Below are 57,671 nucleotides of genomic sequence, written 5' to 3'. Positions count from 1 at the left end.
TCGTAACGAAGAGGGAAGAGCGAGAGCAATCTATCATTTAAACAATGCATTAAGTGAGGGTTACAAAGTAGTCGTTGTTGTATCGGCAATGGGACGAAAAGGTGAGCCGTATGCAACGGATACATTGCTTTCACTTGTTGATGGAAATAAAGCGTCTCTTAATAAACGGGAGCTTGATATGCTTATGGCATGCGGAGAATTAATTTCATCGGTTGTATTTACGAATTTATTAAACGAAAATGGCATTAAAGCTACAGCACTAAACGGTGCACAGGCCGGGTTTGTGACGAATAATGATTTTACCAATGCCAAGATACTAGAGATGAAATGCGACCGTTTGTTAAAAGAACTAGAAGAATATGACGTCGTTGTTGTAACAGGCTTTCAAGGGGCAACCACTGAAGGCGATACAACAACGCTTGGACGCGGAGGTAGCGATACATCTGCTTCAGCTTTAGGTGCGGCCCTTATGGCTGATTACATTGACATTTTCACGGATGTAGAAGGTGTGATGACGGCTGACCCGCGTATTGTAGCAGATGCAAGACCGCTATCCGTTGTCACATATAACGAAATATGCAACATGGCTTATCAAGGTGCAAAAGTAGTTCACCCACGTGCCGTAGAGATTGCCATGCAAGCAAAAGTACCGATGCGCGTCCGTTCCACATATGCTGATTCAGAAGGTACGCTTGTTACATCTCAAGGCGAAGCACAGCAGCGTGGAAGCGATGTGCAAGAACGCCTTGTAACAGGCATCGCACACGTATCAAACGTCACTCAAATTAAAGTTTTTAGTAAAGAAGGCCATTATGATACGCAAGCAGAAGTATTCAAAGCAATGGCACAAGAAAAAATCAGCGTAGATTTTATCAATATTTCACCGAAGGGTGTTGTATATACGGTAACAGATGAAGCAACTGACAAAGCGATTGATGTGCTTCATGTGCTAGGATATGAGCCGGCTGTTATTCGCAACTGCGCTAAAGTGTCAACGGTTGGAGCAGGAATTGCAGGGGTGCCTGGTGTTACATCTAAAATTGTTACAGCCCTTTCTGGCGAAGGTATTCAGATTTTACAATCTGCTGACAGCCATACGACGATTTGGGTGCTTGTAAAAGAAGAGGATTTAAAGAAAGCTGTTAATGCTCTTCATGGTGCCTTTGACTTGTCAAAAGCACCGCAAAAGAGATAAACTACATGTTCCGTTAGCTATAAGCTAACGGTTCATTACATGAATAGGGATAATGCAATTTCAAGGAGTGAAAACATGATTGATTTTGGGAAAGTCGCAACAGCGATGGTAACGCCTTTTGATCATAAAGGAAATATTGATTTTGAAAAAACAACGCAGCTTATTAACTATTTAATCAGCAACGGTTCGGATGCGTTGGTTATTGCAGGAACAACGGGTGAATCTCCTACGCTTTCAACAGAAGAAAAGCTGGCGCTGTTCCGCCACTCAGTAAAGGTAGTAGATGGCCGTGTACCAGTTGTTGTAGGTACAGGAAGCAACAATACGTATGCATCAATTGAATTAACGAAAAAAGCAGAAGAAATCGGCGTAGATGCGATTATGATTGTAGCACCTTATTATAACAAGCCAAATCAGGAAGGTCTGTATCAGCACTTTAAAACAATTGCTGAAAGTACAGAGCTGCCTGTCATGTTATACAATATTCCAGGGCGATCTGTGATCAATATGTCTGTTGATACAATTGTACGCCTAGCTGAACTGCCAAATGTTGTAGCGTTAAAAGATGCAAGCGGAGACCTTGACGCAATGACAGCTATTATCGCACAAACAAGCGATGATTTTGCTTTATACAGCGGTGATGATGGTTTAACATTACCAGTATTAGCAATTGGAGGAACTGGCATTATTTCTGTCGCTTCTCATGTTATTGGAAATGAAATGCAAGAGATGGTTAAGTTGTATGAGTCAGGAAATCCGAAAGAAGCAGCAAAAATTCATCAGCGCATTGTACCTGTTATGAAATCTCTTTTTGCGGCTCCAAGTCCAACGCCTGTTAAAACAGCTTTACAGCTAAAAGGGTTAGACGTAGGATCGGTACGATTACCTTTAGTTCCGTTAACGGAAGAAGAACGTCAAACGTTAGTTAACACATTAAATACGCTATAAGCTATAAGCATGTTTTTTAAACGTCTCTTCATTGACCGTGTATACGAGTCAATGAAGAGACGTTTTTTTCTTATAAGATAATAGAAGAGAAGATGACGGAAATAGACGAATGAAATTTCTTGTATTCCAATTCTTACTTCAGTTATAATGTAAGCAAATGAAATTGTACGGGTGAAAGTAAGTAGGAGGAGCTTATGGTACCAGAAAAGACAGAAAATATTAAAATTTCAGCCTTGGGTGGAGTCGGAGAACTTGGAAAAAACATGTATGTGGTGGAAATCAATGAAAACATATATGTGTTAGATGCAGGGTCAAAGTTTCCTGGAGGGGAAATGTTAGGAATTGATATTGTAATTCCGGATATTACATATTTAGTAGAAAATCAACAGAACGTAAAAGGCATATTTGTTACTCATGGACATGAAGAGCAAATTGGGGCTATTCCCTTTATACTTCAAAAATTGGACGTGCCTGTATATGGTACAGAATTAACGCTAGCACTTATCAAAGAAAAGTTAAAAGAGTATGGAATTAAAAAATATGAAGCTTTACATCCTATCACTTCGTCAACGGTTTTATCGTTTGAAGGAGTGGATATTTCATTTTTTAGAACACAGCACAGTATACAAGATTCAGTCGGCATTTGTTTACAAACAAATCAAGGTGCGATTGTATATACAGGTGATTTTAAATTTGATCAAAATTCAGTCAGCATTCAAAGCGCTGACATTGGAAAAATGGCTGCCATTGGGGAAAAAGGCGTCCTGTGTTTACTTTCAGACAGTACAAATGCAGATAAGCCAGGCTATACAGTTTCCGAAGCAGTCATCGGACAAAATATTACCGAGGCTTTTTATAAAAGCAAAGGTCGAATCATTGTTGCTGCATACAGTTCCAATCTACACCGTATTCAGCAAATCATTCATGCCGCATATCAGCACGGACGTAACCTGATCGTTATGGAAAAAAGTATGCTGAAAATCATTGATATTGCAGCAAAACTTGGACATTTGCAGCTGCCTGAGGATTTAATTGTTCCTGTGCAAAAGTTAAAAGATCTTTCAGAACAAGAAACAGTTATTTTAACAACAGGCCATCACGGAGAGCCAATTTTAGGTCTTACTCGAATGGCTAAACAGTCCCATAAATTTATTCAAATCAAACAAGATGACACGGTCTTGCTGGCTGCTACACCTGTGGCGGGTCACGAAACGACCTTTTCAAAAACAATTGACGTCATCTTTCGTTTAAGAGCAAGCGTAGTGTTTGCTCAGAAAAAAGTGCAGGCTTCCGGACACGGCAGTCAAGAAGAATTAAAATTTATGATTAACTTAACAAAGCCGAAATATGTCATGCCTGTGAATGGAGAATACCGAAAACAAAAAGCTTATGCAAAGCTGGCCGGTCAATTAGGAATATCAGAAGATCACATTTGTTTGCTTGAAAAAGGTGAGCGAGTTGAATTTAAGGATGCTCGCATGTACCCTAGCGGTTCTATTCAAGCAGGAAATACGCTGATTGATGGACTAGGCGTCGGTGATATTGGAAATATCGTTCTCAGAGATCGCAGACTGCTGTCACAGGACGGAATCTTAACGGTAGTAGTTACGATTAATAAACGCCAAAAAACAGTAGTAGCGGGACCAGAAATCATTTCCCGCGGCTTCGTCTATGTAAGAGAATCAGAAAAGCTTTTAGAAGAAGCAACAAAGATTGTTCAGCAAATTTTAGAAAAGTGTATGGAAGACAAAGTTATCGAATGGTCTTCATTAAAATTAAAAATGAGAGAAAGTTTAAATCAATTTTTATATGAAAAAACCCGTCGTAAACCGATGATTTTACCGATTATCATGGAAATCTAATGTTAAGCCTTCCCGCTGGGAAGGCTTTTTATTTGCAGCTGATGTGGATGTAATAACTGTGAGAAGTTCATACTACTACTATCAATAAGTGAAAGGAGCTAGAATATGTTTGAAAATAACGAAAGAATACATTCTGATGAAGCGCCTCAGCAGCCTAATAAAAATGAAGAAAGTAAGGGCGGAATATTAGATAAAATTCAACAATTAGGACAGACCAACGTGGCTCAGCTTCCTCAGGATTCTAATATTCACTGTTTAACGATTGTAGGACAAATCGAAGGGCACATGCAGCTGCCCCCTCAAAACAAAACGACAAAATATGAGCATGTCATCCCACAAATTGTGGCGATCGAACAAAATCCAAAAATTGAAGGATTGCTTATTATCTTGAATACAGTAGGTGGGGATGTAGAAGCGGGTCTTGCAATTGCTGAAATGATTGCTTCGTTATCCAAGCCTTCTGTGTCCATTGTATTAGGAGGCGGACATTCAATCGGTGTTCCAATTGCGGTTTCAACTGATTATTCGTATATTGCCGGTACAGCGACCATGACCATTCATCCTATTCGCTTAACGGGTCTTGTTATTGGTGTACCGCAAACATTTGAATACTTAGATAAAATGCAAGAGCGCGTTATTAACTTTGTGAGAGAACACTCTCATATTTCAGAAGAAAAGTTTAAAGAACTTATGTTTTCAAAAGGGAACTTAACGCGTGATATCGGGACAAATGTAGTTGGCGGAGATGCTGTTTCATACGGGTTAATTAATGAAGTAGGCGGAGTTGCTCAAGCAATCAAAAAATTAAATGAACTGATTGAGCAAGGACGTCAGAATGAGGAGCAGCTGCTGCAATGATTTTGTATACAATGATGCCGCAAGAACTGATTTTTCAGCAGTCTTATCTTCAAGAACAATCTCAGCCAAAGCTTATCAATCATAATGGAATCCCGGTTATTGTCGAAGAAAATGAACATAAACAACAGCAAATTGTGAGGGTTTTAAGCACGAATCCTCAAGATTATTTGAATGAAAATTATTATCCTGGTCAAATTTTGTCGTAAGGATTTCAGTATAATTATGGTGAATATGGTATAATGAATATGACGAAGAAGGCAGCCGCTGTATTGGCTGCTTTTTTATTCAACTGATAAAAGAAACAAAATCAACATAGGGTGTTGGACGTTGATTGGAGTGGAAAAATGGCAAAGAAAAAACGAAGAGGTCAAATAAAAAAGGATGAATGGAAACGCATATTGCGCTTTGAGCTTATAGGCTTATTTTTATTAGCGTTAACGTTAATTGCCATGGCAGGACTCGGTGCTGTAGGACAGGCTCTTGTACTAGTGGTCCGCTTATTTATTGGCGAATGGTATATGCTGTGTTTAATCGGAATGGTGGCGCTATCTATTTATATTATTTGGAAAAGAGAAATGCCTTCTTTAGTGACGCGGCAGCTTATCGGTACATATCTCATTATTTTATCTATTTTACTTTTTAGTCACGTGACGTTATTTGAAAATTTATCAAAAAACGGAACGTTTACAGATCCGTCTGTCATTATGAATACGTGGGATTTGTATATGCTCGAAGCGACGGGCCAATCGAATCACAGTGATTTAGGCGGAGGGATGATTGGGGCTATTATGTTTGCCATGTTCTACTATCTATTTGATAGCTTAGGAACAGAACTTATCGCTGCGTTGCTTATTGTGATTGGGGTACTACTCGTTACCGGACGTTCGCTTCACGAAACGGTATTAAAACTTCTGTCTCCTTTAGTGAATTTTTTAACAACGGAGCTAAAAGAAGGCTGGCAAGATATTCAGACGTGGAAACATAAGAAGAAAAAAGCCCCTAAAACAACAAAAAAGAGACGCCAAGAAAAAACTGCTCAAGAACCTGAAGAAAGCATGGAAATAGAAGTAGAAGCACCTTCGCCTCCAATTATTGAACACTTTGATTATGGAGAGGAAGAGTCTAGTCAATCTCCTGCAGCTCCTATAGCTCCGGCGCCGCGGGTTATGGAATCGAAGCCTGTAGCTGCTGCACCGCAGCAGCCAAGGCCGCAAAAGGAACAGGAAGAAGAAAAAGCTCCTATGATTACATTTACTGAAACGGAAAATAAAGAGTATGAGCTTCCTCCTATCAAGCTATTAACGATGCCAAAGAAAAGTAACCAAGCAAAAGAGCATAAAAACATTTACAAAAATGCCGAAAAACTTGAAAAAACGTTTCAAAGTTTCGGCGTAAAAGCAAAAGTGGCAAAGGTTCACCTTGGACCAGCTGTTACAAAATATGAAGTATATCCTGATGTAGGAGTAAAAGTAAGTAAGATTGTCAATTTAAGTGATGATCTAGCACTTGCATTAGCTGCCAAAGATATTCGGATTGAAGCTCCAATTCCCGGGAAATCAGCGGTAGGAATTGAAGTGCCGAATGAAGAAGTAGCGATGGTTTCCCTTAGAGAAGTACTTGAAGCAACTGAAAATAACCGGCCAGATAAAAAGCTATTAGTTGGTTTAGGACGGGATATTTCAGGAGAAGCTGTGCTTGCAGAGCTTAATAAAATGCCTCATATGCTTGTAGCAGGGGCAACAGGAAGCGGAAAAAGTGTGTGTATCAATGGTATTATTATTAGTATTTTAATGAGAACAAAGCCTCATGAAGTAAAATTAATGATGATTGACCCTAAAATGGTTGAGCTGAATATGTACAATGGTATTCCGCATTTATTGGTTCCTGTTGTAACAGATCCGAAAAAAGCTTCTCAAGCATTAAAAAAAGTTGTAAGTGAAATGGAGCGACGCTATGAGCTGTTTTCACATAGCGGAACGAGAAACATTGAAGGATATAACGATTTAGTAAAACGTATGAATGATGATGGAGACGCGGATGCAAAACAGCCGACTCTTCCTTATATTGTGGTGATTGTCGATGAGTTGGCTGACTTGATGATGGTTGCTTCATCTGACGTCGAAGATTCGATCACACGTCTTGCTCAAATGGCTCGTGCTGCGGGCATTCATTTGATTATTGCTACACAGCGACCATCAGTAGATGTTATTACCGGAGTTATTAAAGCAAACATTCCTTCTCGAATCGCTTTTAGTGTATCTTCCCAAACTGACTCTCGTACTATCTTAGACATGGGAGGAGCAGAGAAGCTTCTAGGAAGAGGAGATATGCTGTTCATGCCTGTCGGAGCTTCAAAACCTGTGCGAGTGCAAGGTGCCTTTTTATCAGATGAAGAAGTAGAAGGGATTGTTGATTTTGTTATTGCACAGCAAAAAGCCCAGTATCAAGAAGAAATGATTCCAACAGATGCTCCTGAACAAGTCGATGATTTTGCAGATGAGCTATACGACGAAGCCGTTCAGCTTGTGGCAGAAATGCAAACAGCTTCTGTCTCCATGCTACAGCGACGCTTTCGAATTGGCTATAACAGGGCTGCACGCTTAATTGATGCGATGGAAGAGCGTGGAGTGGTGGGACCGTATGAAGGAAGTAAGCCGCGTTCGGTGTTGATTTCTCAGCAAAATGAAGATGTTGGATCTTAATAATCTTACTAAAAAAGATGACTTGCTTATAAGTAAGTCATCTTTTTTATGGAATGAGAGACGAATGGTATTATACAAAAATATGTCATGCTAAATAAATGAAATAAAAACGAATATTAAAAAATTTAAGGACTAAAATGTTTGGTTTTTATCTGTTATTAGAAGAAAAGCAGGTTGTTAGGTATACTGACATTAAAAAATAACAAAAATTCATTTTTTTAAAAGAATATTAAAAATTTTAACAAAAAATTAATATAACCTATTTATTTATCTGTCGAAAAATGATATATTATTTTCGATTAAGTAGTCGAACATCAGAGGTCTGATGACTTTTTAATATGGAGGAAGAGTGATGTCTATACGTGCGGATAATCGGCACTTGTATTTACAAGTGATTGATAAAATTAAACAAAATATAGAAAAAGGAATTTTTAAAGAAAAGGAAAGACTCCCTTCAGAGTTTGATTTATCAAAGCAGCTAGGGGTTAGCCGCGCAACGCTACGTGAGGCACTTCGCATATTAGAAGAGGAGAATATTATTGTTCGCAGACACGGCGTGGGAACATTTGTCAACACGAAGCCTACTTTTTTGTCAGGGATTGAGCAATTAAATAGTATAACACATATGATTGAACAAGCTGGTATGAAGGCCGGAACAATCTTTTTATCTTCTCAAATACAAGATTTGTCTGAAAATGATTTAACACGTTTTGCTTGCGGTGAAGACGAACAGATTTTATTTGTTGAACGGGTGAGAACGGCAAACGGAGAGCCGGTTGTATATTGCATGGACAAGGTTCCTCAAAAAATATTGCCTGAAAATTTCGAATATAAACAAGAATCTTTGCTAGAAATTCTTGAAAAGCAAGCAGGAAAGCATATCTCATACGCCGTGGCAAACATTGAGCCTTTAGGCTATCACGAAAAGGTTTCTCCCATTTTACAATGCGAGCCTGAAACTGCTTTGCTTGTGCTAAAACAAATGCATTATGACCAGTATGATGAACCCATTTTATATTCCATTAATTATTTCAAAGCAGATCAATTTAGTTTCCAAGTACTGCGTAAACGCGTCTAGTTTTTTTATGGTTAAATGTCAGAAAATTTATAACTATTTAACATTGTCCTTTTAAGGAGGTGTCAAATGTAGGTCACAGGACGAAATAGAAAATTGGCTTTGTACTTTTAAAACTATTCAGGGGGTTAAACATGTTAAAACGTAAAATGGGACTTGCATTATCACTAGTATTAGCGGCAGGAACACTTTTAAGCGCGTGTGGATCAGACGACGCAGGTAAGAGCGGCGGAGATAAAAAAGCGGCGGATTTTAAAGTGGGGATGGTAACAGATACGGGCGGAGTAGATGATAAATCGTTTAACCAGTCTGCTTGGGAAGGTCTTACAAAGTTTGGGAAAGACAACGGACTTGATGAAGGGACTGGATATAAATATTTGCAGTCTACAAAAGCATCTGAATACGAGAGCAATCTTTCTAAATTTGCTGAGAGTGGCTACAACTTGACGTATGGAATTGGCTTTTTATTAAAAGAAGATATTAAAAAAGCAGCAAAGCAGTATCCAGATGCTAACTTTGCATTAGTAGACGATACGCTAAAGTCAGAGAACTTAGATAACGTGGCAAGCATTCTATTTAAAGAAGAACAAGGCTCTTTCTTAGTAGGTGTAGTGGCAGCTAAACAAACGAAAACGAACAAAATTGGATTTATCGGAGGCGTTGAATCTCCATTAATCAAGAAGTTTGAAAATGGGTTTAAAGCAGGTGTTAAATCTGTAAAACCAGATGCTGAAGTTATCTCTCAATATGCAGAAAGCTTTAACTCTCCAGAAAAAGGCTCAGCTATTGCTTCTACCATTTACAGCAAAGGCGCTGATATTATTTATCAAGCGGCTGGCGGTACTGGAAACGGCGTATTTACAGAAGCTAAAAACCGTTCAAAAGGCGGTAAAGACAAAAAGGTTTGGGTAATTGGAGTTGACCGCGATCAGCATGAAGAAGGTATGCCTGAAAACGTAACGTTGACTTCGATGGTTAAACGCGTTGACTTGGCTGTAGAAGATGTAGCAAAAAAAGCAATGGACGACAAATTCCCAGGTGGTAAAGAAGTTGTGTTTGGCTTAAAAGAAGACGGAGTAGGGATTGCTCCATCACAAGATAATGTAAGCAAAGATGCGTTAAAAGCAGTTGATGAGTATAAGCAAAAAATTCTAGACGGTGACATTACAGTGCCTCAAACGGATAAAGAATTTAAAGAGTTTGAAAAAACGCTTAAAAAATAAGCTGATACCTGTTAAGCAATGATTATATGAGTAGAAAAGGCTAGTGAAAACTAGCCTTTTTTATAGCTAAAAAACGGAAGACAGAATCCTGTAGCAGGCAGGAATAGGGAGTGAAAGCAGTGGAATATGTTATTGAAATGCTAGATATTCGCAAAGAGTTTCCCGGTATTGTTGCTAATGACAATATTACACTCCAAGTGAAAAAGGGAGAAATTCATGCTTTGTTAGGAGAAAATGGTGCGGGTAAATCAACGCTGATGAACGTTTTATTTGGACTTTATCAGCCTGAAAAAGGACAGATTCGTGTAAACGGCCAAGAAGTGAAAATCACGGATCCTAACGTAGCGAATGACTTAGGAATTGGTATGGTTCATCAGCATTTTATGCTGGTTCAAAACTTTACAGTAACAGAAAATATTATTCTTGGGAACGAACCGACGCGAACGGGGAAAATCAATATTAAAAAAGCAGCTCAAGATATTCAAGAGCTTTCAAATCAATATGGATTATCGGTAGATCCATATGCGAAGATTCAAGATATCTCAGTTGGCATGCAGCAGCGAGTGGAAATTTTAAAGACGCTTTACAGAGGAGCCGACATACTTATTTTTGATGAACCTACTGCCGCCTTAACACCTCAGGAAATTACGGAATTAATTCAAATTATGAAAAAATTAATTCAAGAAGGAAAGTCAATTATTTTAATTACGCATAAATTAAAAGAGATTATGTCAGTGTGTGACCGCTGTACAATTATTCGAAAAGGTGTCGGGGTTGGCACGGTAAATGTGCAAGAGACCAACCCTGATGAACTTGCTGCCTTAATGGTAGGAAGAGAAGTGCATTTCAAAACTGAAAAGAAAACAGCGACTCCAAAAGAAGCTGTGTTAACAATAAAAGAATTAGTAGTAGAAGACAGCCGAGGAGTAGAGGCTGTAAGTTCACTTGACCTAAGCGTTCGGGCAGGCGAAATTGTAGGCATCGCGGGTGTAGATGGGAATGGTCAAACAGAGCTGATTGAGGCAATTACGGGTCTAAGAAAAATAAAGTCGGGATCAATCACATTAAAAAATCAAGAATTGTCTACGTTATCCACTCGTAAAATTACGGAGTCAGGAGTAGGACATATTCCGCAGGATCGTCATAAGCACGGGCTGGTATTAGATTATACAATAGGTGAAAATATTGGTCTTCAAACGTATTATCAAAAGCCGATGTCTAAATCAGGTATTTTGAATTATAAAGAGATGTATAAAAAGGCAAAAGAGTTAATTGCAGAATATGATGTGCGAACGCCTAGTGAATATACGCAAGCGCGATCGCTATCGGGCGGAAATCAGCAAAAAGCTATTATTGCCCGCGAAGTAGACCGCAGTCCGGAACTATTAATTGCAGCTCAGCCAACGAGGGGGTTGGACGTAGGGGCCATTGAATTTATTCATAAAAAACTGATTGAAGAACGAGATAAAGGACGAGCAGTGCTGCTTGTTTCGCTAGAACTAGATGAAGTGATAAATCTAAGCGATCGCATTGCGGTTATTTATGAAGGGAAAATAGTCGACATTGTAAATCCAAAAGAAACGAATGAACAAGAGTTAGGCTTATTAATGGCAGGCGGTACGCGTGAGAAAGCGGGTGGAACAGCATGAATAAACTTGTGAAAAATGAACGTGTAATGATGATTTTGATTCCTGTTATATCGGCCATATTAGGACTCATCGCCGGAGCGGTTATTATGTTACTAGGCGGCTATGATCCAATGCTTGGCTATCAATCTCTTTTTGACGGGATGTTTGGAACGCCAAAAGCGATTGGAGAAACCATTCGTGCCATGACTCCTCTTGCTCTGGCTGGAATTGCGGTTGCGTTTGCCTATAAAACCGGTCTTTTTAACATTGGAGTAGAAGGACAGCTTTTAGTTGGCTGGTTGGCTTCAGTGTGGGTTGGGTATGCGTTTGATTTACCAGCAGTCATTCATATTCCTTTAGCTGTATTAGCAGCAGCTGCAGCCGGAGCAGTTTGGGCGTTTATTCCAGGCTTTTTAAAAGCAAAGTTTCATGTTCATGAAGTAATTGTTTCCATTATGATGAACTATATTGCCCTTTATACAACGAGCAGCTTAATCCGTACGTATTTATATGCGGGGAATGAAAAATCGTATGATATTAAAGAATCGGCATCTTTAGCATCAAGCTTTTTAGCCCAGTTAACCAATAACTCCCGCCTTCATTACGGCATTCTTATTACCATCGCTGCAGCCGTCGTGATGTGGTTTATTTTGAATAAAACAGCTAAGGGCTTTGAGCTAAGAGCTGTTGGTTTTAATCAACATGCTTCACAGTATGCAGGAATGAATGTAGGCCGAAATATTGTGTTATCCATGGCCATTTCAGGAGCTTTTGCCGGGCTTGCCGGGGCAATGGAAGGGCTGGGAACATTTCAGTATATGGGCACATTCACTGCATTTACAGGTACGGGATTTGACGGTATCGCCGTAGCCCTTTTAGGAGCTAACAGCGCAATTGGTATTTTATTAGCTTCGTTCTTTTTCGGAGGATTGCAAACCGCTGCTCCTCAAATGAACTTTATGACAGGCGTACCGTCTGAATTAATTCAAATTGTCATTGCGCTTATTATCTTTTTTGTTGCATCTAGTTATTTAATTCGCTGGGTGCTTGGCCGTGCAGGCAAGGGGGGAACAAAATGAACTTCTTAGAGGTGTTAGCCATTATCATTCCAGCGGCGCTTTATTCAGCTGCACCGCTTATCTTTACTGCGCTCGGAGGGATATTTAGTGAACGTTCCGGGGTCGTAAACATCGGGTTAGAAGGGCTGATGATGTTTGGAGCATTCACAGGTATTGTTTCAACACTTTTACTTCAGGATTCATTAGGTGCTTGGGCCCCGTGGGTAGCGATATTAATTGCGGCTGTTGTTTGCGCTGTATTCTCGCTGATTCATGCTGTTGCAAGCATTACATTAAAAGCAGATCAAACTGTAAGTGGTGTAGCACTGAATTTTCTAGCTGCGGGTCTTTCAATCTTTTTAATTAAAAAGATTTTTGGAAAAGGACAAACAGATTTTATCCAATTTCGTATCGATAAAGTAACGATTCCAGGTCTTTCGGATATTCCGATAATTGGTAAAATTCTGTTTTCGAATGTTCCTATTACGTCTTATATCGCAATTGCGTTAGCTTTTGCTGTATGGTACATCATTTATAAAACGCCCTTTGGGCTCCGTCTTCGTTCAGTTGGTGAACACCCAATGGCAGCGGACACGATGGGGATTAAAGTTGTGAGAATGCGTTACATTGGCGTTATGATTTCCGGCATGTTCGCTGGGATCGGAGGAGCGGTATATGCGACGTCTATCGCTACAAATTTTGCAGCGGGAACGATTGCTGGACAAGGGTTCCTTGCTATTGCAGCAATGATTTTTGGGAAATGGCATCCTATTGGTGCTTTAGGAGCAGCAATGTTTTTCGGATTAGCACAGTCTTTGAGTATTACGGGAGCTCAGATTCCGGTTATTCAAGATATCCCATCCGTCCTTTTAACCATTGCACCGTACGTATTAACAATCTTAGCACTTACTGGTTTTGTAGGACGTGCTGAGGCTCCTAAAGCGCTAGGCGTTCCTTATGAAAAAGGCCGACGCTAATAAATCCTCTATACGAGGTCTAACAATGACTAAAGTTGGATAAATATAGAAGGTGGAGACAAAGAAATCATATTCTTTTCTTCGCCTTTTTTTCATTGAGAGAAAGAATATGAAAAGAAATGAGGAAGCGCGCGGCAAGTTACTTGAAAATGTTTCCTTGAATTCGATATAGTGGTTACAAGACTAAAATTAGCGTTAAAGATTCAAAATAGAAGTAATGTCTAGTTAATACATCAAAATTTAAAAGGAGGTTTATATATGAAATTATTGACTGAACAAAAACATGAACTAGAAGGATTGACTGTTCACGCCATTCAAACAGCTAAGTACAAAACAAACACGTTCATTTTAAAACTAAATGCCCCTTTAGATAAGAAAACGGTGACAATGCGTGCCCTTTTACCTTATGTGCTTCAAAGCGCTACCGAGTCACTGCCGTCTACAACAAAGCTTCGTACATATTTAGATGAGCTTTATGGTGCTACTTTACAAGTAGACTTAACAAAAAAAGGTGATAACCACGATATTACGATTCGCATTGATATAGCGAATGAAAAATATTTGAAAGATTCAACTCCGCTTTTGCAAAAAGCGTTAGCGCTTCTTGGCGATATTTTATTAAAGCCAGCAGTTGAAGGGAACTCTTTTTTAACGGATATTATGACAAAAGAAAAGCGTTCGCTTCGTCAGCGAATTCAAGCTGTATTTGATGATAAAATGCGCTATGCTAATTTAAGATTAGTCGAAGAAATGTGTAAAGAAGAACCTTACTCTTTGCATGTAAACGGTCAAATTGATGACGTGGAAGAAATTACAGGTGAAAGTTTGTACGCTTATTATCAGCAGGTGTTAAAAGAAGACGCCATCCACCTTTATGCTATTGGGGATTTGCAAGTCGAAGAGGTTTTACAAACAGTAAAAGAAACATTTACTTTACCAAAGCGCGAGCAAAAAGACATTGAAGATTCTATTACGTCTAAAGATATCTCAAAAATAAATGAAGTGGTGGAAAAACAAGAAGTAAAACAAGGGAAATTAAATATTGGCTACCGCACAAATGTTGTATACGGAGATAGACAGTATTTTGCTCTGCAAGTATTTAACGGCATATTCGGAGGTTTCTCACATTCTAAGCTATTTATCAATGTGCGTGAAAAAGCAAGCTTAGCCTATTATGCCGCTTCGAGGGTAGAAAGTCATAAGGGATTACTAATGGTCATGTCTGGTATTGATGCTAAAAATTACGACCAAGCTGTTACCATTATTAAAGAACAAATGCAGGAGATGAGGCAAGGATCGTTCACAGACGGCGAAATCGCTCAAACGAAAGCGGTCATTCACAATCAGCTGCTTGAAACGGTGGATACTCCGCGAGGACTAGTAGAGGTTATGTATCATAATGAATTAACAGGCAAAGACATTTCAATTGACGAATACTTAAAGCAGATTGATGCGGTATCTAAGCAGGAAATTATTAAAGTGGCTGAGAAAATTGAAATGGATACAATTTATTTCTTAACAGGAACGGGCGGTGAAGAAAATGGAGAAAATTGAATTTTCGCAGCTTCAGGAACAGCTGTATCATGAAAAAATGGATAATGGGCTGCAAGTATATATTTTGCCAAAACCGGAGTTTAACAAAACGTTTGCCACTTTTACAACGAACTACGGATCGATTGACAATCAATTTGTACCACTAAATGAAAATGAAATGACAAAAGTTCCGGACGGAATCGCACACTTTTTAGAGCATAAATTATTTGAAAAAGAAGACGGAGATGTCTTTCAGCAGTTTAGTAAACAAGGTGCTTCGGCCAATGCATTTACTTCTTTTACCCGCACAGCGTACTTATTCAGCTGTACGTCTAATTTTGAAGAAAACCTTGAAACATTAGTGGACTTTGTACAAGAGCCATACTTCTCAGAAAAAACGGTAGAAAAAGAAAAAGGCATTATCGGTCAAGAAATTACGATGTATGACGACAATCCGGACTGGCGCTTATATTTTGGTACCATTCAAAATATGTACAAAAACCATCCTGTTAAAATTGATATTGCCGGCACGATCGAATCTATTTCACATATTAATAAAGATTTGCTGTATACATGCTATGAAACGTTCTACCATCCAAGCAACATGCTGTTGTTCATTGTAGGTCCTGTGGATGCGGAAAAAGTAATGAAGCAAGTTCGAGACAATCAGCAGAAAAAAGATTATAAAGAAATCTCTGACATACAGCGTCATTTTGACGAAGAGCCTGAAACGGTGGATCAAGAAAAACAAGTATTAAAAATGCCGGTGCAGTCTTCCAAATGTATGGTGGGACTAAAAGCGAAAAATCCGCAGCGTTCAGGCGGAGAAATGCTTAAATACGAGTTAGCAATGAATATTATTTTAGATTACGCGTTTGGAAAAAGCTCTTCGTACTATGAGGAATTATATGCAGACGGACTCATTGATGAAACGTTTGCTTATGATTATACGGAGGAAAGAGGATTTGGTTTTGCTCTTATCGGAGGAGATACGGACCAACCGGAGCAGCTGTATGATCGAGTTAAACAAATTTTACTTGAAATGAAAACAAAATCACTAACAGAAGAGGAACTTGAGCGTATCCGTAAAAAGAAAATTGGCGGATTTTTACGTTCATTAAACTCACCTGAGTTTATCGCTAATCAGTTTACACGCTATGCATTTAATGATATGAATTTATTTGATATTGTTGAAACGTTAGAAAAACTGAAGGTGAACGAAATAAAAGATGTGCTAAACGAGATTATTGATGAAAAGAACTTTACGGTTTGTGAAGTAGTACCTAAATAAAGATGATTGTTGCCAAAAAAGCTGATGTTCATCAGCTTTTTTGCATGTGAAGGAGAGAAGGTTATGGAGAAATTTGCCCTTGTGACAGGCGCAAGCGGAGGAATTGGCACAGCTATTGCTGAAAAATTGGCTGAGGATGGATATTCGCTTATTTTGCACTATCATCAACGAAGAGACAAAATAGAGGCGCTTGCACATGAGCTGGCTGAAAAGGTAAAAACCGTGTTTACGGTACAAGCGGATTTATCATGTAAAGAGGGAGTGGAGAAGTTTTTAAAGGAAATTATTGTTCCGGTAGAAGTTATTATTCATAACAGCGGACGAAGTGTTAGCGGGTTAATGACAGATACTCCGGCAAAAGAAATCGAAGAAATGATCTATCTTCACATCACGGCTCCCTTTGTCATTACAAAAGCTTTATTGCCTAAAATGATTAGCGCTAAGAGTGGAAAAATTATTATGATTTCTTCCATTTGGGGACTTACAGGAGCTTCGTTTGAAGTTCTTTATTCAATGGTAAAAGGTGCACAAAATACGTTTGTAAAAGCTTTGGCAAAAGAGGTTGCGTTAAGTGGAATTCGAGTCAATGGAGTTGCGCCCGGAGCGATTGAAACGGATATGATGGCCAGCTATTCAAAAGAAGAGATTGAAGAGCTGGCTGAAGAGATCCCTTTAGGAAGAATGGGAAATCCAAAAGAAGTGGCAGATGCGGTTTCATATTTAATATCTTCATGTGCTTCGTATATAACGGGACAAATATTATCGGTTAATGGCGGTTGGTACATATAAAGTGTGCATAAAATCAAAAACAAGGTACAAACTATGATATGAATAAACCTTAAGGAGGGCTACTCATGTCAGTACTAGAAAACTGGGATAGCTGGAAAGATTTTTTAGGCGACCGTTTACATCATGCGCAAAATGAAGGAATGCAAGAAGAAGTTATTCATGATCTTGCTTATCAAATTGGTGGATATTTAGCAAACCAAGTTGATGCAAAAAATGATCAAGAGCGAATTTTAGCAGACCTTTGGAGCGTTGCTTCTAAAGAAGAGCAGCATGCGATTGCGAGCAGCATGGTGAAATTAGTTCAAAATAACGGATCAGTAAAATAAGTTATCGTTTCTAAAAAGGAGCTAATTCACCGCGTGTGAAAGCTCCTTTTTTCTTAGAATCAAATAGTACAAATAAATAAGCGCTTACATAAATAACAAATGTAGAACTACTTGTCTTTAGGGTTTATAATATAATGGAAATCATTTATAGTTAAACTAGGTGGAAAAAAGGGGGCACCTCTCGAAGGCCAGCCAAGAAATGGGAGGGGTTTGATGGAGAAAATTGAGTGGTATTTAGAATACCAAATACAAAAAAATCGTCCAGGTCTTTTAGGTGATATTTCATCGCTTCTTGGAATGTTGTCAATTAATATTGTCACAATTAATGGAGTGGATGATATTCGCCGTGGATTATTGCTGCGCTGTGATTCACATGAGCAAATAGACAGGCTTGAATCTATTTTGAAAACAATGGATAATATAATTGTGACAAAAATGAGACCGCCTAAATTGCGTGATAAGTTAGCAGTGCGTCACGGTCGCTATATTCAGCGGGACGCAGATGATAAAAAGACGTTCCGTTTCGTAAGAGATGAATTAGGTTTGCTCGTAGATTTTATGGCGGAACTGTTTAAACAAGACGGTCATAAGCTTATTGGCATTCGAGGTATGCCGCGAGTAGGTAAAACCGAATCGATTGTAGCAGCTAGCGTATGTGCTAACAAAAGGTGGCTTTTTGTGTCTTCTACACTCTTAAAACAAACGATTCGCAGTCAGCTTATTGCTGATGAATACAACGCTGATAATATTTTTATTATTGATGGGATTGTATCGACAAAACGAGCGAATGAAAAGCACTGGCAGCTTGTTCGAGAAGTAATGAATGTACCCGCGACAAAAATTGTGGAGCATCCGGATGTATTTGTTCAAAATACCGAGTATTCGTTAGATGATTTTGCCTACATTATTGAAATAAGAAACGACCCCAATGAGAAAATTACATATGAAATAATGGAAGGTCCTCAAATGTTTCAAGACGGTGGATTATCGATGTTTGATTTTTAGCATAATTGGTAGGTGTTAGCATTGACAGAGTTGGGACAAAGGTTAAGACAAGAACGAGAAAGCAAAGGATTGTCGTTAGAAGATTTACAGAAACTAACGAAAATTCAAAAACGTTATTTACTGGGTATTGAAGAAGGCAATTATGAGGTTATGCCGGGGAAATTTTACGTGCGAGCGTTTATTAAGCAATACTGCGAAGCGATTGGGTTGGATACAGATGCTATTTTTGAAGAATACAAATCAGACATTCCTTCAACTCAAACAGAAGACATCCCGCAGCAGCTTTCGCGCGTTCGCAGCCGCAAAGAAATTCCTCAGCATACAAAAGGAGTTTCAAAAGCATATGACTATCTTCCAACTGTCCTAGTGGTAGCAGGAGTTGTAGTTGTAGGGATTATTATTTGGGTAATTGCTCAAAATATTGTCTCAGATCGAAACAAGGAGCAGGCTACCCAAGACGCTCCAAACAGTGAGGTTCAGCAGTCTAACACGCAGGAAGAAACAAATGATACTACTGCAAAAAATGACAATAGCACGTCAGAAGATGACCAAAGCGCTGCTGATAAGAAAGAACAAGAAAAAGAAAAAGCCGCAAAAGAAAAAGCTGAGAAAGAAAAGGCTAAGAAAGAAAAAGCTGACAAAGAAAAGAAAGACAGCGGTAAACAAGAATACAAGGAAGTTCAAAAAACAGGCAGAAGTGCTACGTATGCTCTTTCCGGTACAGATGCATTTAATCTAGAAGTAACATCTACTCAAGCAGATACTTGGTTAGATGTGAAAAACGGAAAAGGAAATGCTTTCTTTAGCTCCATTCTAAAAAAAGGTGAAACAAAAGAATTTGATTTGACGAAAGAAACTGAAGCTCGTGTCAACATCGGTTATTCACCTGGAGTAGAGCTAAAAGTAAATGGAAAAGCGGTTGACTTGCCGTTTGATTCATCCAAGCAAGTTCGACAAGTTGTAACGATTCAATATCAGCCGGCAGAAGCACAGTAAACAGCCTGTTTTAAAAAGTGTTCAGGGTGTAAATAAAGATAGTATGTGAATTAATCACTCATTCACGCTATAATAAAACCAAAGCCGTGCAAACAACTTCGTTTGCACGCTTTCAGTTTGTAACAGTAATTGGAGGCAGAAGAAGTGAATTTACCAAATAAGATTACCATTTCGCGAATTTTTCTAATTCCCGTATTCCTCATTTTTATGATGGTGCCGCTACCATTTGGCACAGTGGAGGCAGCAGGAAAAGAGATTCCGATCGCTCACCTATTAGGGGCAGCATTATTTATTATTGCATCTACAACAGACTGGATAGACGGATACTATGCACGAAAGTACGATTTAGTCACGAACTTGGGCAAGTTTTTAGATCCACTAGCAGACAAGCTGTTGGTTTCAGCTGCGCTTGTAGCTATTGTTGACTTAGATTTAATTGCAGGTGCAGGTTGGGCTGCTATCATCATTATTAGCCGTGAATTTGCTATCACAGGTTTAAGACTTGTACTAGCGGGGGAAGGAGAAGTTGTAGCAGCAAATATGTTAGGTAAAATTAAAACATGGACTCAAATTTTAGCTATTTCAGCTATTCTGTTGTACAACTTGCCTTTTGAATGGATTTCCATTCCATTTGCTAGCGTAATGCTTTGGATCTCAGTGATTTTTACCGTTATTTCAGGCTGGGACTACTTTGCTAAAAACAAACAGGCTTTTGTTAATTCAAAATAAGTAAGTTGGAGATGATATGATGAACGCTGAAATTATTGGAGTCGGCTCTGAGCTGCTGCTTGGACAAATTGCCAATACAAACGCTCAGTATTTATCGAAAAAATTAGCCGAACTTGGAATTAATGTTTACTATCATACGGTAGTAGGAGATAATGCACAGCGCTTGAAAGAAGTGATTGCTACCGCTCAAACGCGTGCAGATTTAATTATTTTCACAGGCGGGCTTGGTCCTACAAAAGATGATTTAACAAAAGAAACAATTGCGAGTGTGCTAGGAGTAGAGCTGACAATAAATGCGGAAGCACTTGAAAGCATTGAAGCCTATTTCAAACAGTCAAATCGTATCATGACGCCTAACAATAAAAAACAGGCAATTGTGCTAGAAGGTTCAGCAGTGCTCCCCAACGATTACGGAATGGCTCCAGGTATGGGGCTTACGGTAGAGGGAAAACACTACATGCTATTCCCCGGGCCTCCAAAAGAGCTCTATCCAATGTATGAATCGTATGGTCAAGAATTTTTAGCTCAAAAGCTTGAATTAAAAGAAAGTATTGAATCACGCGTTCTTCGCTTTTTCGGAATAGGAGAATCACAGCTTGAGACGGAAATTGAAGATTTGCTTGATGCGCAAACAAACCCGACGATTGCGCCGCTTGCAGGAGATGGAGAAGTGACGCTCCGCTTAACTGCCAAGCATGCTGATGCCGCTGAAGCACAGCGCATGTTAGACGAAGTGGAAAAAACCATTTCAGAGCGCGTAGGCGAGTATTTATATGGCTATGGAACAACTTCTTTACATAATGAATTGGTGAAAGAATTAACGGCGCAAGGCTTGACGATCGCTTCAGCTGAAAGTTTAACCGGCGGTTTATTCAGCGAACGTCTAACAACTGTTTCAGGTGCTGGAGAAGCTGTAAAAGGCAGCATGGTAGCCTATCATTATGAAATCAAGCAAAATATTCTTGGAGTGAGCGAACAAACGCTGAATCAGCATGGAGCCGTTAGCGAACAGTGCGCGGCTGAAATGGCTCAGCGTATTCAACAGTTATACAAAACCGATATTGGTATTGGCTTTACAGGTGTGGCTGGACCCTCTAAACAAGAAGGACATCCTGTAGGAACAGTGCATATAGGGGTCGCTTATAAAGATCAAACTCCTCAAGTTTACAGCTTGCAGCTATCTGGAAGCCGCCAAGGGATTCGTTCTCGAACGGTTAATTACGGCTGTCATTACGTATTAAAGACGATAAAGAAATAAAGAAAAAAGGCTGTTTAGTTTTACCAAAACAGCCTTTTTTTATTTTGTAAAAAAACGAACATTTATTCGCTTTTTGCTTGTCAAACGACTCAAAAACTAGTATAGTAAGTTATAGAAAGTTGTTAATTCGACATTGCTACTACATCGTAGTAAGTTTGCAGTTTATAGATGATTTCAAAGAGATAGAGGAGGAAATTGAGTGAACGATCGTCAAGCAGCCCTTGATATGGCTTTAAAACAAATTGAGAAGCAATTTGGTAAAGGTTCAATTATGAAATTAGGTGAACAAACGGAAAAAAGAATTTCTACAATTCCAAGTGGTTCATTAGCATTAGATGTAGCTTTAGGTGTAGGTGGATATCCACGTGGACGTGTAGTGGAAGTATACGGTCCAGAAAGCTCAGGTAAAACAACAGTTGCTCTTCATGCGATTGCAGAAGTCCAACAGCAGGGCGGACAGGCTGCATTTATCGATGCGGAGCACGCGTTAGATCCTGTATATGCTCAAAAATTAGGTGTTAATATTGACGAGCTATTATTATCTCAGCCTGATACAGGAGAACAAGCTTTAGAAATTGCTGAAGCCTTAGTTCGAAGCGGCGCAGTAGATATTATTGTTGTTGACTCAGTAGCAGCATTAGTGCCAAAAGCGGAAATTGAAGGAGAAATGGGAGACTCTCACGTGGGTCTACAAGCTCGTTTAATGTCTCAAGCATTGCGTAAACTATCTGGAGCTATCAACAAGTCTAAAACAATCGCTATCTTTATTAACCAAATTCGTGAAAAAGTCGGCGTTATGTTTGGTAACCCTGAAACAACTCCAGGTGGACGTGCGCTTAAATTCTATTCTTCAGTGCGTCTAGAAGTGCGTCGTGCAGAGCAGTTAAAGCAAGGAAACGATATTGTAGGTAACAAAACAAGAATTAAAGTTGTGAAAAACAAAGTAGCTCCGCCTTTCCGTGCTGCTGAAGTAGATATTATGTACGGAGAAGGTATTTCAAAAGAGGGTGAAATTTTGGATATCGCTTCTGAACTAGATATTGTTCAAAAAAGTGGATCTTGGTATTCATATAATGACGAGCGTCTAGGTCAAGGCCGTGAAAATGCAAAACAATTCTTAAAAGAAAATACTGATATTCGTCAGGAAATTGCAGGACAAGTGCGTGAACATCATGGTTTAGACCAAGATGGAGAGGCAGCTCCTGAGGATGACGATCAAGGCGATTTAAATATTTAATTTGCTGCGAGATAAAAAAAAGACTCCTCTATTTCAAAGAAGGGGTCTTTTTTTTGTAAAAATTGTTAATGCTAGAAAAGTAACATACGAAATTTCAATATATACTGTAGAGGCAGGCTTGACAATAAAAATGCACAGATTTACAATTAAGATGTATATTTTCCCTTTTTAAAACATTTTAGCGTTTAAAAGCCTTTGTGTGTATATTGAAAGGTGAATACGATGTACATGCCGACATGAAATTTAAAACTTACAAGTTTATAGCAAGGGGAGGTGAAATGATGGATACTAATACAATCATCTTCGCTTTGCTTGGCCTAATCGTCGGTGCAGTTGTTGGCTTTTTTGTTTGTAAATCGATTGCTGAAGCTAAAATTGCGGGAGCAAAGTCTAGTGCAGAACAAATTATTGATGAAGGAACCCGCGAGGCGGAAGCTTTGAAAAAAGAAGCTTTACTAGAAGCGAAGGATGAAATCCATCAGCTTCGTACAGAGGCAGAACAAGATATTCGTGATCGTCGAGCAGAACTTCAAAAACAAGAAAATCGATTAATGCAAAAAGAGGAAAATCTTGATCGTAAAGACGAATCACTTGATAAACGTGAAGCGTTACTTGAAAAGAAAGATGATTCTCTCACTGTTAAACAACAGCATATTGAAGAGATGGAAAGCAAAGTTGAAGAAGTAGTACGTGCACAGCAAACAGAGCTAGAGCGCATTTCAAGCTTAACAAGAGAAGATGCAAGAGCGATTATTTTAGATCGTGTTGAAAATGAACTTTCCCACGACATTGCAATAATGGTAAAAGAAACAGAAAACCGTGCAAAAGAAGATGCCGATAAAAAGGCGAAAGAAATTCTTTCACTTGCTATTCAGCGTTGCGCAGCAGATCATGTTGCTGAAACGACTGTCTCAGTTGTTAACTTGCCAAATGACGAAATGAAAGGCCGAATTATCGGTCGAGAAGGTCGAAACATCCGTACGCTTGAAACTTTGACAGGAATTGATCTTATTATTGATGATACGCCAGAAGCAGTTATTTTATCAGGATTTGACCCAATTCGTCGTGAGACAGCAAGAATTGCACTTGATAAACTCGTTCAAGATGGTCGTATCCATCCCGCACGTATTGAAGAAATGGTTGAAAAATCTCGCCGTGAAGTGGACGAATATATTCGTGAAGTTGGTGAACAAACGACGTTTGAAGTCGGTGTTCATGGGTTGCACCCAGACTTGATGAAAATTCTTGGTCGCTTAAAATTCAGAACAAGCTATGGTCAAAATGTGCTGAAACATTCAATGGAAGTAGCGCATTTATCAGGACTTATGGCTGCTGAATTAGGTGAAGATGAAACGTTAGCCAAACGAGCAGGATTGTTACATGATATTGGTAAAGCAATTGATCATGAGGTAGAAGGAAGTCACGTAGAAATCGGTGTTGAATTAGCTACAAAGTATAAAGAACATCCGGTTGTTATTAACGCGATTGCTTCTCACCATGGAGATACAGAACCAACATCAATCATTGCTGTACTAGTTGCAGCAGCAGATGCATTATCTGCTGCAAGACCAGGTGCTCGTAGTGAGACGTTAGAAAACTACATTCGTCGTCTTGAAAAGTTAGAAGAAATTTCAGAGTCTTATGAAGGCGTTGAAAAATCATTTGCGATTCAAGCAGGGCGTGAAGTTCGTATTATGGTGAAACCAGATACGATTGGTGATCTAGAAGCGCATCGACTTGCTCGAGATATTCGAAAACGAATTGAAGATGAGCTGGATTACCCTGGCCACATCAAAGTAACCGTTATTCGAGAAACAAGAGCAGTAGAGTATGCAAAATAAAAATGAAGTGGCGTTTCGCCACTTTATTTTTTTTCGTAGAGATGAAGATGCAGATTAAGAATGAAGTATAGGAGCTTTTACATGAGAATTTTATTTATTGGAGACGTAGTTGGTTCTCCAGGCCGTGAAATGGTTGAAGAATATTTACCGAGATTAAAAAGAAAATACTCTCCGGGACTTACAATCGTGAATGGAGAAAATGCAGCTTCAGGAAAAGGCATTACCGAAAAGATTTATCGTCAGTTCTTACAAGCAGGGGCTAACATTATTACTCTTGGTAACCACGCGTGGGACAAACGTGAAATTTTTGATTTTATTGACGATGCAAAAAATCTTGTTCGTCCAGCTAATTTTCCTGAAGGTACACCGGGCAAAGGAATTACGTATTTTACGTACAATCAGCTTGAGGTAGCCGTGATTAATTTACAAGGGCGCACGTTTATGGCTCCGCTTGATTGTCCATTTAAAAAAGCAGATCAACTAATTGAAGAAGCACGCCAGCGCACTCCGCTCATTTTTATTGATTTTCATGCTGAAACAACAAGTGAAAAGCAAGCGATTAGCTGGTATGTGGACGGTCGTGTCAGCGCTGTTGTCGGCACTCATACGCACGTTCAAACAGCTGACAATCGTATATTGCCAAAAGGAGCAGCTTACATCTCTGACGTCGGAATGACGGGACCTTATGACGGCATTTTAGGGATGGAGCGAGAAGCTGTTATTAAGCGTTTTTTAACATCTCTTCCTGTTCGATTTGAAGTGCCAAAAGAAGGAAGAACGCAGCTTAGTGGAATCGTTATTGATATTGATCAAAAGACGGGGAAAGCAACAAAAACAGAGCGAATTTTAATTAACGAAGACCATCCGTTTTTTGAATAAAGGGAAAAAGTCAATGTGTCGAAAGACGATACATTGGCTTTTTTATTTTGTCAAAAACGTAAAAAGAAAAAAGAAAGGTGTAGAAATATAAGTTTTTGAATATTTAGGAAAAACAAGCAGGAATACGTTTGACATATCGTGAATATAGTAACATTGAAATCAATTAAGTCATTGGTCTAATGATCTCTCATCATACATTGTAAAGAATAAGGAGGAGCTAGATATGGAAATATTAAAAGTTTCAGCAAAGTCTAATCCAAATTCAGTTGCTGGTGCCTTAGCAGGCGTGCTGCGCGAACGCGGCGCAGCAGAAATTCAAGCCATCGGGGCCGGGGCGCTTAATCAAGCAGTAAAAGCTGTAGCAATCGCAAGAGGGTTCGTTGCACCAAGTGGGGTTGATTTAATCTGCATCCCAGCTTTTACAGATATTCAAATTGATGGAGAAGAGCGAACAGCCATTAAATTAATTGTAGAACCGCGATAATTATAAAAACCACGGACCTGTAAAGCATAGAAGCCAAACAGGTCCTTTTTGTATAGAGTTAAAGGGGTGTTGTTTGTGATATTTGATGCTCATTGTGATGTATTGATGAAGCTCTGGTTAAATAAACGTTTATCTTTTACATATGATTCAGCGCTGCATGTCACGTTAGAAGGAATAAAAAAGGCGAAAGGGAAAGTTCAGCTATTCGCTATTTATATTCCAGAAGCTGTTCCGGCAGCTCAGCGCTTTGATGTTGCGTTAGAAATGATCCAGCTGTTTCAGAGTCATATTTTATCGCTTCCCGGTGTGAAATGGGTTCGTTCAAAACGCGATATAGAGAGCTTGCAAAAAGGTGAAATAGGAGCAATGCTGACGCTTGAAGGGTGCGATGCCATTGATACAAGTTTAGTTCGCTTAAAGACACTTTTTTTACTGGGTGTACGTTCAGTAGGTTTGACATGGAATTACAGCAATGCTGTGTGTGACGGTATTTTAGAACCTCGAGGCGCGGGGTTATCTTCTTTTGGGAGAGAAGTTGTTGAATTGAATAATGAACATAAAGTGTGGACGGATGTATCTCATTTATCAGTAAGAGGTTTTTGGGATGTCATTGAGCTAGCGCAATATGTAGTGGCTACTCACTCTAATTCACACGTATTGTGTTCTCATCCTCGAAATTTGAGAGACGATCAAATTCATGCTTTGATAAAGCGAAACGGTGTGATTGGCATTACGTTTGTCCCTGAATTTTTAACGAGTTCTGCCAAAGCGCAGATAGCGGACGTGATCCGTCATCTTGATTACATGTGTGAAAGAGGAGGCGAATACTCCGTTGGTTTTGGCTCTGACTTTGACGGCATTGACAAAACGGTTCATCGTCTCGGAAGATATGAACAGTATACGAATTTAATCGAAGAACTGCTTAAGCATTACACTGAGGAGCAGGTAAAACGTTTTCTGTTTCAAAACTTTGCTGATCGTGTATGCAACTAATAAAAAAAGAGCTTTTTCTTCTTGGAAAAGCTCTTTTTTATGGAAGTTATTTATATACTAATGCCTCATGTGAAGGCAGAAAATATCATTAAAAAACTTCATCTTATTCATTAAATATAAATATAATTAAAACGATTGAGAATTCAATGGAAAGGCTTGCATTTTTCTGGCAATCGGAATAAAATTGAAAACGGATTATGGAGCTGCTCAAGCAGAAACATATCCTGCACAGCGGCAAAGTGCTGTGGGAGTTTTGCGGATGATCTCGGTTCGTGAAATGCAGAAGCAAATGAAATCGTTTGCTAATTTACTTTTTTCAGTTTTTATCAATAAAATAGATTTCTATATTAAGAGCAATTAAAGGAGTGGCGTTGATTTATGGTACAGCAACTTTCGTGGAAAGTTGGCGGACAGCAGGGTGAGGGAATCGAAAGTACGGGAGAAATCTTTTCAACCGCTTTAAATCGATTAGGTTATTACTTATACGGCTATCGTCATTTTTCTTCTCGTATCAAAGGTGGACATACAAATAATAAGATTCGAGTGAGTACAACCCAGGTTCGATCTGTGTCAGATGATTTGGATATTTTAGTTGCGTTCGATCAGGAAACAATTGATGTAAACGTCCATGAGCTGCGGGTAGGAGGCGTTGTAATTGCAGATGCGAAATTCAACCCAAGTCTGCCCGAAACATGTACAACTGCTACGCTATATGCTGTTCCGTTTACGGAAATTGCAGCGGAACTAGGAACGTCGTTAATGAAGAACATGGTTGCTGTAGGTGCTTCAAGTGCTGTACTTCATATTGATACAGAAGTATTTGAAGAAGTAGTACTTGAAATCTTCGGTAAAAAGGGCCAAAAAGTTGTACAAAAAAACATGGAAGCTATTAAAAAAGGTGCAGATTATATTCGTGAACAGCTAGGCGAACAATTAGAAACAATGAAACTAGACCCAGCGGATGGTAAAAAACGTATGTTTATGATTGGAAACGATGCGATTGCGTTAGGAGCTTTAGCCGGTGGCGCTCGTTTTATGCCAGCATATCCAATTACCCCTGCTTCAGAAATCATGGAATACTTAATTAAAAAGCTTCCTCAATTTGGTGGAACAGTTATTCAAACAGAAGATGAAATCGCAGCATGTACGATGGCTATCGGAGCTAACTATGCAGGCGTACGTGCGCTGACAGCATCAGCTGGACCTGGTTTATCATTAATGATGGAGTCGATTGGATTAGCGGGTATCACTGAGCAGCCTGTTGTTATTATAGATACGCAGCGCGGCGGTCCAAGTACAGGTCTTCCAACTAAGCAAGAACAGTCTGATTTAATGGCAATGATTTACGGTACACACGGTGAAATTCCGAAGATCGTCATGGCGCCAAGTACGGTTGAAGAAGCATTCTACGATACAATTGAAGCGTTTAACTTAGCAGAAGAATATCAGTGTCCAGTTATTATGCTAACAGATTTACAACTTTCACTTGGGAAGCAAACAGTAGAACCGCTTGATTATAATCGCGTTGAAATTCGCCGCGGCAAGCTTCAGCAAGGCGAGTTAGAAGAGCTAGAAGAAAAACAATACTACAAGCGCTACCGTGTAACAGAAGACGGCGTATCACCACGCGTTATTCCAGGAATGAAGCATGGTATTCACCACGTGACGGGAGTAGAACATGATGAGACAGGAAAGCCATCTGAATCTCCGGTGAACCGTGATGATCAAATGAATAAGCGTCTTCGTAAAACAAAAGGAATTCGCTTTAATACGCCAATTCATGTCCATTCCCATGAAAAAGAGTCTGATATTTTATTTGTTGGATTTAATTCGACGCGAGGAGTCATTGAAGAGGCAATGGAACGTTTGGAACAGGACGGTATAAAAGTAAATCACGCTCATATTCGTTTGATTCATCCTTTCCCAGCCGACGAACTGCTTCCTTACGTGCAAGGAGCTAAAAAGGTAGTCGTTGTTGAAAACAATGCTACTGGACAGCTTGCTAATATTTTAAAAATGAATATTGCAAGTCATGATAAAATTCAAAGCGTATTGAAGTATGATGGAAATCCATTTCTTCCGCAAGAAGTATACGCAAAAAGTAAGGAGATGTTTGTGTTAAATGGCAACGTTTAAAGATTTTCGTAACAGTGTAAAACCTAACTGGTGTCCGGGGTGTGGAGATTTCTCCGTACAAGCAGCCATTCAACGCGCATCTGCTAACGTGGGTTTAGAACCTCATGAGCTTGCTGTTATTTCAGGTATTGGGTGTTCTGGACGTATCTCTGGTTATATTAATTCATATGGTTTTCACGGTATTCACGGACGTGCGCTTCCAATCGCTCAAGGTGTAAAAATGGCTAATCGTGACTTAACTGTTATCGCATCTGGCGGTGATGGAGATGGGTTTGCTATCGGTATGGGACATACGGTACATGCGATTCGCCGAAACATCGATGTGACGTATATCGTAATGGATAACCAAATCTATGGTTTAACAAAAGGACAAACATCTCCTCGTAGTGAAGTAGGATTCAAGACAAAAAGTACGCCTGAAGGATCAATCGAGTCGTCTTTATCTGTCATGGAGCTTGCGTTAACTTCTGGAGCAACGTTTGTGGCTCAAAGCTTTTCAACGAATTTAAAAGAGTTAACAAGCTTAATTGAACAAGGCATTCAGCATAAAGGTTTTTCTTTAATTAACGTATTTAGCCCGTGCGTAACGTATAACAAAGTGAACACATATGATTGGTTTAAAGAAAATCTAACTAGTCTTAGCACAATTGAAGGTTATGATGCGAACAATCGTATGCAAGCTATGCAAACGTTAATGGAGCATAACGGTTTAGTAACAGGGCTTATTTATCAAAATTCGCATCAGCCATCGTATCAGCAGCTTGTTCACGGTTATAGCGAAGAGCCGCTGTCAAAAGCAGACTTAGGTATGACTGAGGAAAAATTCGATGAGTTAGTGGCTGAATTTATGTAAAAAGCTTCTCCTTTGGGAGAAGCTTTTTTGTGGTTTGATAAATGTTTCGTAAACCGAAATAAATTTTAAATGAAAGAAATAGAGAAAATAGGTATATGATTGTGTTCGCTACTTGAAAGTTATATACTATGTTAATGTGATGAGTTTTATGCATAAGCATAAGCCTGTCACATTTTTTTGCGATTTACAGGTGCAGCGTGACAATTGTCATGCGAAAGGAGATTTTTTTATGAACGAAAAACAACGTTTAGAAAGCAACCAAGTTAATCCAGCGGACAAAAAATCCGAAAAGGATTACAGCAAATATTTTCAAACAGTATACATGCCGCCTTCTTTAAAAGATGCGAAAAAACGAGGAAAAGAAGAAGTTTCCTATCACAATGATTTTGCAATCGATGAACAGTTTCATGGAATGGGACAGGGACGTAAGTTTTATATCCGTACGTACGGCTGTCAAATGAATGAGCACGATACAGAAGTAATGGCTGGTATTTTTCTAGGCCTCGGCTACGAGCCAACTGACTCTGTTGAAGATGCTCATGTTATTTTATTGAATACGTGTGCGATCCGTGAAAATGCGGAAAATAAAGTGTTTGGTGAATTAGGACACTTGAAAGCCTTGAAGCGCGAGCGCCCTGAATTATTAATCGGCGTCTGCGGATGTATGTCTCAAGAAGAGTCAGTTGTAAATAAAATTTTACAAAAACATCAGCACGTGGATATGATTTTTGGTACACATAATATTCACCGTTTGCCTCACATTTTAAACGAAGCATACTTAGCAAAAGAAATGGTGATTGAAGTATGGTCTAAAGAAGGAGATGTTATTGAAAACCTTCCAAGAGCACGTAAAGGCAGCGTCAAAGCATGGGTTAACATCATGTACGGCTGTGACAAGTTCTGTACGTACTGTATCGTTCCTTATACGCGAGGAAAAGAACGAAGCCGCCGTCCAGAAGACATTATCCAAGAAGTACGTCATTTAGCTGCTCAAGGCTACAAAGAAATTACGCTTTTAGGCCAAAACGTTAATGCATACGGAAAAGATTTTGAAGACATAACGTACGGCTTAGGCGACTTAATGGATGAAATCCGTAAAATTGACGTTGCCCGTATCCGTTTTACAACGAGTCACCCTCGCGACTTTGATGACCGTTTAATTGAAGTTCTTGCTAAAGGCGGAAATCTTGTCGACCACATTCACTTGCCTGTACAATCAGGAAGCAGCGACATCTTAAAAATTATGGCACGAAAATATTCTCGTGAACATTATTTAGAGCTCGTTCGTAAAATTAAAGAAGCTATTCCAACGGCATCATTAACAACTGATATTATTGTTGGTTTCCCAAATGAAACGGATGAGCAGTTTGAAGAAACAATGTCGCTATATCGTGAGGTTGAATTTGATAGTGCTTATACGTTTATTTATTCACCTCGTGAAGGTACGCCGGCTGCTAAGATGCAAGACAACGTACCAATGGAAGTGAAAAAAGAGCGTCTTCAGCGTTTAAATGCTCTTGTAAATGAAATTTCTGCAAAGAAATTGAAGGAATATGAAGGTAAAGTTGTCGAAGTATTAGTAGAGGGTGAAAGTAAAAATAATCCGGAAGTATTAGCAGGCTATACGGAAAAAAGTAAGCTTGTAAACTTCAAAGCACCTAAGTCAGTGATTGGTCAACTTGTAAAAGTAAAAGTTACAAAAGCCAAAACATGGACATTAAACGGGGAAATGGTAGAAGAAACAGCAGAGGTGAAGTAATATGGCACAGTATAATAAGAGCGACGTAATTGAACGTGCTCAAGAGCTGGCAAAAATGATTGCTGAAACGGAAGAAGTAGATTTCTTCAAGCGTGCTGAAGCTCAGCTTAACGAAAACCAAAAAGTGCGTGAAACCATTGCAAGCATTAAAAGTTTGCAAAAACAAGCTGTTAATTTCCAACACTACGGTAAAACAGAAGCGTTAAAACAAGTGGAGGCAAAAATTGATCGTTTACAGGAAGAACTGGATGAACTGCCAATTATTCAGCAGTTTCAAGAGTCTCAAATGAACGTGAATGATTTGCTTCAACTTGTCGCTAGCACTATTTCAAACACAGTAACGGATGAAATTATTGTGTCAACAGATGGTGATTTGCTGCGCGGTGAAACAGGTTCGCAAGTGCGAAACAGCCCTGGATCTAGCTGCTCATAAGGAAAAAATGCCTCGGCAATTTGCCGAGGCATTTTTTTGGGCATCACGTGGCGTGAAAATTGGGCAGATTTTCTCTCTAATAATTGTCACGTTTTTCTATATCCTTGCATACAATGGAACATAGGTTTTTTATGCCTTAAACCTAGTTTCTTAAAAATAATGTGCAAACAAGTGAATGAGCCTGCATAGGATGAAATGAAGATAGTTTGAGGAGGGTATGCTCACATGTCACAACACTATAGAGAAATTATTACAAAAGCAGTCGTAGGTAAAGGTCGCAAGTTTACACAATCGTCTCATACGCTTGCACCGAAAAATCGACCAACAAGCATCTTAGGGTGCTGGGTGATTAACCATGAGTACAAAGCAAAGAAAAGCGGCAGCAATGTAGAAGTTGACGGCAGATATGATATCAACATCTGGTATTCGTACAATAATAATACAAAAACCGAAGTTTGGACGGAAACCGTATCATACAAAGATAATATTAAGCTGCGCTATAAAGACGAAGATTCTATTGGAGACGATTACGAAGTAATTGTTCGCGTGCTGCAGCAGCCAAATTGCCTAGAGTGCACAATTTCACCAAATGGCAATAAAACGATTGTTCAAGTAGAGAGAGAATTGTTGGCGGAAGTGATTGGCGAAACCAAGGTTTGTGTTGCAGTAAATCCGAAAGGCTGCGATGATGAAGACGAGTTTGATTTAGACGTAGATGACGATGAATTTGAAGATCTGGATCCTGATTTTATATTAGGGGACGATGAGTAACTAGGAAGAAGTTCTTCCTAGTTTTTTTATTTTTACTATTTTAAGAAAATTCTTATAAAAATAAAAAAATATATTGCTTTTTGTCGAATGCGCAGTGTATAGTAAATCTAAAGAAAATAATGCATTAATTTTCAGAAAATTTAGTTATATCAGATAAGTATTTTTTGGGGGTTTACTATGAGCTTATTTCGTAAAAAATCAATTCAAACGTTAATTAGTGAAACCAACTCTAAAGGTGTTAAATTAAAAAAGGATTTAGGCGCTTTTGATTTAACGATGTTAGGAATTGGGGCAATTATCGGAACCGGAATTTTTGTATTAACAGGTGTAGCCGCCGCCGAACATGCCGGTCCAGCTTTAGTTATATCTTTCATTATGTCAGGACTTGCGTGTGTGTTTGCAGCTCTTTGTTATGCAGAGTTTGCCTCAACAGTTCCCGTTTCAGGAAGTGCATACACTTACAGTTATGCAACATTTGGTGAATTAATCGCTTGGATTTTAGGGTGGGATCTTATCTTGGAATACGGTCTTGCTTCTTCTGCTGTAGCCAGCGGATGGTCCGGGTATTTCCAAGGATTGTTAGCAGGGTTTGGCATACATTTTCCAAAAGCTTTAACAAGTGCATATAATCCTGCAAACGGCACGTATATTGATATTCCAGCAATTATGATCGTGTTTTTAATCACATTACTTTTAACGCAAGGAGTAAAAAAATCTTCACGTTTTAATGCTATCATGGTTATTATTAAACTGGCTGTCGTGCTTCTATTTATTGTAGTAGGAGTCAGCTATGTTAAGCCGGAAAACTGGACGCCGTTTATGCCGTTTGGTTTCTCAGGAGTAGCAACAGGAGCAGCAACTGTATTCTTCGCTTATATTGGGTTTGATGCTGTGGCAACAGCGGCCGAGGAAGTACGTAAGCCTCAGCGAGATATGCCAATCGGAATCATCGCATCTCTGGCAATTTGTACAATCCTTTATATCGTCGTATCGCTTATCTTAACAGGAATCGTACCTTATACAGAATTAAATGTTAAAAACCCTGTAGCATTTGCTTTAAGCTACATTAATCAAGACTGGGTAGCAGGATTTATTTCATTGGGTGCAATTGTTGGTATTACAACAGTATTACTCGTTATGATGTATGGACAAACTCGTTTATTTTATGCAATTAGTCGCGATGGTCTATTGCCGAAGCCTTTTTCAAAAATCAATGAGAAAAAACAAACGCCGGTAGTGAACACGTGGATTACATGTTTACTAGTATCCATCTTCTCTGGTTTGGTACCATTAGGAAGATTAGCAGAGTTAACAAATATCGGTACTCTTTTTGCTTTCATGACAGTATCAATTGGAATTTTATATTTACGTAAATCAAAACAAACTGCAAAATCGACTGGCTTCCGCGTACCTTTCGTGCCGGTGATTCCAATTTTAGCTTTTGTGTTCTGTTTATACTTAGCACTTCAGCTTCCACGGTTAACATGGATTAGTTTCGTAATTTGGCTTGTACTAGGACTAGCGGTTTACTTCTTATATGGACGTAAACATAGTCATTTGAACAGCAGTAAATAATGAAAAGCTTCGGACAAGCTTCTTTCTTTGTCCGAAGCTTTTTTATTTATGTGACGAAAAGAAATTGATGATTGTTCTATTTGAATAAATTAAGTTTAAGAAAGACTTATGTTATAATACGTGTAGCAAAACGCACAACTAGATGTGGTATGGAGGAATAGTATGGCAGCGTATACGCCAATGATACAGCAATATTTGAGAATTAAGGCAGAGTATGAAGATGCCTTTTTATTTTTTAGATTAGGTGATTTTTATGAAATGTTCTTTGAAGATGCCACTACGGCTTCTCAAGAACTTGAAATAACATTAACAAGCCGAGATGGAGGAGGACAAGAGCGCATTCCGATGTGCGGCGTTCCGTATCACTCTGCTCCTACGTATATCGAGCGATTAATTGAAAAGGGATTTAAAGTAGCTATTTGTGAGCAAGTAGAAGACCCTAAGCATGCAAAAGGTGTTGTAAAGCGAGAAGTGGTACAGGTGATTTCACCCGGAACACTGATGAACGAACGCGGACTGCATGAAAAGGAAAATAACTATATTTGTTCTGTTTCTGAGTTCGAAGACCAAACGTTTGGTCTTGCTCTTTCTGATTTGTCTACAGGAGAAAACAGCGTAACGCTTGTCAGCTCCTTTCACGATATAGTCTCAGAAATTTATGCAAAGGAAGCAAAAGAAGTCGTCGTAAGCTCAGAGTTTTCTGCTGAATTCTTACAAACATTAAAAGAGCGCATGACGATTACCATTTCTTATGAGAATAGTACAGAGCAAGTAGAAGGACTAGATTATTTAGTGGAGTCGCTTCAGCAGCAAAAGCTTGTTACAACGTTTACGCGTATTCTTCAGTATTTAACTCGTACGCAGAAGCGTTCGCTCGAACACTTACAGCCCGTGCAGTTTTATCAAATCAATGAATATATGAAAATCGATTTGTTCTCTAAGCGGAATTTAGAGTTAACTGAAACGATTCGTTCAAAAGGAAAGAAAGGCTCGCTTCTATGGTTATTAGACCAGACCGTCACGGCAATGGGTGGACGTTTGTTAAAAAATTGGATTGACCGCCCGCTTTTAAAACAAACAGATATTAATAATCGTTTGAATATGGTAGATGTCTTAATGAAACAGTTTTTTGAGCGAGAAGAACTGCGTGAGTTACTAAAAGATGTTTATGATCTAGAACGCTTAGCTGGACGAGTAGCTTTTGGTAACGTAAATGCTCGTGATTTAATTCAATTAAAGAAATCCTTACAAAACGTGCCTCATATTCAAGAGGTTGTGAACCGTTTGAATCATCCTTATGCAACAAAGCTTGTTGAAGACATTGATCCTTGTGAGCGATTGGCTAATCTTCTGGAAAGAGGATTAAAAGAGCACCCTCCTTTGTCAATTAAAGAAGGAGATATTATTAAAGACGGCTATCATGAACAGCTTGATCAATACCGGGATGCAAGCCGCAACGGAAAAACGTGGATTGCATCGCTTGAGCAGCAAGAGCGTGAAAAAACAGGAATTCGCTCACTGAAAATTGGTTATAATCGCGTGTTTGGCTATTATATAGAAGTAACGCGGGCCAATCTGCATCTTCTGCCTGAAGGAATGTATGAACGCAAACAGACGTTAACCAATGCAGAACGTTTTATTACGCCTGAGCTGAAAGAAAAAGAAGCGCTAATTTTAGAAGCGGAAGAGAAAATTGTAGAGCTGGAATATGAATTATTTTTACAAATTCGTGAAGAAGTTAAAGCGTATATTCCAAGGCTTCAAGAACTCGCTAAAAAAGTAAGTGAGCTTGATGTACTGCAGTGCTTTGCCAAAATCAGTGAAGAACGTCATTACACGAAGCCTATTTTTTCAAGTGGAGATATTTCGATTCAAAATGGGCGCCATCCCGTGGTAGAAAAAGTAATGAATTCACAGGAATATGTGCCAAACGACTGTCAAATGACGGATGATAGTTCAATCTTACTGATTACAGGGCCAAACATGTCTGGTAAAAGTACGTACATGCGTCAGGTCGCTTTAACGGCGATATTAGCTCAAATTGGCTGCTTTGTGCCGGCAGATGAAGCAGTTCTACCTATCTTTGATCAAGTGTTTACACGTATCGGAGCAGCTGATGACTTAATTTCAGGTCAAAGTACATTCATGGTCGAGATGCTAGAAACGAAAAACGCAGTGACAAATGCCACTCAGTCGAGTCTGATTCTATTAGATGAAATTGGGCGTGGTACGTCTACGTATGACGGAATGGCCCTTGCTCAAGCCATTATTGAATATGTTCATGAACATATTGGCTGTAAGACGCTATTTTCAACTCACTATCATGAATTAACCGTACTCGATGAATCGCTACCTGCGCTTAAGAATGTTCATGTAAGCGCGGTTGAAAAAAATGGAAAACTCGTCTTTTTACACAAAATCAAAGATGGTGCCGCAGATAAAAGTTATGGTATTCACGTAGCGGAACTAGCAGAACTTCCAGATCCGCTTCTAGAGCGAGCTCGCGTCATCTTACAAGATTTAGAACAGTCTTCTGAACGTGAACCTGTACGTCAGACTCCAAAAATAGAAGATATAAAACAACAAGTTCCACAAGCTGATGCGTCCCATGTTCAAGAAGAACGTGTAGATAGTAAAAAAGCAGATGAAGCCAATCAGCTTTCGTTCTTTGAAATAGAAGAGAAAAAAGAAAAGCCTGCGCTTTCGAAACGGGAAAAAGCAATTGTAGATCGATTAAAAGAGCTGGATATTTTAGAAATGACGCCTTTAGACGCAATGAATGCTATGTATGAACTGCAAAAAATATTAAAGAAGAAATAGATTGAGAGGAGTGAGTCTGTGGGTAAAATTGTGCAACTTTCAGACGAACTTTCAAATAAAATTGCTGCCGGAGAGGTTGTTGAACGACCTGCTTCGGTGGTGAAAGAACTAGTCGAAAATGCTATTGATGCAAACAGTACAGTTATTGAAATTGAACTAGAAGAAGCGGGTCTTTCCAAAATTCGTATTTTAGATAATGGAGACGGCATTGCTTCTGAAGACTGTTTGACCGCTTTTAAAAGACATGCTACAAGCAAAATCAAAACAGAACAAGATTTATTTCGAATTCGAACGTTAGGGTTTCGCGGCGAAGCTCTGCCAAGTATTGCTTCGGTTTCGATGCTTGAACTCAAAACAAGTACGGGAGAAGAAGCCGGCACTCACCTCAAACTTAGAGGCGGAGAAATCGTTCATCACGAATTAACATCAAGCCGAAAAGGTACCGAACTTGTTATCGAAAATTTATTTTTTAACACACCCGCACGTTTAAAATATATGAAGACGGTAAACACAGAGCTTGGTAACGTAACGGACGTAGTCAATCGTCTTGCGATGTCTCATCCTGAAGTTTCAATTAGGCTGATGCATCAAGGAAGACAGCTTCTGTATACAAATGGGAACGGAGATGTGCGCCAGGTGCTTGCAGCTATTTATGGAATGGCAGTAGCCAAAAAAATGATTCCGATTAATGTTCAGTCTCTTGATTATGAAGTAAATGGTTACGTCGCTCTTCCTGAAATCACAAGAGCTTCTCGTAACTATATGTCGACCATTATTAACGGTCGTTTTGTTAAAAACTACGGGTTGTTAAAAGCAGTACAGCAGGGCTATCATACCCTTTTGCCCATCGGCCGCTTTCCAATTGTGTTTTTAACAATTACAATGGACCCTTTGTTAGTGGACGTGAATGTTCATCCAGCGAAATTAGAAGTGCGCTTAAGTAAAGAAGCGGAGCTGTTTGAACTTATTGAACAAGGAGTAAAAGCTGCTTTTAAAAAGCAGCAGTTAATTCCGGATGCTGTAGTACCAACTAAGTCAAAAGCAGCTGTTCAGCCAACTGAGCAGCAGACCTTTACATTTGATCATCAGTCTAAACCGTCTGGCTATCAGCCGTCTGATACGATTCGCGAGCCTAGCTTTAAGGAGGTTCCAGCTCGAGTAGACGAGATCATGCCGACTGTTAAAACAGAGGTTATACGTCAAGATGAAGAACCTGAACCAACGTTTCGGGAAATAGAACCGTATGAAGAATCTGTAGAAGAAAACGCCCCGATTCCGGAACCAAAACGTTCAGCCAAAGAGCAGCCAGAACCGCGTGTTCCTGCGATGTACCCAATTGGCCAAATGCACGGAACGTATATTTTGGCACAAAACGAAAAAGGATTATTCATTATTGATCAGCACGCGGCGCAGGAGAGAATTAAGTACGAATATTTTAAGCGAAAGCTTGGAGAAGTAGATTCAGAAGTTCAAGAGCTGCTTATGCCGCTTACGCTTGAGTTCTCAGGAAACGAAGCCTTAATTTTAGAAGAGTACAAAGACATGCTTGCTGAAGTAGGGGTCTTTTTAGAACCGTTTGGACAAAACTCCTATATAGTTCGTTCGCACCCGCAGTGGTTTCCAAAAGGAGAGGAACAGGAAACCATTGAAGAAATGATTCAGCAAATCTTTACTATGAAACGAGTCAATATCGAAAAATTAAGAGAAGAAGCGGCTATTATGATGAGCTGTAAAGGATCGATTAAAGCGAATCATCATTTGCGAAACGATGAGATTTTTGCTTTACTTGAAACGTTGAGAAAAACAACAGATCCATTTACGTGTCCCCACGGACGACCAATTATTATTCATCATTCGACGTATGAAATGGAAAAAATGTTTAAGCGAGTGATGTAGACAATGCGGCTAGCTGCAGCTAGCCGTTTTGTTGAATAAATCATGGCCATTTGGATAAAATGGAATGATGTGAATGCCTATAGATGAAAGTAGTGTTGTTATGACGGGAGAGAAAGCAAAACTTATTGTCATTATTGGACCAACTGCGGTTGGTAAAACAAAATTGAGCATTGAACTTGCCAAACAGTTAGACGGAGAGATTATTTCAGGTGATTCGATGCAAATTTATAAAGGGATGGATATCGGAACAGCGAAGGTGTCAGAAGAAGAGATGCAGGGTATTCCCCATTACCTGATCGATATTAAGGAGCCAGATGAATCGTTTTCTGTGGCAGAATTTCAAGAGATTGTGAGAAAACAAATCGATGATATCCATGCTAGAGGGAAAATACCGATGATTGTTGGAGGGACGGGTCTTTATATTCAATCCGTTATTTATGATTATCAGTTCACAGAAACTCCTAGTGATGAAAAAGTTCGTGAACGAATGGAAGTATTCATTAAAGCCCATGGCATTGATCCTCTGTATGAAAAGCTAAAAGAGATTGACCCAGACAGTGCAGATACTATCCATAAAAATAACCATCGCCGTGTAATCCGAGCTCTTGAAGTTTATGAAGTAACCGGCAAAAAATTCAGTGACTATACAAAAGAACAGTCGCAAGAGTTATTATATGACGTAAGCATTATTGGACTTACAATGGATAGAGACGTATTATATGAGAGAATTAATCACCGAGTAGATATGATGATGGAGGCTGGACTGCTTGATGAAGTCAAATCATTGTACGAAAGTGGTCTTCATGATGTACAATCAATTCAAGCTATCGGCTACAAAGAGCTGTATGCTTATTTTGAAGGACGCTGTACGCTCGAAGAAGCCGTTGAACAGTTGAAACAAAATTCACGCAGATATGCAAAGCGTCAATTAACGTGGTTTCGAAATAAAATGCCTGTAAAATGGATAGAGATGGAAGTTGACAAATTTCCCGAAAAGTTTGCTGAAATTTTTACATATATTGCAGGAAAGCTGAAGAAAGAAGCGAATTAAGTAAACAGATAGAGAAACGAGGAGGCCGAATAATGAAACAATCAGTTAATATTCAAGATCAATTTTTAAATCAATTACGTAAAGAAAATATCTATGTGACGGTATTTCTTTTAAATGGTTTTCAATTAAGAGGACTAATTAAAGGATTTGATAACTTTACTGTGTTAATTGAATCGGAAGGAAAACAGCAGCTGATTTATAAACATGCTATTTCTACATTTGTACCAAATAAAAATATTACAGTAGAACTTGAATAGAGATTAAAGAGAAGCATCCGCATATTCGGATGCTTTTTTTATGCAAATAAAGGCTTAAAAAAGTTTCTTAACATTGTTTTTACTCATCGAACATAAACCTTATAATAGACGATTATTTCTTCGGTAATAAGAGATCATTGTCTTCGTATCGTTCATCGCATGCAGCTATGCGATACAGAGAAGTGGGATGAAACGAGAGGTGAACATGGTGGAACAGCCGATAACTCTTAAAAATAATGGGCAAATTAATATCATTTTAAATAATGAAACAAAAAAGGAAAAATCGTATACGACATCAATTCCGCGTCCTGCCAAAAAAGCTGTGATAAATCATGAGCCGCTTCGGGAAATTGAACGAGAAATGAGCGGACTGGTTGGAATGGAAGAATTGAAAAAAATGATAAAAGAAATATATGCGTGGATATATATTAACAAAAAAAGAGAGGAACAGGGCTTAAAAGCGGGAAAGCAGGCGCTGCATATGATGTTTAAAGGAAATCCAGGAACAGGAAAAACGACGGTAGCCCGCCTGCTAGGTAAATTATTTTTAAATATGAACATCTTGTCTAAGGGACATTTAATTGAAGCAGAGCGAGCAGATTTAGTTGGAGAATACATTGGTCATACCGCTCAGAAAACGAGAGATCTTGTAAAAAAAGCGCTTGGAGGTATTTTATTTATTGATGAGGCTTATTCTCTTGCAAGAGGGGGAGAAAAAGATTTTGGAAAAGAAGCGATTGATACATTGGTCAAACATATGGAAGATTCAAATGATAAGTTCGTGTTGATTTTAGCTGGCTATCCAAGAGAAATGGAAAATTTCTTAAGTCTTAATCCAGGACTACGCTCTAGGTTTCCATTTATTTTTGATTTTCCGGATTATGATGTAAATGAACTGATGGATATTGCCGGTCACATGATGAATGATAGGCAGTATCAGTTTAGTACAGAAGCCTATAAAAAGCTAAAAGATCATTTCATGGACGTGAAGTACAATCAGACGCCTAGGGATTTTAGTAACGGTAGATATGTGCGAAACATTATCGAACGTTCCATACGTACTCAATCCATGAGGCTTTTAGAAGAAGAAAGCTATGAGCGCAACGAGCTTCTAACTTTAACGTCAAGCGATATTCAGCTGTAAAAAAAAGCCTTTCGTCACGAAAGGCTTTTTTTCTACATATTTGGTTGTCGAATCGTTTTTATCGGCAAGCGCCATTTGTAAATATATGAACACATCCGAAGACCTACAAGTAAGATAAATAACGTATAAAGTTCTACAGGCGTGTTTGTAATATGTAGCCCTACGCTAAATCCTGCGATAATCGCCCATACCGCATAAATTTCATCTTTAAGAACAGTAGGCTTTCGGCGTGCTAATAAATCTCGGATAATACCACCGCCGCTTCCTGTTAAGACCGCAGCTACAATAACCGCGCTAAGCGGATGGTTCATATGAGTAGCATAAAGCGCTCCTTGAATCGCAAATGCTGCAAGGCCAATGGCGTCCGAAAAGTTTCCCCATCGCTTCCAATGTTTTAAGATATTGTTTGGAAATAAAAAAGTGGCAGTGATAGATAATAAAGCAATCTGAAAAAAGAGGCCTTGTTCCCAAAGTGCAGACACTGGTACACCAATAAGTAGGTTTCGAATGGCTCCTCCGCCAAAAGCCGTTACGATTCCCAGTATATAAACGCCTAAAATGTCATATTCCTCTTCCATGGCAATGAAAGCTCCGCTGATTGCAAAGGCAATCGTTCCAATAATGCTAAGTACGTCCCAAGTCATGATGCTATCCCCTTTATTCTGTTTTCACCAAGTAGCGACTATTATTTTAAAATCAGGCAGCCTGATTCAAATTTCGATAAGTAAACCAATTCAAATTGTATACAGAATTTCGTGATATTTCAATGTTTTTTTAATCATCGTTTTATAGATTTTAAAAAGGGTGTTAAACTAGTAAAAGACAATGTATTCTGTCTCTTTTGCAAAGATGGAGAAATGGACATTTTTTTGATATGATATGAATGATTTGTCAATTTAATAGTAAGGGAAGGAAAAATCTTTGACAGCAGAAATGAATACTGAACTTGAACGCGTAATTTTAGTCGGATGTCAGCTTCATGACGATGACGAACGTTTTGAATATTCAATGGATGAGCTAGCATCTTTAACTGAGACTGCAAAAGGCGAAGTGCTGGTAAGGTTAACACAAAAGCGCGACCGCATTCATCCAGCTACCTATATTGGGAAAGGGAAAGTAGAAGAACTTGTGGCCCTTGAAGAAGAGCTAGAGCCTGATTTAATTGTGTTTAATGATGAATTGTCGCCGAGTCAAATCCGCAATTTGTCAGCAGGGTTATCTGCGCGTATTATTGACCGCACACAGCTGATTTTGGATATCTTCGCACAGCGTGCTCAAACGCGAGAAGGAAAAATGCAGGTGGAACTTGCTCAATTAAATTATCTGCTACCTAGGTTAGTAGGACAAGGTACCGCTTTATCGCGTCTTGGAGGCGGAATTGGGACAAGAGGTCCTGGTGAAACGAAACTTGAAAGTGACCGAAGACATATTCGCCGCAAAATTGATGAAATTAAGCGTCAGTTAAAGACAGTGGTAAGTCACCGCGAACGTTATCGAGAAAGACGTAAGCGTAACCATGTATATCAAATTGCGATTGTTGGCTATACCAATGCTGGTAAATCGACGATCTTCAACCGCTTAACAGAAGCTGGTATTTTTGAAGAAAATCAGCTATTTGCGACTCTTGATCCAACGACAAGACAGTATACACTTCCGTCGGGATTAACGGCTTTATTAACTGATACGGTTGGATTTATTCAAGACCTTCCAACAACGTTAGTGGCTGCGTTCCGTTCGACACTGGAAGAAGTGACCGAAGCAGACCTTGTTCTGCATGTGGTAGATTCATCTAATCCAGATTACAACAACCACGAAAAAACAGTGCATCGCTTACTAGAAGAGCTGAACGTAACGGACATTCCGATGCTGACAGTTTACAATAAGGAAGATATGCAACATGAACTATTTGTCCCATCCGCTTCGACATCGTTATCAATGAGCGCTTTTAAATCAACTGATTTAGTGAAGCTTGGGGAAAGAATTCAAGAAGAAATGAAAAAAGAAATGGTGTTCTTTCATGTGCTACTGCCGGCTTATGAAGGAAAAATGCTCGCTGAATTAAAAACGGTCTCTATTCTTGAGTCGTTAAAATTCAATGAAGAAACTGAGAAGTATCAGTGTAAAGGGTATATTGCAAAAGAGCATCCCCTTTACAAAAAGCTACAAACGCTTGAAGAAAGTTGAGGAACAAAGAAATGATGTTTGATCAGTTGAAAAACGGGGCACGCATTCGGGAACTTGCTGCAAAAGTAGAAAAAAAAATTAAGCCCGTGCATGAGAAAATTGACGAGCGTATTGAAGCAAATCAATTTCGGGTGCTGCAAAGCTTTCAGCAAAATCGAGTGAGTGATTCACATTTTAATCCGACAACGGGGTATGGATATGACGATCTAGGCCGCGATACGTTGGAGAAAGTATATGCGGACGTTTTTGGAACAGAAGCTTGCCTGGTGCGTCCGCAAATTATTTCAGGTACGCATGCAATCGGCATTTCGCTGTTTGGTGTACTGCGTCCTGGAGATGAACTATTATATATAACTGGAAAGCCTTATGACACGCTTGAAGAAATCGTTGGTATACGAGGAAGCGGTGTAGGTTCTTTAAAAGAATATAATATTAGCTATAAATCAGTAGATTTAACAGCGCAAGGTCAAGTGGATTTTGAAGAAGTGAAAGCCTCTATTCATGAGCACACAAAGATGATAGGCATTCAGCGTTCAAAAGGTTACGGGATTCGTCCTTCTTTTACAGTAGCGCAAATAAAAGAAATGATTTCTTTTGTAAAGATTATTAAGCCTGACGTTATAGTATTTGTCGATAACTGCTACGGTGAATTTGTAGAAACAATCGAGCCAACGCATGTAGGAGCAGATTTGATGGCGGGATCGCTCATTAAGAACCCTGGTGGAGGTCTTGCTAAAATCGGTGGTTATATTGCAGGACGAAAAGACCTAGTGGAGGCTTGTTCATACCGAATGACAACCCCTGGAATCGGCGCGGAAGCTGGAGCGACGCTGTATAGCCTGCAAGAAATGTATCAAGGTTTCTTTTTGGCTCCGCACGTAGTCGGTCAAGCATTAAAAGGAGCAGTTTTCTCATCTGCTATGTTCGAAGAGTTAGGGATGCAAAGTGAGCCGAAGTGGAACAGTGAACGAACAGATTTAATTCAATCCGTTCAGTTCGATGACCGCGATAAAATGATTTCTTTTTGTCAGGCTATTCAATTCGCTTCGCCCATTAATTCACACGTAACGGCCTATCCCGCTTATATGCCAGGGTACGAAGATGATGTGATTATGGCAGCTGGAACGTTTATACAAGGAGCAAGCCTTGAGCTTACGGCAGATGGCCCTATCAGGCCTCCTTATGTCGCTTACGTGCAAGGCGGATTAACATATGCTCACGTGAAAGTAGCAATATGCATGGCGGTAGATCAATTGCTAACGAAAGAACTTTTATAAAATATAAGTTAGAAAGACTATTTTCTCCCCGTTAAGAAAGAAAAGATACGCTCATAAAAATAAACTAAGTGCTATTTATTTGTATAGAATAAATGTTCAGAAAAATTTATGTTAGAATTACTAACATTCGGTTGACAGGTGAACTAACATAGCATACAATGTAAATAGTTAATCCAGAGGAGGAACTGAAATGAGTGACAACATTCGAAGAAATACGCCACTTTTCCCAATTGGAATTGTGATGCAGTTAACTGAGTTGTCGGCTCGCCAAATTCGCTACTATGAAGAACATGAATTAGTTGCACCAGTAAGAACAGAGGGAAATCGACGACTATTCTCATTTAACGATGTTGATAAGCTGCTTGAAATCCGCGATCTGATTGAACAAGGTGTAAACTTAGCAGGTGTAAAACAGCTGTTTCATCTTCAAAAGGAGCAAAAAGGGCATAAGCAAGAAGAAAAAGTTGTGGCAGAAACATCAAAGCCAGAATTAACGGACGATGAATTGCGAAAAATGCTTCGTGCAGAACTTATGCAAGCAGGCCGTTTTAATCGAGCAACTTTAAATCAAGGAGATATGTCCAGGTTCTTTCATTAATAAAGTTATCAATATTTATACCGTTCGTATGTGAGTGGTATAGATTATAAATATTATATAGAGATTTAGGGGAGGATCACACGATGGCAAAGTACACAAAAGAAGATATTTTCCGCAAAGTTCAAGAAGAGAATGTAAAATATATTCGTCTTCAGTTCACTGACATTTTAGGAACAATCAAAAACGTTGAAATTCCAGTAAGCCAATTAGAAAAAGCGTTAGACAACAAAATGATGTTTGACGGTTCTTCTATTGAAGGGTTTGTACGTATTGAAGAATCAGATATGTACCTATTCCCGGACATTGACACATTTGTTATTTTCCCTTGGACATCTGAAAAAGGTAAAGTAGCACGTTTTATTTGTGACATCTACAATGCAGATAGAACTCCGTTTGATGGAGATCCACGTAATAACTTAAAACGTGTGTTAAAAGAGATGGAAGAGTTAGGGTTTACTGATTTCAATCTTGGACCTGAGCCAGAGTTCTTCTTATTCAAATTAGACGAAAAAGGCGAACCTACATTAGAACTAAATGATAAAGGTGGCTACTTCGACTTAGCGCCAACTGACCTTGGTGAAAACTGCCGTCGTGACATCGTATTAGAGCTTGAAGAAATGGGCTTTGAAATTGAAGCATCTCACCATGAGGTAGCTCCTGGACAACACGAGATCGACTTCAAATATGCTTCTGCATTAAGAGCTTGTGATGATATCCAAACGTTCAAACTTGTTGTAAAAACAATTGCACGTAAACATGGTTTACACGCTACATTTATGCCAAAACCACTATTTGGTGTGAATGGTTCAGGCATGCACTGTAACGTTTCATTATTTAAAAATGGTCAAAACGCATTTTATGATGAAAACGGTAATTTAGAGCTAAGTGATACGGCTCGCCAATTTATCGCAGGTATCATCAAGCACGCACATAGCTTTACAGCAGTAACAAACCCTACTGTCAACTCTTATAAGCGTCTAGTACCTGGATATGAGGCTCCTTGTTATGTTGCATGGTCTGCACGCAACCGTAGCCCATTAATCCGTATCCCAGCTTCTCGTGGCGTAGGAACTCGTGTTGAGGTACGTAGCGTAGACCCAGCTGCTAACCCATACTTAGCAATGGCTGTTCTGTTAAAAGCTGGTTTAGATGGAATCAAGAACAATCTTGAAGCTCCAAAACCTATCGATCGTAATATCTATGTAATGACAAAAGAAGAGCGTGTTGAAGAAGGTATCGTAGATTTACCTGCAACACTAGCTCAAGCTTTAGATAGCTTCCAATCAAACGAAGTTATGGTTGCTGCTTTAGGTGAACACTTAGCAGAGCATTTCGTTGAAGCGAAAGAAATCGAATGGGATATGTTCCGTACACAAGTTCATCCTTGGGAACGTGACCAATATATGAGCCAATATTAATTTTTAAAAGTCTGAGAGATCGTTTATACATTCTCTCAGACTTTTTTATTTTTCAAAATGAATGACATTCTGCATAAGTAAATTGAATATATAGCTTGTTTATAATAAAGCTGCCTGTCGTACAATTTACGGTGGGCTTTTTTATTGTTTCGTTACATACAAGAAAGAATTGGTTTACATAAATCAAAACGGATGAGCTTTTTGTCTCATTGAATCTATAAGTAAAAGTAGTGTATAACAGATAGTGAGATTGTTTATGTGTTCACTCTGCACTGTATTTCAGTATAACTTCAGAGAATTTTCAGCTAATCATAGTATCGTTAGAAAATACTGTTGGAGAGGGATGGAATAAAAATGAAAGAAGGAAATTTCTTTAAAGGTTTAGTGATAGGAATATTGATAAGCATTCCAATTTGGATTATTCTCATTGTCATAGGTGTACTGCTTTTTAAATAGACCCTACCGTTATCATAATAGAATAGACAAAACTTCCCTCTTAGTGTATACTTTAAATGAAAATGATAATTATTATCATTTAATCAACGAATCAACACTCTGCATATAGCTGTCACTCCTTGAGAGCTATCCCTATTCAATATTCTGTCTATAAAGCAGAATACCCGCTGCCTTTGAACAGCGGGCCTTTTTTTAGTAATTTTCTACTTAGTAGGCTAGTATACGTAGCACTTTTTGCCCTCACGCATATGTTAACAATAAGGAGGAACAAGTAATATGAAAAAAATCTATCTTGATGCAGGACATGGTGGGGCAGATACAGGAGCAGTTGGAGCGAACGGACTATATGAAAAAAACTTAGTTTTAAAAATTCAACAATATTTAATAAGCTATTTAAATAGCACTTACAGTGACTTTACGATTAAAACCACCCGTACCACAGATACTTTTTTATCTTTATCTCAGCGCGCTTCTCAAGCTAATTCGTGGGGAGCAGATGCATTTATGTCTATTCACGTAAATGCTGGTGGAGGAACAGGTTACGAAGATTATGTTTATCGAAGCGCTAGCAATGCTAGTAAAACGTTTCAATCAATTGTACACGGCCAAGTACAGCCAACGCTGCTGTCGTATAATCATCCGAATCGCGGACGAAAATCAGCCAATTATGCGGTGCTTCGCTTAACAAATATGCCTGCAGTACTCACTGAAATTGCATTTATTGATAACAGGACAGATGCAGCACTTCTTCAAAATGCAGCATTTTTAAAAAGCATGGGTGAATCGTATGCAAAAGGAATTGCCGTATATTTAAATTTACCTCGTCGTGCAGTTCCAACACCAACACCAATTCCAAACCCTTCACCTTCTGAACCGAGTACAAAAACGTATACGATCAAGCAAGGAGATACGCTGTACAGTATTGCACAGAAGTACGGAATAACAGTACAAGCGCTTCAAGAAGCGAATACAGGGCTTTCTGATCCTTTAACACTACAAGTTGGAAAAACGATTGTTATTCCTTCCGGAACTTCACCAACTCCATCACCAACACCACCTTCTGAACAATATCCACTTCCAAATGGAATTTTAAAACAAGGTGATTCTGGAGAAGCTGTGAAACAGCTTCAGAGAGCATTAAACGCGGTTAATTTTAAAGTAGGGTCAGTAGACGGAATATATGGAGTTCAAACGAAAGATGCAGTAAGACGTTTTCAGCTTGTGTATCTCCCTTATGATGTAGATGGCATTTATGGTCTTCAAACGAAAAACAAGCTAGCAACCGTTCTAAAAGCAAAAAGTTAAAGTGAGAAGGTCTTCTGTAAGCAGTCAGAAGGCCTTTTATTTTCCTGTTAAAAGCGCCTTAAGCACTATTTTATTGTTTACGTAAAATAATGCTTTACAAACCAATTGTACGGGAGTATATTATCTAAGAATAAAGGATAGTTATGAAAGAAACATGTTATCAATCATACCCTTTAACCAAAAATTATATTGGCCTGTGATCGCTTAATTCGTCAGAAGTGGGGGACCCAAATTTGTGCATTGTCACTTGGGGTGAATCCTTTTTAAAAGGTAGGGCTACTCTCATAGCCCGAATCCGACAGCTAACCCCATAAGCGTTTTGGAGAGGAGGTTTAAGCTGTGTAAAAACGCTGAGAACCCTTAGTGTTTTTTTTGTGCGCTTTTTTAACATAAAAAGGTATTTTTTAGGGACAATACCATTTATTATTGAACTTGTAACGGAGCTTAGCAACAAATAGCAATGTAGCTAAGCGATTATCGGAGGGAAATTACGTGAACTATTCAGTTCTCAAAAGATTATTGATTGGAAAGCCGCTTAAAACAAAAGAGTTAGGCGATCAAAAGCTTAGTAAGCTTAAAGCGCTGGCTATTTTATCATCAGATGCCTTATCTTCAGTAGCGTATGGAACAGAACAGATTTTAATTGTACTTGCAACAGTCGGAGTCCTTGCCTATTGGTATTCGATTCCAATTGCGCTTGGGGTATTGGTGCTGCTGACGGCTTTAATTCTTTCATATCGTCAAATTATTTATGCATATCCTCAAGGCGGAGGAGCTTATATTGTTTCTAAAACCAATTTAGGAGAAAATCCTGGGCTTATCGCTGGGGGATCACTGTTAGTAGATTATATTTTAACAGTTGCTGTGAGCGTCTCAGCAGGAACGGATGCTTTAACTTCGGCTTTTCCAGCGCTGCATCATTATAACGTAGTAATTGCGTGTTTGCTGGTGATTTTTATTACCGTCTTAAATTTACGAGGTGTAACAGAATCCGCTTCTGTATTAGCTTATCCGGTTTATTTATTTGTTATTGCTCTTATTTTGTTAATAGCGGTGGGCTTCTTTAAAATAGCGACAGGTCAAGTTTCACCTGAGCTTCATACATCCCTTGGTACAGTGGTGCCAGGTATTAGTTTATTTTTATTATTAAAAGCTTTTTCGTCAGGCTGTTCGGCATTGACAGGTGTAGAAGCTATTTCAAATGCGGTGCCTAACTTTAAAGAGCCAGGTGCAAAAAATGCTGTTCATACATTAATGCTGATGGGCGGTATTCTAGCCGTTTTATTTTCTGGAATCACGTTTTTAGCTTATTGGCTTGGAATTTCTCCAAAAGCAGATGAAACTGTTGTATCACAAATTGCATCGAGTGTGTTTGGAAGAAATGGATTTTATTATTTTATTCAAGGCACAACAGCTCTAATCCTAGTGCTAGCGGCAAATACGGGCTTTTCAGCTTTCCCTTTGCTGGCTGTAAACTTATCGTCTGATAAATACATGCCAAGAATGTTTCAAATTCGTGGCGATCGACTAGGCTATTCAAATGGAATTGTGACGCTTGGAATTGCTTCTATTGTCTTAATTGTAGCTTTTAAAGGAGCGACGGAACAATTAATTCCTCTTTATGCAGTTGGGGTGTTCATTCCATTTACGCTTTCTCAAACAGGCATGATTGTCAAATGGCTTAGAGAAAAGCCGGCCGGCTGGCAAGGAAAGCTAACCATCAACTTAATTGGTGCGCTCATTACATTAACTGTATTAATTATTTTGTTTACAACGAAGTTTTCACAAGTATGGTCCGTGCTAGTTTTCTTGCCGATTATTGTCTATATTTTTCATCGAATTCATACGCATTATGAATCGGTAGGAGAGCAGCTTCGTATTAAACAAGGAGAAAAGATTGGAAAGCTTGAAGGAAGTGTGGTCATTGTTCCTGTAGCAGGAATGACAAAGGTAGTAGAAAATTCATTAAATTATGCAAGAACGATTGGCGATACCGTTATTGCGGTGCATGTGGCTTTTGACCGAGAAAGCGAAAAGAGAATGGAAGAGAAGTGGGAGAAGTGGCAGCCTGATATTCGTATTGTTACGTTTCATTCTCAATACCGCAGCCTAGTGCGGCCGTTGTTTCGATTCATCGATATGGCTGAAGAAAAAGCCCGGGAAAATAATATGGCCATTACGGTCGTTATTCCACAATTCATTACAAAAAAAAGTTGGCAAAATATCCTTCACAATCAGTCCAGTCTGCTGTTAAAAGCACATTTGCTTTACCGTAAAAATGTAATTGTTACAACTGTACCGTACCGTTTTAGAAAATAATGAAACATGACTAAAAACCTCCAACTTGTATGTTGGAGGTTTTTAATTTTTAAATTCACATACACTAACCGTAATAGAATCTCATCAAAGGCGCAAACGGAGGGATTGCATGAGTGAATTGATTAAATTGTTGCGAAAAGGAAATAAATCGGCCATTATGGCCGCTGTAGTTAATACCATTATCTCCATTATTAAAGGAATTGCTTTCACTTTAACAGGGAATGTAGCAATGTTTGCTGAAACGATGCACAGCTTAGGAGATGCAGCTAATCAGTTTTTTGTCTTTATAGGTTCGGCATTAAGTAAAAAAGCCCCGTCCAAACGATTTCCAAACGGTTTCGGCCGATTGGTTAATCTCGTTCTATTAGGAGCGGTTCTTGTAGTAGGAATTATGGCGTTTGAAACGATTAAAGAAGGCTATCAGCATATCCTTCATCCGACCAAGTCTTCAGGCTTTATTTTAAATATTGCAGTACTTGGCATCTCGGTATTGCTTGAGATGTTTGTCCTATTTAAGGCAATGAAAGAAATTTTGCACGATGTCGGGATGAATACCGCCGAGGTCAATGTTTTTACACAAAGCTTTGTTCATTTAAAGAAAGCAAAGCCAGCAACCAAGCTTGTTTTTATGGAAGATCTTGTGGCTACTGGAGGAGGCGTGCTGGCATTAATTGCGGTTTTTATTTCACGGTTTACACCTTTTCATCAGGCTGAAGGAATTGCTTCTATTTTAATTGGTCTTATGATGTTTTTTGTAGTAGGACGAGTATTTTTAGATAACGCTGCTGGAGCGCTTGGCGAAGCAGATAAAGAAATGGAAATCAAAATTGGCGCAATTGTGATGCAAGATGTACAAGTGCGTGATATTCAAACATTAATGGTGATGAAAGAAGGAGAAGCGCTTCACGTTGAATTAAAAGTAGAAATTGATCCTTCTTTAACAGTGGCAGAAGCTGATGATATTAAAGATCGGCTGGAAAATCGTATTTTACAGGAAAAAGGAGTAACGGATGTCATTATTGAATTTGATGAAGATGATGGAATTCCTGACTGGGTGCCAAGTGACTTACAGCTTCAAAAAGAATAAAAAGAAGGAAGAAAACAGTTGTTTTCTTCCTTCTTTTTTAATTATGTATTTTCTGATGAGAACAGCTTTTATGTTTTAAATCGATCTTTTAATAAATTCCATAGTGAACTCACTCCGAGACTAATGCTGATCAGAATTCCTGATAGAGCTACTATTAAAGCGATATATTCAAAGATAGAAAAGTGCTTTATACTATCCCAATTGATGTTTCCCTTTAGGTTGCTAATAACTAAATTCATTCCGTAAATACCAGAAAGAACGGTATAAATCGTTAAAATTAATAATAAGTAATTGTGACGCTTGGCCGCAATTTTCTCTTGATTTTGATACAAAGTACCAAGGGTTTCTTTGACTTCTTGATAAAGAGAATTGATGTGAAAGATTTTCTTAAACAGCACAGAAAACTCTTGACCTTCTGTGCGAGAGCTGATTTCTAAAAATAAATATTTACCTGAAAACACGGTAATAGAGCGGATTAGTCGTTCAATGCCCTCTGAATCTTTATGAAACGTAAGCTGAGAATACTCATAAGATAGTTTTAACAGCACGATTTTATAGAAAAAATGTAAAAATAAATTATAGTAATGTTGGCCAAATAGATGATTCATTAAAAGCTGATCTGTTTTAGAGTCTGTCGATTTAGAAATACACGAAAACACATGGTCTGTTATGACGTAATAGGTTTCAGGAGCCCATCTTGAATACACGTGTTTGGTATTATACGTTTTAATATACTCATGATTGTGTGCAGAGATAAACGGTTTCCCGTGAGGTGTATAGCTATTTAGCTGTCCCGTACGAAATAAAGTTGCGGAGTTAATCTCTTGCTCTTGATTTACCGTTACATAACTTAATACAAACATCCGTTCATCGATAAAATAAGGAAGGCTCCCGATGTGCTTTTCACGTTTGGCTTCTTTTTTGATGTGTTCGTTCAAAAATGGTGCGAGCTGTGAAAAAATATAATCTTGTACTTTGCTATAGTGATGATGTTCATAGGTAATGGTGGATCCATACTCTTCAGCAAGCTTCGGTTCTAATACACGAAAATGATTCATGAATTCTAAAATATCATCATAGGTGTAATGATTATGGCTCATCTCAGTGCGAATGGTCATGACGCCAATTTCAAAAGGACATAAAAAAACATCTACAGATAGCACGTTGCTAGACACGGTGGTGGAGGAAGTGTGTAACGTAACGGTATGGTCTATTTTTTTTGAAAATCGAAACAACCCTTCTTTTTCGCACGAATCAGGAAATAGAATACATTCAATGTAAGGAAGAAAATATTGATCCAAGCTATCATGAGATACGTAATATTGTTCTCCGTAGTATTCTTTTTCTAAATGTTTATTTTGAATGGAAAAAAACTCGAACAAATTTGCTTCCAGTGCATGAACAAGCTGCTCTTTATTTTTTCGATCAAAAGAAAAAGGGAAAAGAAACATGTTCATTGCTTTAGTAGGCATAATGGTTTGAAATGGTTCTGTTTTCCTTGGTGTATTGGTCATAAACTACATCCTTCTGATGGTCGGTTGTATTTCCTTTTAGAAGTCGAGGAAGTGCAGATAGAGAGTAAAAGTTACAATGAGTTTTAGAAAAACTGTTCTACCTGCTTGCAATGATTCAACGTATCATTTATAATATGCCAATTTTTTTAGAAAACAAACGTAAAAAAACCAACTAACATCATGATTAGTTGGTTTTACATACAGTGTGTTATTAGTGAATCGTGCGATATACACCAGTTACTTTTCCTAAAATCGTTACGTGGCGAAGAATAATAGGCGCCATCGTTGAATTTTCAGGCTGTAAACGAACAAAATTTTCTTCTTTAAAGAAACGTTTGACCGTTGCTTCATTATCTTCGGTCATAGCCACCACAATATCTCCATTGTTAGCTGTTTGCTGCTGACGTACGATTACCATATCGCCATCTAGAATACCTGCTTCAATCATACTTTCTCCCATAATTTCAAGCATAAATACATGATCATCTGGAGAGACGAATTTATCTGGAAGAGGGAAATATTCTTCCACATTTTCAATGGCTGTTATAGGAAGACCCGCTGTTACTTTACCGATAACAGGAACATTAATGACATTGCTTTTAGGGATGTTTACTTCGTCTAGTTGAAGAACTTCAATTGCTCTTGGTTTTGTTGGATCTCTGCGAATTAACCCTTTGCTTTCCAAACGAGCTAAATGCCCGTGTACAGTGGAGCTAGAGGCTAATCCTACTGCTTCCCCAATCTCACGAACAGAAGGCGGATAACCTTTTAATTTTACTTCGTGCTTAATAAAATCTAGTATGTCTTGTTGACGTTTTGATAGCTTCATATTTTTCACCTCGATTTTAGCTATTCTTTAGGTGAATTATACCACGTGATGTGTCAATATACAAACATAAGTTCGAAGAATTCCATTGACAGAAACAAATGTTCTCAATAAAATAAGAACATATATTCTGATAGGGGGATCATAATATGCAACAATTCTTACATTCTATGAAACATTACGCTATTTTTTTTGCAGTTATCGCTGTACTTACATATGTATTGACGCTGGTTTTAGGAGCAGATAAAGTAGATTTAGACAAATATTCAACGGTTACTATTACAAAAGGAGATACGCTTTGGGAATTGTCTAACAAGTATCATAATCACCATCATTTGACCGCCAATGAATTTGTCAAATGGGTTGAAGACGTCAATAATTTAAATTCAGATACTGCCCAGTCTTTATCTCCTGGAGATAAATTATATATTCCTGTTTTAAAAAAAGAGTTGCATAATCAAGTGGCAATTGAACAGTAGTGTGTAACGGCCGTTCCTGAATATTGTTAGAAGCCGAAAAGGTCGTGATAAAAGTGGACGCCATTATTTATTGCCGTGTCAGTACGAATAAAAAAACCCAAGAAACATCTTTACAGCGCCAGCAAGAAGAATTAAAAAAGCTTGCTGATCTTCACCATCTAGACGTAAAAAAAGTCGTAATGGAAAAAGCAAGCGGATATGATGTAGACAGAGAGGGTATTTTGGATGTTCTTCATACAATGAAAGAAGAGAAAATATCTGTGCTGCTCATTCAAGATGAAACACGATTAGGCAGAGGAAATGCCCGAATTGCGCTGCTTCATGCTTTTCATAAAGAAAACGCCACGATCTATACGATTAGTCATCAAGGTCAGCTTCAGCTTTCAGAATCTGATTCGATGGTGTTAGATATTATTAGCTTAGTGGAAGAGCATCAGCGGAAATTACATAATGCTAAAATTAAAAGAGGAATGAAAAGAGCCGTAGAAAACGGTTATCGTCCGCAGCAAAATTTAAAAAATCAAGGAGTTAACTCGGGAAGAGAAAAAAAAGAAGCGCCGATTGAAGAAATTGTACGCCTGCGTCATAACGGCTTAACCTTTGCTGAAATTTCAGTTACGCTAAAAGGTTTTGGTTATAATATTTCAAAAGCGACGGTACATCGTCGCTATCAAGAGTATAAAGAGAGTGCTCAATCTCTTGATAAAACGAAAGAGATTTAGTAAGATGACTACATGTTGCCGGAACTGCTCGGTAATTTTAATTATTGATTATAAGGAGATAGGTTTTATATGCTATCAAAAGATAAACTTGCTCGTATTAATGCTCTTTCAAAAAAGGCAAAGACTGAAGGTTTGACAGAATCTGAAGCGAAAGAACAGCAAGAGCTACGTCAGGAATATTTAAAAGTTTTCCGACAATCTATGACAAATCACCTTCATACGATTAAAGTTGTGGACGAAGAAGGTAAAGATGTTACGCCTAAGAAGTTAAAAGAGAGTAAAAAGAAGCGTCTTCACTAAGATGTTCTAGTAAAACTAGAGGGAGTGTTCTCTCTAGTTTTTTGTATATTTTTAATAAGGCGCACAAAAACTGTAAAAGTAGAAATTTTTTTGGTTCAAGTATTGTACAAATAAGCAAATCATTAGTATGATAACATATGTACATAGTTTTGAAAGGAATGAAGAGTATGACACAACGTATTGAAGATCTTTCGATTGCAACAATTCGTACTTTATCAATCGATGCGATTGAAAAAGCAAATTCAGGTCACCCAGGTATGCCAATGGGAGCTGCTCCAATGGCATATACATTGTGGACAAAATTTATGAACATCAATCCAAAGAATCCAAACTGGTTCAACCGTGATCGTTTTGTATTATCAGCAGGACACGGATCAGCACTATTATACAGCTTGCTTCATTTAGCTGGATATGACTTATCAATTGAAGACCTTAAAAACTTCCGTCAATGGGGAAGTAAAACACCAGGCCATCCGGAGTTCGGTCATACAGCAGGTGTTGATGCAACAACTGGCCCACTAGGACAAGGTATTGCAATGGCTGTTGGTAAAGCAATGGCAGAACGTCATTTAGCTGAAACATACAACAAAGAAGGTTTAGAAATTGTAGACCACTTTACGTATGGTATCTGTGGTGACGGAGACTTAATGGAAGGTGTATCTGCTGAAGCAGCTTCATTAGCGGCACACTTAAAATTAGGACGCTTAGTTGTTTTATACGATTCAAATGATATTTCTTTAGACGGAGATTTAGATCGCTCGTTCTCTGAGAACGTAGAAGATCGTTTCAAAGCTTACGGATGGCAAGTAATCCGCGTTGAAGACGGCAATGACTTGACAGCGATTGCAAATGCAATCGAAGAAGCAAAAGGCGATTTAACACGCCCAACGCTAATTGAAGTAAAAACAACAATCGGATTTGGTTCTCCAAACCACGCAGGTACTTCTGGCGTGCACGGTTCTCCGTTAGGTTCCGATGAAACAAAATTAACAAAAGAAGCTTATGCATGGACATTTGAAGAAGATTTCTATGTGCCAGAAGAAGTGTATGCTCACTTCAAAGCTACAATTGCTGAAGATGGCCAAAAGAAAGAAAACGAATGGAACGATGTATTTGCACAGTATAAAGAAAAATATCCTGAACTAGGTCGTCAATTTGAACTAGCAGTAGAAGGAAAGTTACCGGAAGGTTGGGAAGAAACGCTTCCAGCATACGAAACGGGTTCAAGCTTAGCTAGCCGTGCTTCTTCTGGAGAAGTATTAAACGCAGTAGCACAAGCTGTACCTCAATTCTTCGGCGGTTCAGCTGACTTAGCTGGCTCAAATAAAACAATGATTAAAGGTTCAGAAGACTTCACTGCAGCTGATTACAGCGGACGTAATATTTGGTTCGGTGTACGTGAATTTGCAATGGGAGCTGCATTAAATGGTATGGCTCTACACGGCGGTGTAAAAGTATTCGGAGGAACATTCTTTGTATTCTCTGATTATCTTCGCCCAGCAATTCGCTTAGCAGCTTTAATGAAGCTTCCTGTAACATATGTATTTACACATGACAGTATCGCAGTTGGAGAAGACGGCCCAACACATGAGCCAATTGAACAA

Annotated in this window: 49 protein-coding genes and 1 riboswitch (2 of these 50 only partly in view); of the genes, 46 read left to right on the top strand and 3 right to left on the bottom strand. The window is 38.8% G+C overall.

Annotated elements, in window-relative coordinates; translation table 11 throughout:
* The 35 genes from dapG to spoVK all read left to right on the top strand — a co-directional run.
* On the top strand, positions 1-1,195 hold the 3' portion of the coding sequence (dapG, locus tag M3225_RS02660) for an aspartate kinase (RefSeq protein ID WP_251390966.1). The gene continues 38 nt to the left of window position 1, outside the view; the window shows 1,195 of its 1,233 coding nt (coding positions 39-1,233); the start codon falls outside the window, past its left edge; its stop codon occupies positions 1,193-1,195.
* 75 nt (positions 1,196-1,270) lie between these two features.
* Positions 1,271-2,143, top strand: a complete 873-nt coding sequence (gene dapA, locus M3225_RS02655) for a 4-hydroxy-tetrahydrodipicolinate synthase (RefSeq protein WP_251390964.1) — start codon at positions 1,271-1,273, stop codon at positions 2,141-2,143.
* Between the two features lie 194 nt (positions 2,144-2,337).
* Positions 2,338-4,005, top strand: a complete 1,668-nt coding sequence (locus tag M3225_RS02650) for a ribonuclease J (protein WP_251390962.1) — start codon at positions 2,338-2,340, stop codon at positions 4,003-4,005.
* 105 nt (positions 4,006-4,110) lie between these two features.
* On the top strand, positions 4,111-4,863 hold the full coding sequence (locus tag M3225_RS02645) for a ClpP family protease (protein WP_251390960.1): 753 nt from the start codon (positions 4,111-4,113) through the stop codon (positions 4,861-4,863).
* Entirely contained in the window at positions 4,860-5,069 is a 210-nt protein-coding gene (locus M3225_RS02640; protein WP_251390958.1) for a YlzJ-like family protein, read from the top strand. The genes M3225_RS02645 and M3225_RS02640 overlap by 4 nt, the downstream gene beginning before the upstream one ends.
* Before the next feature lie 138 nt (positions 5,070-5,207).
* On the top strand, positions 5,208-7,565 hold the full coding sequence (locus M3225_RS02635) for an FtsK/SpoIIIE family DNA translocase (RefSeq protein ID WP_251390956.1): 2,358 nt from the start codon (positions 5,208-5,210) through the stop codon (positions 7,563-7,565).
* A gap of 352 nt (positions 7,566-7,917) precedes the next feature.
* Positions 7,918-8,643, top strand: coding sequence for a GntR family transcriptional regulator (locus M3225_RS02630; protein WP_251390954.1), 726 nt, complete (start codon positions 7,918-7,920; stop codon positions 8,641-8,643).
* A gap of 131 nt (positions 8,644-8,774) precedes the next feature.
* Complete coding sequence (locus M3225_RS02625) at positions 8,775-9,863, top strand: BMP family lipoprotein (RefSeq protein ID WP_251390951.1); 1,089 nt, start codon at positions 8,775-8,777, stop codon at positions 9,861-9,863.
* A gap of 119 nt (positions 9,864-9,982) precedes the next feature.
* Complete coding sequence (locus M3225_RS02620) at positions 9,983-11,512, top strand: ABC transporter ATP-binding protein (RefSeq protein ID WP_251390949.1); 1,530 nt, start codon at positions 9,983-9,985, stop codon at positions 11,510-11,512.
* Positions 11,509-12,570 carry an ABC transporter permease gene (locus M3225_RS02615; RefSeq protein ID WP_251390947.1) on the top strand — a complete coding sequence of 354 codons (1,062 nt, stop codon included), beginning with the start codon at positions 11,509-11,511 and terminating at the stop codon, positions 12,568-12,570. Before M3225_RS02620 ends, M3225_RS02615 begins: the two co-directional genes overlap by 4 nt.
* On the top strand, positions 12,567-13,526 hold the full coding sequence (locus M3225_RS02610) for an ABC transporter permease (RefSeq protein WP_251390945.1): 960 nt from the start codon (positions 12,567-12,569) through the stop codon (positions 13,524-13,526). Before M3225_RS02615 ends, M3225_RS02610 begins: the two co-directional genes overlap by 4 nt.
* 258 nt (positions 13,527-13,784) lie before the next feature.
* The gene (gene yfmF / locus M3225_RS02605) at positions 13,785-15,080 is read left to right on the top strand and encodes an EF-P 5-aminopentanol modification-associated protein YfmF (RefSeq protein WP_251390943.1); all 1,296 of its coding nucleotides are present in this window, start codon (positions 13,785-13,787) and stop codon (positions 15,078-15,080) included.
* Positions 15,067-16,350, top strand: coding sequence for an EF-P 5-aminopentanol modification-associated protein YfmH (gene yfmH, locus M3225_RS02600; protein WP_025750276.1), 1,284 nt, complete (start codon positions 15,067-15,069; stop codon positions 16,348-16,350). The genes yfmF and yfmH overlap by 14 nt, the downstream gene beginning before the upstream one ends.
* A gap of 63 nt (positions 16,351-16,413) precedes the next feature.
* Positions 16,414-17,139 (top strand): elongation factor P 5-aminopentanone reductase, encoded by a 726-nt coding sequence (gene ymfI / locus M3225_RS02595; protein ID WP_251390941.1) that lies wholly within the window; start codon positions 16,414-16,416, stop codon positions 17,137-17,139.
* Between the two features lie 65 nt (positions 17,140-17,204).
* Positions 17,205-17,465: a DUF3243 domain-containing protein gene (locus M3225_RS02590; RefSeq protein ID WP_013058809.1), complete on the top strand. Its 261-nt coding sequence runs from the start codon at positions 17,205-17,207 to the stop codon at positions 17,463-17,465.
* A 213-nt stretch (positions 17,466-17,678) separates the two neighbouring features.
* Positions 17,679-18,470 carry a DUF3388 domain-containing protein gene (locus tag M3225_RS02585; RefSeq protein ID WP_013058808.1) on the top strand — a complete coding sequence of 264 codons (792 nt, stop codon included), beginning with the start codon at positions 17,679-17,681 and terminating at the stop codon, positions 18,468-18,470.
* Positions 18,471-18,482: 12 nt separating this feature from the next.
* Entirely contained in the window at positions 18,483-19,466 is a 984-nt protein-coding gene (locus tag M3225_RS02580) for a helix-turn-helix domain-containing protein (RefSeq protein ID WP_251390939.1), read from the top strand.
* A gap of 144 nt (positions 19,467-19,610) precedes the next feature.
* Complete coding sequence (gene pgsA, locus M3225_RS02575; protein WP_028411382.1) at positions 19,611-20,195, top strand: CDP-diacylglycerol--glycerol-3-phosphate 3-phosphatidyltransferase; 585 nt, start codon at positions 19,611-19,613, stop codon at positions 20,193-20,195.
* Between the two features lie 16 nt (positions 20,196-20,211).
* Positions 20,212-21,453 carry a competence/damage-inducible protein A gene (locus M3225_RS02570; RefSeq protein WP_285885207.1) on the top strand — a complete coding sequence of 414 codons (1,242 nt, stop codon included), beginning with the start codon at positions 20,212-20,214 and terminating at the stop codon, positions 21,451-21,453.
* Positions 21,454-21,652: 199 nt separating this feature from the next.
* Positions 21,653-22,690: a recombinase RecA gene (recA, locus tag M3225_RS02565; RefSeq protein WP_251390935.1), complete on the top strand. Its 1,038-nt coding sequence runs from the start codon at positions 21,653-21,655 to the stop codon at positions 22,688-22,690.
* A gap of 281 nt (positions 22,691-22,971) precedes the next feature.
* Positions 22,972-24,531: a ribonuclease Y gene (rny, locus tag M3225_RS02560; protein ID WP_013058803.1), complete on the top strand. Its 1,560-nt coding sequence runs from the start codon at positions 22,972-22,974 to the stop codon at positions 24,529-24,531.
* Between the two features lie 81 nt (positions 24,532-24,612).
* Positions 24,613-25,410, top strand: coding sequence for a TIGR00282 family metallophosphoesterase (locus M3225_RS02555; protein WP_251390933.1), 798 nt, complete (start codon positions 24,613-24,615; stop codon positions 25,408-25,410).
* A gap of 223 nt (positions 25,411-25,633) precedes the next feature.
* Positions 25,634-25,894 carry a stage V sporulation protein SpoVS gene (spoVS, locus tag M3225_RS02550; protein ID WP_003181955.1) on the top strand — a complete coding sequence of 87 codons (261 nt, stop codon included), beginning with the start codon at positions 25,634-25,636 and terminating at the stop codon, positions 25,892-25,894.
* Between the two features lie 75 nt (positions 25,895-25,969).
* Entirely contained in the window at positions 25,970-26,887 is a 918-nt protein-coding gene (locus M3225_RS02545) for a dipeptidase (protein WP_251390931.1), read from the top strand.
* Positions 26,888-27,265: 378 nt separating this feature from the next.
* Positions 27,266-29,023, top strand: coding sequence for a 2-oxoacid:acceptor oxidoreductase subunit alpha (locus M3225_RS02540; RefSeq protein WP_251390929.1), 1,758 nt, complete (start codon positions 27,266-27,268; stop codon positions 29,021-29,023).
* Positions 29,010-29,876: a 2-oxoacid:ferredoxin oxidoreductase subunit beta gene (locus tag M3225_RS02535; RefSeq protein ID WP_251390927.1), complete on the top strand. Its 867-nt coding sequence runs from the start codon at positions 29,010-29,012 to the stop codon at positions 29,874-29,876. Before M3225_RS02540 ends, M3225_RS02535 begins: the two co-directional genes overlap by 14 nt.
* A 229-nt stretch (positions 29,877-30,105) precedes the next feature.
* A complete protein-coding gene (gene miaB, locus M3225_RS02530) occupies positions 30,106-31,635 on the top strand; it encodes a tRNA (N6-isopentenyl adenosine(37)-C2)-methylthiotransferase MiaB (protein WP_013084741.1) in 1,530 nt (509 codons plus the stop codon).
* 1 nt (position 31,636) lies between these two features.
* Positions 31,637-32,068: a RicAFT regulatory complex protein RicA family protein gene (locus tag M3225_RS02525; RefSeq protein WP_251390924.1), complete on the top strand. Its 432-nt coding sequence runs from the start codon at positions 31,637-31,639 to the stop codon at positions 32,066-32,068.
* A 225-nt stretch (positions 32,069-32,293) separates the two neighbouring features.
* The gene (locus tag M3225_RS02520; protein ID WP_013058796.1) at positions 32,294-32,839 is read left to right on the top strand and encodes an outer spore coat protein CotE; all 546 of its coding nucleotides are present in this window, start codon (positions 32,294-32,296) and stop codon (positions 32,837-32,839) included.
* A 177-nt stretch (positions 32,840-33,016) separates the two neighbouring features.
* Positions 33,017-34,414, top strand: a complete 1,398-nt coding sequence (locus tag M3225_RS02515; RefSeq protein ID WP_251390922.1) for an amino acid permease — start codon at positions 33,017-33,019, stop codon at positions 34,412-34,414.
* A gap of 162 nt (positions 34,415-34,576) precedes the next feature.
* Entirely contained in the window at positions 34,577-37,234 is a 2,658-nt protein-coding gene (gene mutS, locus M3225_RS02510; RefSeq protein WP_251390917.1) for a DNA mismatch repair protein MutS, read from the top strand.
* A gap of 18 nt (positions 37,235-37,252) precedes the next feature.
* Positions 37,253-39,130 (top strand): DNA mismatch repair endonuclease MutL, encoded by a 1,878-nt coding sequence (gene mutL, locus M3225_RS02505; RefSeq protein WP_251390915.1) that lies wholly within the window; start codon positions 37,253-37,255, stop codon positions 39,128-39,130.
* A gap of 100 nt (positions 39,131-39,230) precedes the next feature.
* Positions 39,231-40,181, top strand: coding sequence for a tRNA (adenosine(37)-N6)-dimethylallyltransferase MiaA (gene miaA, locus M3225_RS02500; protein WP_251391849.1), 951 nt, complete (start codon positions 39,231-39,233; stop codon positions 40,179-40,181).
* Positions 40,182-40,213: 32 nt separating this feature from the next.
* A complete protein-coding gene (gene hfq / locus M3225_RS02495; RefSeq protein ID WP_013058791.1) occupies positions 40,214-40,438 on the top strand; it encodes an RNA chaperone Hfq in 225 nt (74 codons plus the stop codon).
* A gap of 187 nt (positions 40,439-40,625) precedes the next feature.
* On the top strand, positions 40,626-41,582 hold the full coding sequence (gene spoVK, locus M3225_RS02490) for a stage V sporulation protein K (protein WP_251390912.1): 957 nt from the start codon (positions 40,626-40,628) through the stop codon (positions 41,580-41,582).
* Between the two features lie 32 nt (positions 41,583-41,614).
* Here spoVK and M3225_RS02485 read toward each other — a convergent pair whose 3' ends face one another.
* On the bottom strand, positions 41,615-42,226 hold the full coding sequence (locus tag M3225_RS02485; protein WP_013058789.1) for a trimeric intracellular cation channel family protein: 612 nt from the start codon (positions 42,224-42,226) through the stop codon (positions 41,615-41,617).
* A gap of 277 nt (positions 42,227-42,503) precedes the next feature.
* On the opposite strand from M3225_RS02485, the gene hflX reads away from it, so the two are divergent.
* The 7 genes from hflX to M3225_RS02450 all read left to right on the top strand — a co-directional run bounded on the left by hflX (position 42,504) and on the right by M3225_RS02450 (position 52,226).
* Positions 42,504-43,766: a GTPase HflX gene (gene hflX / locus M3225_RS02480; protein ID WP_374109806.1), complete on the top strand. Its 1,263-nt coding sequence runs from the start codon at positions 42,504-42,506 to the stop codon at positions 43,764-43,766.
* A 14-nt stretch (positions 43,767-43,780) separates the two neighbouring features.
* Positions 43,781-45,043 carry a methionine gamma-lyase family protein gene (locus tag M3225_RS02475; protein ID WP_251391845.1) on the top strand — a complete coding sequence of 421 codons (1,263 nt, stop codon included), beginning with the start codon at positions 43,781-43,783 and terminating at the stop codon, positions 45,041-45,043.
* Positions 45,044-45,233: 190 nt separating this feature from the next.
* Positions 45,234-45,641: a MerR family transcriptional regulator gene (locus tag M3225_RS02470; protein ID WP_251390911.1), complete on the top strand. Its 408-nt coding sequence runs from the start codon at positions 45,234-45,236 to the stop codon at positions 45,639-45,641.
* An 83-nt stretch (positions 45,642-45,724) separates the two neighbouring features.
* The gene (gene glnA, locus M3225_RS02465) at positions 45,725-47,059 is read left to right on the top strand and encodes a type I glutamate--ammonia ligase (RefSeq protein ID WP_251390909.1); all 1,335 of its coding nucleotides are present in this window, start codon (positions 45,725-45,727) and stop codon (positions 47,057-47,059) included.
* Positions 47,060-47,791: 732 nt separating this feature from the next.
* The gene (locus M3225_RS02460; protein WP_251390907.1) at positions 47,792-48,820 is read left to right on the top strand and encodes an N-acetylmuramoyl-L-alanine amidase; all 1,029 of its coding nucleotides are present in this window, start codon (positions 47,792-47,794) and stop codon (positions 48,818-48,820) included.
* Positions 48,821-49,011: 191 nt separating this feature from the next.
* Positions 49,012-49,152, top strand: a riboswitch (cyclic di-AMP (ydaO/yuaA leader).
* A gap of 160 nt (positions 49,153-49,312) precedes the next feature.
* A complete protein-coding gene (locus tag M3225_RS02455) occupies positions 49,313-51,139 on the top strand; it encodes an APC family permease (protein WP_251390905.1) in 1,827 nt (608 codons plus the stop codon).
* A gap of 109 nt (positions 51,140-51,248) precedes the next feature.
* Positions 51,249-52,226, top strand: a complete 978-nt coding sequence (locus M3225_RS02450) for a cation diffusion facilitator family transporter (protein WP_251390903.1) — start codon at positions 51,249-51,251, stop codon at positions 52,224-52,226.
* 68 nt (positions 52,227-52,294) lie between these two features.
* Here the strand turns inward: M3225_RS02450 and M3225_RS02445 are convergent, their stop codons facing one another.
* Both M3225_RS02445 and lexA read right to left on the bottom strand, forming a co-directional pair.
* The gene (locus tag M3225_RS02445; RefSeq protein WP_251390902.1) at positions 52,295-53,740 is read right to left on the bottom strand and encodes a hypothetical protein; all 1,446 of its coding nucleotides are present in this window, start codon (positions 53,738-53,740) and stop codon (positions 52,295-52,297) included.
* Between the two features lie 211 nt (positions 53,741-53,951).
* On the bottom strand, positions 53,952-54,569 hold the full coding sequence (gene lexA, locus M3225_RS02440) for a transcriptional repressor LexA (RefSeq protein ID WP_251390900.1): 618 nt from the start codon (positions 54,567-54,569) through the stop codon (positions 53,952-53,954).
* A 146-nt stretch (positions 54,570-54,715) separates the two neighbouring features.
* Between lexA and yneA the strand changes: the two genes are divergently transcribed.
* From yneA to tkt, 4 genes are all read left to right on the top strand, one after another.
* Positions 54,716-55,045, top strand: coding sequence for a cell division suppressor protein YneA (gene yneA, locus M3225_RS02435; protein ID WP_251390898.1), 330 nt, complete (start codon positions 54,716-54,718; stop codon positions 55,043-55,045).
* Positions 55,046-55,098: 53 nt separating this feature from the next.
* Positions 55,099-55,767 (top strand): YneB family resolvase-like protein, encoded by a 669-nt coding sequence (locus tag M3225_RS02430; RefSeq protein ID WP_251391844.1) that lies wholly within the window; start codon positions 55,099-55,101, stop codon positions 55,765-55,767.
* 69 nt (positions 55,768-55,836) lie between these two features.
* Positions 55,837-56,067, top strand: a complete 231-nt coding sequence (locus tag M3225_RS02425; RefSeq protein ID WP_251390896.1) for a DUF896 domain-containing protein — start codon at positions 55,837-55,839, stop codon at positions 56,065-56,067.
* 167 nt (positions 56,068-56,234) lie between these two features.
* Positions 56,235-57,671 carry the 5' portion of a transketolase gene (gene tkt / locus M3225_RS02420; protein ID WP_013058774.1) on the top strand. Its footprint extends 570 nt past the window's final position, so only the first 1,437 of its 2,007 coding nucleotides appear in the window; the start codon lies at positions 56,235-56,237; the stop codon falls past the right edge of the window.

This window comes from Priestia aryabhattai, from assembly GCF_023715685.1.
Classification (GTDB): Bacteria; Bacillota; Bacilli; order Bacillales; family Bacillaceae_H; genus Priestia; species Priestia aryabhattai_B.
The sequence above is the reverse complement of the archived record's forward strand: the minus strand, read 5'-3'. Positions and strand labels throughout refer to the sequence as shown.

What these genes read in the sequence shown, in the direction of transcription:
- dapA (WP_251390964.1), top strand. Translation starts at nt 1,271, where the DNA reads ATGATTGATTTTGGGAAAGTCGCAACAGCGATGGTAACGCCTTTTGAT.
- M3225_RS02650 (WP_251390962.1), top strand. Translation starts at nt 2,338, where the DNA reads ATGGTACCAGAAAAGACAGAAAATATTAAAATTTCAGCCTTGGGTGGA.
- M3225_RS02645 (WP_251390960.1), top strand. Translation starts at nt 4,111, where the DNA reads ATGTTTGAAAATAACGAAAGAATACATTCTGATGAAGCGCCTCAGCAG.
- M3225_RS02640 (WP_251390958.1), top strand. Translation starts at nt 4,860, where the DNA reads ATGATTTTGTATACAATGATGCCGCAAGAACTGATTTTTCAGCAGTCT.
- M3225_RS02635 (WP_251390956.1), top strand. Translation starts at nt 5,208, where the DNA reads ATGGCAAAGAAAAAACGAAGAGGTCAAATAAAAAAGGATGAATGGAAA.
- M3225_RS02630 (WP_251390954.1), top strand. Translation starts at nt 7,918, where the DNA reads ATGTCTATACGTGCGGATAATCGGCACTTGTATTTACAAGTGATTGAT.
- M3225_RS02625 (WP_251390951.1), top strand. Translation starts at nt 8,775, where the DNA reads ATGTTAAAACGTAAAATGGGACTTGCATTATCACTAGTATTAGCGGCA.
- M3225_RS02615 (WP_251390947.1), top strand. Translation starts at nt 11,509, where the DNA reads ATGAATAAACTTGTGAAAAATGAACGTGTAATGATGATTTTGATTCCT.
- M3225_RS02610 (WP_251390945.1), top strand. Translation starts at nt 12,567, where the DNA reads ATGAACTTCTTAGAGGTGTTAGCCATTATCATTCCAGCGGCGCTTTAT.
- yfmF (WP_251390943.1), top strand. Translation starts at nt 13,785, where the DNA reads ATGAAATTATTGACTGAACAAAAACATGAACTAGAAGGATTGACTGTT.
- yfmH (WP_025750276.1), top strand. Translation starts at nt 15,067, where the DNA reads ATGGAGAAAATTGAATTTTCGCAGCTTCAGGAACAGCTGTATCATGAA.
- ymfI (WP_251390941.1), top strand. Translation starts at nt 16,414, where the DNA reads ATGGAGAAATTTGCCCTTGTGACAGGCGCAAGCGGAGGAATTGGCACA.
- M3225_RS02590 (WP_013058809.1), top strand. Translation starts at nt 17,205, where the DNA reads ATGTCAGTACTAGAAAACTGGGATAGCTGGAAAGATTTTTTAGGCGAC.
- M3225_RS02585 (WP_013058808.1), top strand. Translation starts at nt 17,679, where the DNA reads ATGGAGAAAATTGAGTGGTATTTAGAATACCAAATACAAAAAAATCGT.
- M3225_RS02570 (WP_285885207.1), top strand. Translation starts at nt 20,212, where the DNA reads ATGATGAACGCTGAAATTATTGGAGTCGGCTCTGAGCTGCTGCTTGGA.
- rny (WP_013058803.1), top strand. Translation starts at nt 22,972, where the DNA reads ATGGATACTAATACAATCATCTTCGCTTTGCTTGGCCTAATCGTCGGT.
- M3225_RS02555 (WP_251390933.1), top strand. Translation starts at nt 24,613, where the DNA reads ATGAGAATTTTATTTATTGGAGACGTAGTTGGTTCTCCAGGCCGTGAA.
- spoVS (WP_003181955.1), top strand. Translation starts at nt 25,634, where the DNA reads ATGGAAATATTAAAAGTTTCAGCAAAGTCTAATCCAAATTCAGTTGCT.
- M3225_RS02540 (WP_251390929.1), top strand. Translation starts at nt 27,266, where the DNA reads ATGGTACAGCAACTTTCGTGGAAAGTTGGCGGACAGCAGGGTGAGGGA.
- M3225_RS02535 (WP_251390927.1), top strand. Translation starts at nt 29,010, where the DNA reads ATGGCAACGTTTAAAGATTTTCGTAACAGTGTAAAACCTAACTGGTGT.
- miaB (WP_013084741.1), top strand. Translation starts at nt 30,106, where the DNA reads ATGAACGAAAAACAACGTTTAGAAAGCAACCAAGTTAATCCAGCGGAC.
- M3225_RS02525 (WP_251390924.1), top strand. Translation starts at nt 31,637, where the DNA reads ATGGCACAGTATAATAAGAGCGACGTAATTGAACGTGCTCAAGAGCTG.
- M3225_RS02520 (WP_013058796.1), top strand. Translation starts at nt 32,294, where the DNA reads ATGTCACAACACTATAGAGAAATTATTACAAAAGCAGTCGTAGGTAAA.
- M3225_RS02515 (WP_251390922.1), top strand. Translation starts at nt 33,017, where the DNA reads ATGAGCTTATTTCGTAAAAAATCAATTCAAACGTTAATTAGTGAAACC.
- mutS (WP_251390917.1), top strand. Translation starts at nt 34,577, where the DNA reads ATGGCAGCGTATACGCCAATGATACAGCAATATTTGAGAATTAAGGCA.
- miaA (WP_251391849.1), top strand. Translation starts at nt 39,231, where the DNA reads ATGACGGGAGAGAAAGCAAAACTTATTGTCATTATTGGACCAACTGCG.
- hfq (WP_013058791.1), top strand. Translation starts at nt 40,214, where the DNA reads ATGAAACAATCAGTTAATATTCAAGATCAATTTTTAAATCAATTACGT.
- spoVK (WP_251390912.1), top strand. Translation starts at nt 40,626, where the DNA reads ATGAAACGAGAGGTGAACATGGTGGAACAGCCGATAACTCTTAAAAAT.
- M3225_RS02485 (WP_013058789.1), bottom strand. Translation starts at nt 42,226, where the DNA reads ATGACTTGGGACGTACTTAGCATTATTGGAACGATTGCCTTTGCAATC.
- M3225_RS02475 (WP_251391845.1), top strand. Translation starts at nt 43,781, where the DNA reads ATGTTTGATCAGTTGAAAAACGGGGCACGCATTCGGGAACTTGCTGCA.
- M3225_RS02470 (WP_251390911.1), top strand. Translation starts at nt 45,234, where the DNA reads ATGAGTGACAACATTCGAAGAAATACGCCACTTTTCCCAATTGGAATT.
- glnA (WP_251390909.1), top strand. Translation starts at nt 45,725, where the DNA reads ATGGCAAAGTACACAAAAGAAGATATTTTCCGCAAAGTTCAAGAAGAG.
- M3225_RS02460 (WP_251390907.1), top strand. Translation starts at nt 47,792, where the DNA reads ATGAAAAAAATCTATCTTGATGCAGGACATGGTGGGGCAGATACAGGA.
- M3225_RS02450 (WP_251390903.1), top strand. Translation starts at nt 51,249, where the DNA reads ATGAGTGAATTGATTAAATTGTTGCGAAAAGGAAATAAATCGGCCATT.
- M3225_RS02445 (WP_251390902.1), bottom strand. Translation starts at nt 53,740, where the DNA reads ATGACCAATACACCAAGGAAAACAGAACCATTTCAAACCATTATGCCT.
- lexA (WP_251390900.1), bottom strand. Translation starts at nt 54,569, where the DNA reads ATGAAGCTATCAAAACGTCAACAAGACATACTAGATTTTATTAAGCAC.
- yneA (WP_251390898.1), top strand. Translation starts at nt 54,716, where the DNA reads ATGCAACAATTCTTACATTCTATGAAACATTACGCTATTTTTTTTGCA.
- M3225_RS02425 (WP_251390896.1), top strand. Translation starts at nt 55,837, where the DNA reads ATGCTATCAAAAGATAAACTTGCTCGTATTAATGCTCTTTCAAAAAAG.